At 34.1% G+C, this 44,148-nt stretch carries 31 protein-coding genes, 12 tRNA genes, 4 pseudogenes and 2 riboswitches; of the genes and pseudogenes, 12 read left to right on the plus strand and 35 right to left on the minus strand.

Going from position 1 to position 44,148, the window contains the following annotated elements; genetic code table 11:
- The coding region (locus KQI94_RS09365) for an NAD-dependent epimerase/dehydratase family protein (RefSeq protein ID WP_129992415.1) at positions 1 to 156 on the minus strand (156 nt) is incomplete at its 3' end.
- 15 nt (positions 157 to 171) lie between these two features.
- Positions 172 to 1,335, minus strand: coding sequence for a galactokinase (locus KQI94_RS09370; protein ID WP_002386588.1), 1,164 nt, complete (start codon positions 1,333 to 1,335; stop codon positions 172 to 174).
- Between the two features lie 198 nt (positions 1,336 to 1,533).
- Between KQI94_RS09370 and galM the strand changes: the two genes are divergently transcribed.
- The 3 genes from galM (at position 1,534) to KQI94_RS09385 (ending at position 3,628) form a co-directional block, all read left to right on the plus strand.
- On the plus strand, positions 1,534 to 2,592 hold the full coding sequence (galM, locus tag KQI94_RS09375) for a galactose-1-epimerase (protein ID WP_002390067.1): 1,059 nt from the start codon (positions 1,534 to 1,536) through the stop codon (positions 2,590 to 2,592).
- A gap of 130 nt (positions 2,593 to 2,722) precedes the next feature.
- A complete protein-coding gene (locus KQI94_RS09380) occupies positions 2,723 to 2,869 on the plus strand; it encodes a hypothetical protein (RefSeq protein ID WP_002384758.1) in 147 nt (48 codons plus the stop codon).
- A gap of 120 nt (positions 2,870 to 2,989) precedes the next feature.
- Positions 2,990 to 3,628, plus strand: a complete 639-nt coding sequence (locus KQI94_RS09385) for a sugar O-acetyltransferase (RefSeq protein ID WP_025186780.1) — start codon at positions 2,990 to 2,992, stop codon at positions 3,626 to 3,628.
- Positions 3,629 to 3,673: 45 nt separating this feature from the next.
- Here KQI94_RS09385 and KQI94_RS09390 read toward each other — a convergent pair whose 3' ends face one another.
- The 5 genes from KQI94_RS09390 to KQI94_RS09410 all read right to left on the minus strand — a co-directional run bounded on the left by KQI94_RS09390 (position 3,674) and on the right by KQI94_RS09410 (position 9,012).
- A complete protein-coding gene (locus tag KQI94_RS09390; RefSeq protein WP_002390068.1) occupies positions 3,674 to 4,105 on the minus strand; it encodes a VOC family protein in 432 nt (143 codons plus the stop codon).
- A gap of 66 nt (positions 4,106 to 4,171) precedes the next feature.
- Positions 4,172 to 4,651 carry a GAF domain-containing protein gene (locus KQI94_RS09395; protein ID WP_002358155.1) on the minus strand — a complete coding sequence of 160 codons (480 nt, stop codon included), beginning with the start codon at positions 4,649 to 4,651 and terminating at the stop codon, positions 4,172 to 4,174.
- A 234-nt stretch (positions 4,652 to 4,885) separates the two neighbouring features.
- On the minus strand, positions 4,886 to 6,103 hold the full coding sequence (locus tag KQI94_RS09400) for an amidohydrolase (protein WP_002369682.1): 1,218 nt from the start codon (positions 6,101 to 6,103) through the stop codon (positions 4,886 to 4,888).
- Positions 6,100 to 7,350, minus strand: coding sequence for an amidohydrolase family protein (locus KQI94_RS09405; protein ID WP_002369683.1), 1,251 nt, complete (start codon positions 7,348 to 7,350; stop codon positions 6,100 to 6,102). The genes KQI94_RS09400 and KQI94_RS09405 overlap by 4 nt, the downstream gene beginning before the upstream one ends.
- Complete coding sequence (locus tag KQI94_RS09410) at positions 7,351 to 9,012, minus strand: peptide ABC transporter substrate-binding protein (RefSeq protein WP_002369684.1); 1,662 nt, start codon at positions 9,010 to 9,012, stop codon at positions 7,351 to 7,353. It abuts the gene before it with no gap.
- 380 nt (positions 9,013 to 9,392) lie between these two features.
- Between KQI94_RS09410 and KQI94_RS09415 the strand changes: the two genes are divergently transcribed.
- A complete protein-coding gene (locus KQI94_RS09415; RefSeq protein WP_002358159.1) occupies positions 9,393 to 11,063 on the plus strand; it encodes a PucR family transcriptional regulator in 1,671 nt (556 codons plus the stop codon).
- A 54-nt stretch (positions 11,064 to 11,117) separates the two neighbouring features.
- Here the strand turns inward: KQI94_RS09415 and KQI94_RS09420 are convergent, their stop codons facing one another.
- From KQI94_RS09420 to KQI94_RS09430, 3 genes are all read right to left on the minus strand, one after another.
- Complete coding sequence (locus tag KQI94_RS09420) at positions 11,118 to 11,543, minus strand: universal stress protein (RefSeq protein WP_002358161.1); 426 nt, start codon at positions 11,541 to 11,543, stop codon at positions 11,118 to 11,120.
- The gene (locus tag KQI94_RS09425; protein WP_002382010.1) at positions 11,543 to 13,141 is read right to left on the minus strand and encodes an Nramp family divalent metal transporter; all 1,599 of its coding nucleotides are present in this window, start codon (positions 13,139 to 13,141) and stop codon (positions 11,543 to 11,545) included. The genes KQI94_RS09420 and KQI94_RS09425 overlap by 1 nt, the downstream gene beginning before the upstream one ends.
- 268 nt (positions 13,142 to 13,409) lie before the next feature.
- Complete coding sequence (locus KQI94_RS09430) at positions 13,410 to 13,925, minus strand: AAA family ATPase (protein ID WP_002390069.1); 516 nt, start codon at positions 13,923 to 13,925, stop codon at positions 13,410 to 13,412.
- 314 nt (positions 13,926 to 14,239) lie between these two features.
- Positions 14,240 to 14,407, plus strand: a riboswitch (M-box (ykoK) riboswitch).
- 44 nt (positions 14,408 to 14,451) lie between these two features.
- Here KQI94_RS09430 and KQI94_RS09435 point away from each other — a divergent pair.
- From KQI94_RS09435 to tnpA, 6 genes and pseudogenes are all read left to right on the plus strand, one after another.
- Positions 14,452 to 16,224 carry an ABC transporter permease subunit gene (locus KQI94_RS09435; RefSeq protein WP_002384764.1) on the plus strand — a complete coding sequence of 591 codons (1,773 nt, stop codon included), beginning with the start codon at positions 14,452 to 14,454 and terminating at the stop codon, positions 16,222 to 16,224.
- 88 nt (positions 16,225 to 16,312) lie between these two features.
- Positions 16,313 to 17,092: an ABC transporter ATP-binding protein gene (locus KQI94_RS09440; protein ID WP_002360638.1), complete on the plus strand. Its 780-nt coding sequence runs from the start codon at positions 16,313 to 16,315 to the stop codon at positions 17,090 to 17,092.
- Positions 17,093 to 17,154: 62 nt separating this feature from the next.
- Positions 17,155 to 17,322: riboswitch (M-box (ykoK) riboswitch) on the plus strand.
- Positions 17,323 to 17,386: 64 nt separating this feature from the next.
- Positions 17,387 to 17,664: pseudogene (locus KQI94_RS09445) on the plus strand (hypothetical protein).
- A 213-nt stretch (positions 17,665 to 17,877) separates the two neighbouring features.
- Complete coding sequence (locus tag KQI94_RS09450; protein ID WP_025186781.1) at positions 17,878 to 19,092, plus strand: IS110 family transposase; 1,215 nt, start codon at positions 17,878 to 17,880, stop codon at positions 19,090 to 19,092.
- A 160-nt stretch (positions 19,093 to 19,252) separates the two neighbouring features.
- Complete coding sequence (locus KQI94_RS09455) at positions 19,253 to 20,980, plus strand: IS1182 family transposase (RefSeq protein WP_216454381.1); 1,728 nt, start codon at positions 19,253 to 19,255, stop codon at positions 20,978 to 20,980.
- A gap of 69 nt (positions 20,981 to 21,049) precedes the next feature.
- Positions 21,050 to 21,505: an IS200/IS605 family transposase gene (gene tnpA, locus KQI94_RS09460; protein WP_002369695.1), complete on the plus strand. Its 456-nt coding sequence runs from the start codon at positions 21,050 to 21,052 to the stop codon at positions 21,503 to 21,505.
- A gap of 457 nt (positions 21,506 to 21,962) precedes the next feature.
- Here the strand turns inward: tnpA and KQI94_RS09465 are convergent, their stop codons facing one another.
- The 12 genes and pseudogenes from KQI94_RS09465 to KQI94_RS16800 form a co-directional block, all read right to left on the minus strand.
- Complete coding sequence (locus KQI94_RS09465; RefSeq protein WP_209167523.1) at positions 21,963 to 23,225, minus strand: hypothetical protein; 1,263 nt, start codon at positions 23,223 to 23,225, stop codon at positions 21,963 to 21,965.
- Between the two features lies 1 nt (position 23,226).
- On the minus strand, positions 23,227 to 25,302 hold the full coding sequence (locus KQI94_RS09470; RefSeq protein ID WP_002369697.1) for a RecQ family ATP-dependent DNA helicase: 2,076 nt from the start codon (positions 25,300 to 25,302) through the stop codon (positions 23,227 to 23,229).
- A 205-nt stretch (positions 25,303 to 25,507) separates the two neighbouring features.
- Positions 25,508 to 26,251: a Qat anti-phage system TatD family nuclease QatD gene (gene qatD, locus KQI94_RS09475; protein ID WP_002369699.1), complete on the minus strand. Its 744-nt coding sequence runs from the start codon at positions 26,249 to 26,251 to the stop codon at positions 25,508 to 25,510.
- Positions 26,252 to 27,526 (minus strand): Qat anti-phage system QueC-like protein QatC, encoded by a 1,275-nt coding sequence (qatC, locus tag KQI94_RS09480; protein WP_002389742.1) that lies wholly within the window; start codon positions 27,524 to 27,526, stop codon positions 26,252 to 26,254.
- On the minus strand, positions 27,519 to 28,241 hold the full coding sequence (locus KQI94_RS09485; protein ID WP_002369701.1) for a hypothetical protein: 723 nt from the start codon (positions 28,239 to 28,241) through the stop codon (positions 27,519 to 27,521). The genes qatC and KQI94_RS09485 overlap by 8 nt, the downstream gene beginning before the upstream one ends.
- A complete protein-coding gene (locus tag KQI94_RS09490) occupies positions 28,241 to 30,073 on the minus strand; it encodes a P-loop NTPase fold protein (protein ID WP_002369702.1) in 1,833 nt (610 codons plus the stop codon). Before KQI94_RS09490 ends, KQI94_RS09485 begins: the two co-directional genes overlap by 1 nt.
- A 295-nt stretch (positions 30,074 to 30,368) precedes the next feature.
- The gene (locus KQI94_RS09495) at positions 30,369 to 32,090 is read right to left on the minus strand and encodes an ATP-dependent helicase (protein ID WP_002369703.1); all 1,722 of its coding nucleotides are present in this window, start codon (positions 32,088 to 32,090) and stop codon (positions 30,369 to 30,371) included.
- Positions 32,069 to 34,171, minus strand: coding sequence for an AAA family ATPase (locus tag KQI94_RS09500; RefSeq protein WP_002369704.1), 2,103 nt, complete (start codon positions 34,169 to 34,171; stop codon positions 32,069 to 32,071). Before KQI94_RS09500 ends, KQI94_RS09495 begins: the two co-directional genes overlap by 22 nt.
- 84 nt (positions 34,172 to 34,255) lie before the next feature.
- Complete coding sequence (locus KQI94_RS16545; protein WP_253296165.1) at positions 34,256 to 34,687, minus strand: hypothetical protein; 432 nt, start codon at positions 34,685 to 34,687, stop codon at positions 34,256 to 34,258.
- A gap of 111 nt (positions 34,688 to 34,798) precedes the next feature.
- On the minus strand, positions 34,799 to 35,182 hold the full coding sequence (locus KQI94_RS16550; protein WP_253296166.1) for a helix-turn-helix transcriptional regulator: 384 nt from the start codon (positions 35,180 to 35,182) through the stop codon (positions 34,799 to 34,801).
- A 10-nt stretch (positions 35,183 to 35,192) separates the two neighbouring features.
- Entirely contained in the window at positions 35,193 to 35,891 is a 699-nt protein-coding gene (locus tag KQI94_RS09510; RefSeq protein WP_002389744.1) for a helix-turn-helix transcriptional regulator, read from the minus strand.
- Between the two features lie 271 nt (positions 35,892 to 36,162).
- Positions 36,163 to 36,942 (minus strand): annotated as a pseudogene (locus KQI94_RS16800) (site-specific integrase).
- Between KQI94_RS16800 and KQI94_RS09525 the strand changes: the two are divergent.
- Positions 36,883 to 38,288 (plus strand): annotated as a pseudogene (locus KQI94_RS09525) (IS3 family transposase). The pseudogenes KQI94_RS16800 and KQI94_RS09525 sit on opposite strands and share 60 nt — an antisense overlap.
- A gap of 572 nt (positions 38,289 to 38,860) precedes the next feature.
- On the opposite strand, the gene KQI94_RS09530 reads toward KQI94_RS09525, so the two are convergent.
- Entirely contained in the window at positions 38,861 to 41,644 is a 2,784-nt protein-coding gene (locus KQI94_RS09530; protein WP_002369713.1) for a DUF4062 domain-containing protein, read from the minus strand.
- A 238-nt stretch (positions 41,645 to 41,882) separates the two neighbouring features.
- Between KQI94_RS09530 and KQI94_RS09535 the strand changes: the two are divergent.
- Positions 41,883 to 42,774 (plus strand): annotated as a pseudogene (locus KQI94_RS09535) (Arm DNA-binding domain-containing protein).
- Positions 42,775 to 42,916: 142 nt separating this feature from the next.
- On the opposite strand, the gene KQI94_RS09540 reads toward KQI94_RS09535, so the two are convergent.
- The 12 genes from KQI94_RS09540 to KQI94_RS09595 all read right to left on the minus strand — a co-directional run bounded on the left by KQI94_RS09540 (position 42,917) and on the right by KQI94_RS09595 (position 44,067).
- Positions 42,917 to 43,000 (minus strand) — tRNA-Leu (locus KQI94_RS09540).
- Positions 43,001 to 43,013: 13 nt separating this feature from the next.
- Positions 43,014 to 43,084 (minus strand) — tRNA-Cys (locus tag KQI94_RS09545).
- A gap of 25 nt (positions 43,085 to 43,109) precedes the next feature.
- A tRNA-Gln gene (locus KQI94_RS09550) sits at positions 43,110 to 43,181 on the minus strand.
- Positions 43,182 to 43,195: 14 nt separating this feature from the next.
- Positions 43,196 to 43,268 (minus strand) — tRNA-His (locus KQI94_RS09555).
- Positions 43,269 to 43,304: 36 nt separating this feature from the next.
- Positions 43,305 to 43,378: transfer RNA gene (locus KQI94_RS09560), tRNA-Trp, on the minus strand.
- A gap of 4 nt (positions 43,379 to 43,382) precedes the next feature.
- Positions 43,383 to 43,463: transfer RNA gene (locus KQI94_RS09565), tRNA-Tyr, on the minus strand.
- Positions 43,464 to 43,468: 5 nt separating this feature from the next.
- Positions 43,469 to 43,541, minus strand: a tRNA-Phe gene (locus KQI94_RS09570).
- Positions 43,542 to 43,586: 45 nt separating this feature from the next.
- Positions 43,587 to 43,662: transfer RNA gene (locus KQI94_RS09575), tRNA-Asp, on the minus strand.
- A 10-nt stretch (positions 43,663 to 43,672) separates the two neighbouring features.
- Positions 43,673 to 43,745 (minus strand) — tRNA-Val (locus KQI94_RS09580).
- A 27-nt stretch (positions 43,746 to 43,772) separates the two neighbouring features.
- Positions 43,773 to 43,844, minus strand: a tRNA-Glu gene (locus tag KQI94_RS09585).
- Between the two features lie 17 nt (positions 43,845 to 43,861).
- A tRNA-Ser gene (locus KQI94_RS09590) sits at positions 43,862 to 43,950 on the minus strand.
- A gap of 43 nt (positions 43,951 to 43,993) precedes the next feature.
- A tRNA-Asn gene (locus KQI94_RS09595) sits at positions 43,994 to 44,067 on the minus strand.
- Between the last annotated feature and the right edge of the window lie 81 nt (positions 44,068 to 44,148).

Below are 44,148 nucleotides of genomic sequence, written 5' to 3' on the forward strand. Positions count from 1 at the left end.
AATATCGCCTTCATAGAAAGTCGCTTGTTCATGAACTGCTGAACGATGCCCCGTTAATAAATTATCAACAACCACAACGGCATAGCCTTTTGAAATTAATTGATCGACGGCATGTGAGCCGATGTAGCCTGCGCCACCTAATACTAAAATAGACATTTAAAGCCTTCCTTTCTAAAATAACTTTCTGGCACCATCATCAATTGATGCAGGATAAAAATCAGCAGCATAGCCAATTTTATCTTGATAACTCTGGCCAACAGCTTCAATAAATGCATCTATATTTTGCTTTGGTACCAAAGCAATACTACAACCGCCAAACCCTGCACCAGTCATCCGTGCGCCCAAAACGCCTGGTTGTTCTTGCGCACAAGCCACTAAGGTATCCAACTCAATGCCAGTTACTTCGTAATCTTCTTTTAGCGAACGATGTGAGGCATTTAATAATAAGCCAAATTCTTCCAAATCCCCTTCAGTTAGCGCTTGTTTTGCCAATAAAGTTCGTTCATTTTCTGTGACGGCATGACGCGCTCGTTTAATCAACGCTGGATCTCCAATCAATGCTTGATATTGTTCAAATGTCTCGCTGTCTAATTCACCTAAAAATTCAATAGATAACTCTTTTTGAAGCAAACGAACGGCTTCTTCGCATTCTGCACGACGTTCATTATATTTTGAATCTGCTAATTCACGGCGTTTGTTAGTATTCATAATGACAATCGTATACTCACCTAATTTGGCGGGAACCATTTCATAGTGCATATTATTGGTATCTAGTAGAATAGCTTGATCTTTTTCTCCCATCCCTACGGCAAATTGGTCCATAATTCCTGAATTAACGCCAATAAATTCATTCTCCACTTTTTTACCGATTTGCACCAATTCAAGCATTGGACAGTGTAAAGCATATAAATCATTACAGATCGTTCCCATTAAAAGTTCAATAGAAGCTGAAGAAGACAAGCCAGCACCATTAGGAATCGTACCGTAGAAGAGCACATCTAAGCCAGAATCAATATTGTGTCCGCTTTCAATCAAGTAATTTAAAACGCCTTTAGGATAATTTGCCCAATCATCTGAATCTGAATAGGTTAAATCTTCTAATGAAAATTCGATGAGACCAACCTCTTTAAAATTATCAGAAAACATTCGAATTTTTTGGTCGTCTCTTTTTCTTGCCACACCAAATGTCCCTAAAGTAATAGCCGCTGGGAAAACATGACCGCCATTGTAATCTGTATGTTCACCAATCAAATTAATTCTTCCAGGGGCAAAATAACAGGCTGTCCCTTTCTCACCAAATATTTCTACAAATCGATTCATTAACAGTTCTTCCATCACTAATCGCTCCTTTCACTAGTAAACAAATTGTATAATATTTACTAAACTTTTGCAAATATTTACTTAATATTTCCTTAATTGTCATTTCGGTTGAAAACGTGTACAATACAATTAAATAAAGATTTATTTTCTTAGTGTTTCTTTTCGACTATTTAAATAATCTAAAAAACAAAATTAAATTTACTAAATATTTACTTGAAGGAAGGATTGATTATTTTGACTATTTCAACTGAATCATTTGGACAAGGAATGCTTCTTTACACACTGACGAATAAAAATGGTGTGACTTTAAAAGCAACAGATTTTGGTGCGCGAATTGTTGCGCTCGACGTTCCTCTTACAAAAAATGAATCCCGATCACTCGTGCTAGGCTTTCCCTCAGCAGATGAATATTTGTCTAAAGACTTATATTTTGGTGCAACAATTGGTCGAACAGCTGGCCGAATTGCCGATGGCTCCTTTGAACTAGCGGGTAAAACGTATCAAACGATGATTAATACTCCTACTCAAACAACACTTCACGGTGGCACACCTGGGTTTGAAAGTAAAAAATGGCACAGCGAAATCCAAGAGGCACAAGCGAATCCTTCTGTGAAATTTTGGCTAGAGAGTCCTGCTGGTGAAAATGGTTTTCCTGGAAATCTCACTGTTTCAGTCACGTATACATTGACTGAAGAAAATGAATGGCAAATTGAGTATCAGGCAACTACAGATGAACAAACACTTTTTAATCCAACCAATCATGTCTACTTTAATTTAACTGGAAATCCTACAATCCCCATTGATGCGCATGAGTTACAAATAAATGCCCAAAAGTTTGTCCCGCTTGATGAAAGAGTTTTACCGCTTGGAGAATTAGCTTCCGTCGACCAGACAGCTTTTGATTTACAAAAACCTAAAAAATTAGCTGAGGTTTTTTCAAGTAACGATGAACAAATCCAAAAGATGAACGGCTTCGATCACCCTTTCATCTTAACCAATCATGATTTAATTAACCCAGATGTTATCTTAAAAAGTCCTACTAAAGATATCACCTTAGAAATGTTCACTGATCAACCTTCAGTTGTTATTTTTTCAGCAAATTTTGCTGATAGCGGTCCCGATATTCAAGGGCAAAAATTAGTCAATCACGGAGCGCTCACATTTGAAACCCAAGTCTGTCCTGGTGCTGAAAGATTTCCGTTGTTCGGTTCTATCACCCTCTCACCTGAACAGGAATTTCACTCAACGACCCGTTTCAAACTAATTTATTAAGTGAAAAGATGCTCTTAACCAAGCTTATCTTCGAACTAAAAAAGATAAGAATGGTTAAGAGCACTTCTATTATTTGACATTTTTAATCGCTCCATTTACACTATTTTCAATTAGAAAGGTGGTGATGTCTATGTATGCAATCAAATTTTTTCATGGCTATTTAACTGCAGATGGTAAACGTACGCGAGATAAATCAGGTTGTTTAGTTTACCACTCTGAAAAAGAAGCACAAAAATTAGCAGATAAAATTGGCGGGAGAGTTAAAAAAATTGGATAACCTTAGGTAAAGGATAGATAAGCAAGGCTATTTTGCTATCTGTCCTTTTTTATTTTACATATTCCTCGACTTATTGTATTAATTTGATACAATAGAGAAAAAGCCTAAAGGAGCGCTTACATAAAACAAAATGACTTTGATTATATGCAAATGTTAAAAGGTGAATTATATTACGCCCCCACCATTTTACCCGAAAATAAATCAACAAAAGGCAAGGTGTTAGCTCAAAAAATCAATCAACTTCCTATCGATAATGTGAAAGAAATTGTGGCCCTAGAAAAAGAATTATTAGGAAAAACTGGCAATGAGTTATATATCACCCCACCCCTCCATGTAGATTACGGTCGCCATATTGAGGTAGGAGAAAATTTTTATGCAAATATAGATTGCATTTTTTTAGATGTAAACAAAATCATCTTCGGTGATAATGTCATGGTTGGCCCTCGTGCTAGTTTTTATACTGCCGGCCATCCAATTGATCCAACGATTCGAACTGCAGAATTAGAATTCGGGACGCCAATTATTGTTGAAGATAACGTGTGGATTGGCGGAAGTGCCACCATTTTACCTGGCGTTACAATTGGAAAAAATGCTATTGTCGCTGCTGGTGCTGTGGTTACAAAAGACGTTCCTGCCAACACGATTGTTGGAGGTAATCCAGCAAAAGTCATTCGCAAAATTGATGAAAACGATCAGCAATTTTGGACAGAAAAGCAACGGCAGTATCAAATCGCTAAGAAGCAATTCTTTCATGAATAAAAAATCCCCAATCCAATGAAAATAACGGATTGGGGATTTTTTATTTTAATCTTCTTCATAATAATTAAACATCCAATGGATGCCAAACTGATCTTTTAGGGAACCATACTTTTTGGACCAAAAAGTTTCAGATAATGGCATTGTAACAGTGCCACCTTCAGATAATCGTTTAAATAAGCGATCAATTTTTTCATCATCATCTGTGCTAACCACGAGCGAAAGGTTATTTCCTTCCGTAACTTCAAAACCAAACATATCAGGAACATCTGAAATCATTACATAGGTTCCTTCAATAATGATACTTGCGTTCATCACTAAATCCTTCATCTCGTCGTTTATAGGATGCTCAGGATCTTCAGGTGCTTCGCCAAAAGTCATTAAATTTTGACATTTTGTATCAAAAACATCTTCATAGAACGCAATTGCTTCTTTTGCTTCACCTTTAAAATTTATATACAGCTCTAACAAATGACTCACCTTCTTTCATGATCAAATTTTATACTTTATTTTCTCATGATTTGTCAGAAAGCAAAAATAGTCTGCTTAAAAATCTGATTTTTCTAGTAACAAGGTAACAAATTTTTCCAAATACAGTTGGTCAACCGCATCATAGCTATTTGTTACACCACTATCAATATCTAAAACACCGACCAATTGATGATTTTTTACCATCGGTACAACGATTTCAGACATCGCAGCTGAGTCACAAGAAATATAATTGGCGTGTGTCTTCACGTTATCAACAATCAATGTAGCTTGTTTTTCCGCGGACTCACCACAGACACCTTTGCCCATTTTAATTCTGGTACAAGAGACTTTCCCTTGAAAAGGCCCCAAAACTAATTCTTCATCTTTATATAAATAATACCCAGCAAAAACGGTATCTGGTAATGTTTGTGCAATTAACGCGGACGAGTTTGCTAAATTTGCAATAGCATCCGTTTCTATTTCTAACAAACCGCTCAATTGTTGTAAGCACAATTCGTAGGCTGCTTTTTTGTTTTCTCTCGTTTGTTCAGTCATGCTTGGTTCATCTCCTTCATTTTGTCTTATTATAAAGGAAGATACGCAAAAGTGCTATGTTAAAGTGAGTCAAACAAACTTGAAACGCTGATCCACGTTGTGAGCAGAAGCACTTTATAAGGATTAAACTGTGACGAGTTACCGCAGGACTGACACTATGCGTTGCTCAGAGCTGAACCCAGTTTCCTCTGTTTGGCTTTTTAGCATTCTATTTCTACCTAATTTTAAAGCAAGTTAAACCCATTGTCCTTTCAACATAATCTTGCGTTTCTGCGGTTTTCTAGCAATCACTTCTGCTGTAGAAGCTGCTTCTGTAAAGATAAAGTTTGCTTCGTCGCCTTCTGTAAACCAAAGGCGTTCTTCTTCAAATGAAAAAGGTGCTTCTTTGCCACAGCCATGGACGTAAGCTTGAGTAAGTTGCTCTTCTGTAATCTTTCCTGTCATTTCACAAAAATTACGTAATTTTTCAAATAAATCACCTGAAACATTAGAACTCCAAGAGTCAAAAAAGCCATCACTACCTAAATGAACCGATACACCAGCTTGGCGTAACACATCAATTGGTGGCAATAAATAACGAGGATCATAAGGAATTGTAGACATAATCGCCGTTTGATGCGTTGCCAAGCGTTGGTATAGTTTTTCTTTTTCTGCTGGTCGTACATCTAGCAGCGCAAAGGCATGACTGATAGCGGTTCGCTGAGTAAATTTTCGTTCTTCTAAAATGTCTAAAAATTTATCAATTGTATAAACGCCCACTTCCCCCGTATCATGCAAGTGGATATCGATTCCTACTTGAAATTCTTCTGCCAGATCGAAAATAGTTTCTAAAGATTCTTCAATTGCATAATCAATGCCTGCAGGATCTAAACCGCCAACCATTGTTCCACCATTTTTTAGGGCTTCTTTCATGAGTAAAACCGTTTGGGGATTTTTTAATAATCCATGCTGTGGAAAGACAACAATATCATAATCAATCACATGCGCATATTTTTCTAAGGCTCTTTTGACGCCCCAAAAGTTTTCTAGTTCTACATAAGGATCAATGTTGACATGTGTCCGAATATAAGAGGCTCCATAACCAATCAATTTTTCAATCATGGCCGTCGCTCGTTGTTCTGTTGACGGAGCTAACAATTTAAGTTCACTGGCTTCGTCTGCTAAACGCTCTTTTAAATTCTTAACAGGTTGGCTAGCGCGCCAGCCTAATGAAAGGTAGGTTTTATCTAAGTGATTATGGCTCTCTTGAAAAGCGGGAATAGCCAGTTGCCCGTTTAAATCAGTGCCTTGTTGCTTTTCAGTGACTTGATTTTGCGGAATAATCGCTTGGATTTTGCCTTCTTGAATCGCTAAAGTATAGCGTGAGGTTTTAGTATACGTTAATTCGTGGTGGTCTTTAGCAAAACCAGTTTCTAAACGAACATTATTCAAATAAACAATGGATGCTGTCATTCTCTTTCCCCCTTTTGAACGGCTTCAACCAGTTGTCCTTTTAGTATCAGTTGTTGGATTGGCTGTTGGCGTGCAATCACGTGAGCAGTGCTCTCAGCATTAAATAGTAGGAAATCTGCAGAATCGCCGACGTTAGGCCAAATACGCTGCCCGTTAGGATCAAGAGGCGTTACAAAATTACTCGCTAAGCCCCATAAACGATTCAAGCGATACTCATCGCTAATTTTAAATCTTTGAGCGGCTGTATTTAATTTTTCTATTGTATTGCCACTGCCGAAAGGCGACCAATGATCCGTCAAACTGTCATGAGCAACGGAAATCTTAACACCTTGTTCAACCAAGGTTGGAATCGGCATGGTGGGCATTCCAATCGGTACAGTCGAAGTCAAATCAATCCCTGTTTCGATGAATTTTTGCGCAATGTCTCTAATTGCTGCTTCTTCTAAGCTCCCTAAGGCTAAAGCATGACTTAAAGTGACTTTGCCAAACATCTTTGCTTGTTCTGTATAATCAACAAATTTATTAAATTCATAAAGTCCCAAAGTATCACGGGCGTGTAAATGAACATCAATTTTTTTATTAAATGTGGTAGCTAATTCAAATATTTTTGCGATTGAATGATCCACATGACGATCCACAAGGGCTGGATCAACGCCGCCGACATGAGTTGCCCCCATGCGTAAGGCTTCGCGCATCAAAGGTTCGACTTGTGAGCGGAGTAATCCGTGTTGAGGAAAAGCCACAATTTCATGAGTAATGTATTGTTCATATCGACTAAATGCTTCTTTAGTGATTTCAATATGTTTCGTTCCAATAGATGGATCTACATTACAATGACTGCGAATATGATAATGGCCTTGTTGAATATACTGCTCAATAACTTGGCAAGCACGTTCTAAACTAGTTGGTAATTGTTCAGGTAACAGCCAAGTTTCTTCTTCAATACGTGTTAAAATTCCTTTCGTTAGTGGACGACAGGCCTTCCAAGGTCCCCCAAAATACGTTTTATCAATATGAATATGCATTTCTCTTAGAGCAGGTAAAACGAGTTGCTGATTCACATCGATAACTGTTTCGTTCTCTAAAGGCCTTAACTGCGGTGCGACCGCAGTACAGACCTCGTTTTCAATTCGAATATCATAGCTAGCTGTTTCTGTCGCAACAATTCGCTGATTCACAGTAGAAAATCCTGTTTCTAATTTACAGTTTTTTAAAAGCATGACAAACCCCTTCCTACCTTCATTCAATTAGTTAACATAAGCCCATTTTAAACTGTACGTAGGTCCAAATGAATGCCAATACAGATCCTTGATTTTTTGATTAGCTAATACAGAAATGCTTCGATTGTAGATTGGTGCTAAAACCGTTTCCTGATTCACCAAAATATCTTGTGCTTGAGCAAAGTCATTTAAACGAGCCTCTTGATCAGCCGCATGTGTTGTTCTAGTCTCTTGGATTAATTGATCATACGTATCACTCTTGAACGTTACGCCGCCCAAGGTACTATCCGAAGTAAAGATGCGCATAACTGTTAATGGATCACGATAATCGGTTCCCCAACCAGATAATTCTAAATCGTAGTCTCTCGTTTGATCACGATCAACACGAATAGTAAAAGGAACTTGAGTAACATTCACTTCTAATCCGTCTAGATTTTCTTCCAATTGAAATTGGAAAAACTCAGCAGCTTTTTTGGCGCTGTCTGTATCATCTGTTAAAAATTCTAATTTGATTTTATCCAGCCCAATTTCTTTTTTCCCTTTTTCCCAGAATTCTTTTGCTTTCGCTGTATCGTAGGTTAAATAGTTATTTTTCTTAGCAGCTAGTTTTGTGAAATCTGTTCCATCTGGCGCAATCGTTTGTCCCGGCGGAATTACTTGATCTGTAGCCGTTGATTGATCTTGCAAGACTTCTTTTACAAAACTTTCTTTATCAAAAGCTTGTGCCAACGCTTTACGAATATTGTTGTTCGCTAAAGCCGGATTTTCTTTTCCATCACGAACACTGTTCATTTTTAAAAAGTATGTGACGAATTGAGGAATTGAAAGAAAGGCTGGATTATCAACATAACCAGGAATAAATTCACCACTTAGCTTATTCACTACATCCAATTCATTCGAGTCAAACAAATTCACCGCTGTCGTTGGGCTCTTAATTACTGAAACTTTTGCTTCTGATAATTTAACTTTTTCAGCATCCCAATACGTATCATTTTTTTCGTAGGTCCAGTCATCAGAAGAGGCATTATCCCATTCTTTCAATTTAAAAGGACCATTATAAATCAAATGTTCTGCATCAGTGGCATATTTATCCCCTTGTTCTTTGATATATTTTTCATTTTGTGGAAACAAAACAGGAAACGAAAGTAATGATTTCAAATAAGGGGTGGGCCGTTCTAAAGTTATTTCTAACGTTTTATCATCTAGCGCCTTAACCCCAAGAGTATTCACATCTGCGCCTTCTAAAGCAATTTCCTTAGCATTTTTAATGACATCAAAAAATAACGCTTGATGAATCGATCCTGATTTAGGGGAAGCAACTTGTTTCCATGCATAAACAAAGTCATTTGCTGTTACTGGATCATCATTCGACCATTTGGCATCTTCTCTAATCTTAAATGTATAAACGGTTTCATCTTCAGAAATCGCTGGTTCTTCGGCAGCGACCCCCAACTCTAATTCATCTTCTTTACCTAAAACATAGAGTCCTTCATAAACTTGATTCATGACTAAAGTCGAGGTCGTATCCCCCGCTGTGTGTGGTTCCATTGTCGAAATAGCCGCTTCAGAACTAATTGCAATTTTTTGTTCCGCTGCTTTATTACTATCAGCCGAGTTTCCCGTTCCCGCCTGACAAGCCGTTAAAGCTAAAAGCAAACCGACACATCCTAACATTTTTAATTTTTTCATACCGATCCCTCCATTTTACAAACTATAACCTTCAAAGTTACCAGAATTTTCTGATAAAATATAGAAAAAGAAGCATATCTGATAAGAGTCTCAAAAAACTTACAGATTATAGAAATACTTGAGAAATTTAAAGTAGCTGAAACAATAGTAAAAGCATTAAAAATTAAGTATACTATTGCTATATCTTTAAACGATGCGTTTCTATAGGTTGTAAGCGCTGATTGTTCTTATTTGGTCACTTGTGACTACCAATCACGTGATGACTTGGAACTTTTTTCTATTAGTATAAGGATACCTTATTTTCCCTAAAATAGTTTTGTAACATCTTACAATAAATACACTTAATTTTTAGATAATTCATACAAAAGGAGGCCTTGCTAATGATGACGGTCAATGATCTACTCCATGCAGAAGAACTACCTGGTTTAACCTTATTGACGCACGAGACCAATTTAGATGCGCCAATTCTACAAGCAAATATTTTAGAAAATCCTGATGCTTTTGACTGGTTAACGCCAGGAGAAATTTTATTAACTACCGGCTATATTTTCAAAGATCAGCCTTGCTTGCAAAAACGTCTTATTCAAGAACTAGCAAATATGAACTGCGCTGCTCTAGGTTTTAAAGTCCAACGTTATTTCAATGAAGTTCCACAAGAGATGATCCAATTAGCGAATGACGTCGGCTTACCAATTCTCTCAATCCCTTATAATTACAACTTTTCTCAAATTATTTCATTGGTCAATCGCCGAGTCAATCAACCTGACGAAACGATTAGCCAACATTCTGTTCATATGCATAATAAATTTTATACAATTATCAAAGCTGGCGGAAAAAGTACCCAATTACTAGAAGTATTAAGTGCCGCGATTCAAGCGCCTGTAATGCTTTTAGACGAGCGTTTTCAGATTATGAATCATTTTGATTTACCTGATGCGCCAACAAGAATCACCAGTATTTTAAACAACGCGACTCTCAAAAAACAGTTTGAGACAGCTTTAAAAGCCCAGAACAATGAGCTCCTATTATTTTATAAAGAACCATTGACTGTTGAATTTTCCTTAGCGAACCATCAGTTATCTTTGCGAATTTTACCCATCAAAAAGAAAAATCTCAGCTTATCTTACTTAGTGATTTGGCAAACTACCAAAAAATTACAGACGATTGATTTATTATCTGTGGAGGTCTGTGCTCACTACCTTTTACCACAACTTCAATTAGAATCTTCGGAAAATTTAACAACGAGGCAAAAGATCGGGGCGCTGTTTCAAGACCTTATCCAAGAAAAAAATACCAATCCTCAAGCTTGGCAAGAATTTAGTAATTATCTGCAATTAAATGAAAAAGATACATTTAGTCTCTTGCTTGTAGCCATTGAACAATTGGAACAACTGTTTAATCCGACTATTCAAATGAATAGCATTGGCCATCAATTGAATCATATTTTAGAAGGATATCGACAAAAAATTACTGCCTTTCCTACACAAACTGGCTTTATTTTATTACTAGAAAATCCAGCACAAGAGGAAGCCACCTACCTTGCACAAACCACTCATCTTGCCAAGAATTTACTAGAGCAATTAATGAAACTGAATCCAAAATTATCATTTAAATTAGCGATTGGGCCAACTGTCAAAAAAATCACCAATCTGTGTGATTCTTATAAATTAGCACAAGAAACATTCCACTTAGCACAAGCAAGTCAAGAATTACAACAACGAACTATTTTGAATTATGACGACCTCTTTTTTTATCGTTTAATGATCGAAACCCTGACCAAACAAGCCAAACAAAAAATATATCAACGATTGATTGAACCATTGGAAAAAGAAGATCAAAAACATGAAAGTTCCCTACTAGAAACCATCAATACCTACTTTCAGTCGAATAAAAATATTTCGTTGACTGCCACAAATATGTATGTACATCGTAATACAATTATTTACCGCTTAAAAAAAATAGAAGAGATTCTTCACTTAACTTTAGAATTTCCTGATAGTTCGCTACAACTAAGTTTGGCTGTTTATTTATATAAACAAAAATTATTATAAAAAGGCCACCACGAATAGTAAATCGTGGCGGCTTTTTTAACTGTTTCAATTTTGTTAGCGAATAATCATTACAGAAATTGGGGCATATCGAGCCATATAAGCTGCTTGGCTACCAAAAAAGCTTTTTAATTTGCTAGTTGACTTGGAGCCAATAATTAACAAATCTGGTTTATTCAAAGGAATAAGCTTATTAATAATTAATTCCCCTGGGTTCCCTTCATTGACAATTACACTTACTTTATCGATGCCATTCGCTAACGCTTCTTGTTGATATTTTTCCGTTTGTTTCTCTAATTTCGCCAACTGTTCTTGCCAATAATTTTTATCTAACGATTGGTAAACATTAATCTCTTTCTCTTCTAAAATCGAAACAATAACCAATTCAGCTTGTTCTTCTTTTGCTTTTTGGATAGCATAATGAAATGCTTTTAACGCATCTGGCGACTCTTCAACACCAACCATAATTTTTGAAAATTTCATTATTTAACCTCCTCTACTTGTTGCTCCATAGCTGCAAGCTGCTGTGCGTATCGTTTATCGCCTTTATATAATTCTACAACCGTCCAAACTAACAAGAGGATGACGAGTGCTATGATGACATAGGCAATATTATCGGCTAACGTAATTTGACTCGCTGTCGGATTATCACCGAAGAATCCTTCAATTTGATCAGGTAAGCCTTTCATATTGAGGTAAATTAAGCCAATGACAGAAACCCAGCCTAACAATTTAATTAACCACGAGTTTTTAAAATGTTCACCCATTTCAACACGGCTATCTGTAAACATCAGTAAAGGCAACATCGAAAATGGCAAAGCAAATGCTAGAAAAACTTGTGAATTGTTCATTAAATTATTAATCGCAATATGCTCTTCCACTGTACTTTTCCCGCTGGTCATTAAAACACAGATTAAGACAGGAATAACAGATAACAAACGTGTGACCATCCGACGTAACCAAATTGGCACACGCATATGAATAAACCCTTCCATAATAATTTGACCAGTTAAGGTTCCTGTAATTGTTGAATTTTGTCCTGATGCCAATAAGGCTACCGCAAATAAAATCGATAAAATTCCAGAACCTGCAATATGCGCTAAAATAGAATTACTCATAACCGCTGGATTTGATAAAGCATCAAACAAACCAAAGAATGAAGGATCTTTGACACTGCCGGATTTAAAAACGGCCACACCCATAATCAATAACAAAGAGTTAACAAAAAATGCCATCGTTAATTGAATATTAGAATCCCAAGTTGAAAAGCGTAAAGCGCGTTGAATATCGGTTTTATCTTTACGATCAATTTTACGACTTTGTACAACAGAAGAATGTAAATACAAATTATGAGGCATCACTGTTGCACCAATAATCCCCAATGCACCTGTCAGTGGCGTTTGCCCATTCACCGCATGTGATGTAGAAAAAGCTTCTGCGCTAGGAACCAGCCCTTTAATTACATCTCCCCATACTGGATTTGACAATGCCACTTGATAAGCAAAAATCACAAAAATAACAACAATTAAAGCAACAACAATAGCTTCAATTTTTCTAAAACCAATTTTTGTCAATAACAACAAAAGTAAAACATCAAATACCGTAATGAAGACAGCCAGCCCTAAAGGAATATGAAATAATAAATATAAGGCAATTGCGCCCCCGATAACTTCAGCGATATCTGTAGCCATAATTGCTAACTCTGTTAAAATCCATAATACAATACCTAACGTCTTACTAGTTCTAGCACGAATCGCTTGTGCTAAATCCATCTGTGAAACAATACCTAATTTAGCAGCCATATATTGGAGCAACATTGCAATCAAACTGGAAATTAAAATAATCGACATCAATAAATATTGAAAATTTTGTCCCCCAGTAATTGAAGTAGACCAGTTTCCTGGATCCATATACCCCACTGCTACCAATGCTCCTGGACCTGAGTAAGCAAATAACGTTTTCCAAAAACTCATATTTTTAGGCACGTCAATGGTGCCATTAATTTCTTCAAGCGAAGGACCATTTGCATATTCAATCAAATGATGTCTTTGCTTTGGTTCATGTTCTTCTGAATTTTTCAATTCAATTCCTTCTTTCGTTTTGCAATAATTTTAAAAGGCCCTTCCCGTCAGAAGGTTAACCTCTAATATATTTTAGGTACACCTAAAATATACTGCTAAAAATAACAAAATGCAAGACTTGAAAGAAAATTTTGACAGTGTAAAAATAGATTGTCGTAAATGTGCGGTCTTAAAGTTTGAAGAAATCAGGGTAGCTGGTAGTTGATTATCTTAAGAAGTAGAAAATAAGGGACCTAAGTCATTTCGGCTTAGGTCCCTTATTTTATTTTTATTCGGTTATTCTATTAAGAATGGATGCTACAATTTCTATCGTGTCAGCTGAATGATTTCTAAAAATCTCGGTAAACTTAACCTGACGAAAACCTTCAAGTACTTCGGGCAACTTATTTTTCCCCCATTCAAAAGTTCCATCATTTCTTTTCAATAATCTTTGTAAAATTTCTTCTTTCTCGACCGCTAACAAAAAATGATAAACGTCAATGCCTGCTCGTCTCAGATATCCAATCAGCTCTTCTTCATATTCTTTTTTATAAAGGGTCATTGGAACAATAATCGGCCGTCCAGACTCTTTGGACATTCGTTTTAATAAATGAGCATTCCAGCAACGCCATTCCTGATACTCTTGAAAATCATTTTCTTTCATTTCTTCGGGAATTAACTCCATCAATGCACTACCAATAATTTCTGGATCATAAATGATTGCATTGGGAAGTTTTTGTTGTAACTCATGTGCAATGGTCGTTTTTCCGGCTCCAAACGCACCGTTTAACCAAATAATCATCATAATTTCCTTTCTTCTGAACAAATTTCTTTGTTGTTTAATTTAGGTGCTAGATTACTTTTAATTTTTTTAGCCATTCACGTATAGTTACTACTTACATCTTTAACAGTAAACGAGACAAACTAAAAATACAACATCCTACGCTATTAACCTCGGGTTATATAACATACTCATCTGATAATTTCTCCCTAAAAAAACAGAATGTGGGCAATCTTTTTAAGAATCATTGAATAGAATAACAACAAACAGTAATTCAGGTATAACCAGCTAGAAATTGTTTTATTTTTAGTCACGAGTATGATAAGCATGTAAATCAAATAGAATCATATTAGGTGAGGTTACTCTGAAGAACACAGGTTATCGCTCGGAAATGTCGAGAGACAGTAACGAGTAAAGCAGGGATTGTCGAATTAAGGCTTTCCTAAGATAACTAGAATTTTTTTCTTACGTCTCAGAAAGCCAAAGCTCAATTATTGTGATTACCCTATAATCTTCTTCTTTTATTCGGCGACCTCTTTAATATGATTAATTGGAGGTTTTTAAATTGAAAGCTGTCACTGCATCATCTAAGAAAAATACCCTACTTGCTAAAAGTATCGGGAATCTTACCTTGCTCATCATTTTAGGCATTTTCATTTTTATCATCGTCTTCTCTTGGCTAAAAATGAATCGCCCTCTCCACACCCTTCCCTCAGAAGAATTCCTCGCAACACCAAGTAAAACAGATGATTTCTTATCTCCATCAAATCTTTTTTACTTTTCAATTCGAACCATGTTTCGAATGATTGTGGGTATGGCTTGGTCCTTCCTGTTTTCCTTTGTTTTTGGTATTTTAGCCGTAAAATATAAAACGGCAAGAAGAGTCATTTTACCATTAGTTAATTTCCTTGAATCTGTTCCATTGCTAGGTTTTTTGACCTTTACAACTGCTTGGTTACTTGGTTTATTTCCAGGAAATGTGATGGGCGCAGAAGCGGTTGCTATTTTTGCCATCTTCACAGGTCAAGCTTGGAACATCATGTTGACCCTTTATCAAATAATGGAAGTTATTCCTTCAGATCTAGTCAATGTGACCGATCAGTTCAAGTACAATGCTTGGGAAAAATTTTGGCGGCTTGAATTTGTTTACTCAATTCCTGGCTTACTTTGGAACGTTATTATTTCTCAAACTGCGGCTTGGTTTGCCTTGGTGGCCAGCGAGCAAGCTTCTGTTGCCTTTCCTAAAGAAACCAACCTTTATTTACCAGGAATTGGTTCTTATATCCAAGTAGCATTAAATCGAGCCGACTTTAAATCCTGTTTATGGGCTGTTTTTGCCTTATTAATCAATGTGGTGATTTTAAACTTTTTAGTTTTTCAACCTTTAGTTCGAGCCACTTATTATTTTAAATATGAAACAGATGTCGAAAGTACGACGCCACCTAAATCCATCATTTATCATTTATTAAAAAAAGCAACTTTAACGAAATACTTTTCAAAAGCTTTTGTGAAATTCAGTCATTTTTGGATTTACGATTTACCAAAAGTTTGGTACTTTTTCAAGCTAGACTATCTCTATCGATTACTAGCAAAATTACGCCATTTCTTCAAAACATTATGGTATGTCAGCTTAACCATTATTGGGGTTTATTGTTCTATTAAGCTCTATCATTTCTTGCCCCATCAAGATTTCAGCATGATTCCTAGATTAACCCTTTATACTACACTACGGGTTACCTTGGCCATGGTCGTTGCTGGCATTATCTTTACTCCCTTAGCAATTTGGGTTGCGAATGATAATCGGCGCTTAAGTATCGTTCAGCCGATTGGACAAATTTTAGGCTCCATTCCGTCAAATGTTTATACTCCATTCATTGTGTTGATTATTAGTATGGGCTTCAACAAATTAGAATGGTGGATTTTACCACTCATCATGGTTGGTTGCCAATGGTATTTTTTCTTTAATGTAATTGCTGGCTACTTAGCCATCCCTGATGATATTCGTGACGTAACCAAACTTTTTAAATTATCTAAATGGCAATGGTGGACAAAATTTTTGATCCCTTCTATTTTACCTTACCTCATTACAGCAATTATTAACGCTGCTGGTGCTGCTTGGAACGCTGATATCGCAGCAGAAAGCATTCAATGGGGCAAAAAATCAATAGATGTTACTGGCCTAGGACAATATATTGCGGCAAACGATGGTGTAAAAGATAAATCTGCCTTAGGAACCTTAGCGATGTGTTTCGTTGTTGGTTTATGTATCGCCTTTGTTTGGCAACCTTTATATCGAGCAGCAAAACAAAAATTTCACTATTAATAGCTGGACGACTCAACTCGACTAAATTTTTAAGATAAACTAGAGAGGAGAACGATAGGTTATTTCCCTTGACCTATCTAATAAGACGATGGAAAATAAAGAATTATTAAGCATAAAATCAGTATATAAAGAATTTGAAATTGAAGGACATTCAGAACATTTAAAAGTCCTTGAAAATATTGATTTAACAGTTAAAACAAATGAATTTTTAAGTATTATCGGACAATCAGGAACAGGAAAATCAACGTTGCTCAGAAGTATTGCTGGACTTCTTCGTACAACTAGAGGTGAAATTACTTTTGAAGATAAAATCATTAATGAGCCTGATGCCAATATCGGCATGGTTTTTCAACATTTTGCCCTTTTTCCTTGGTTGACAGTTGAAAAAAATATCAGCTTTGGCTTAGAAAACCGTAAAGAAATTTCTCGCGAACAAATAAATAAAAGAGTCAGTAATCTCATTGAAATGATTGGTTTAACTGGTTTTGAAAAAGCTTATCCCAGAGAGTTATCTGGTGGAATGAAACAGCGTGTAGGCTTTGCTCGTGCTTTAGCCATCGAACCTAGCTTATTGCTCTTAGACGAACCTTTTTCAGCTTTAGATATCATTACAGCCAGCCAATTATCTAACGATTTATTAGAAATTTGGCTAAACAATCAAATTGCGACTAAATCAATTGTGATGATCACGCATGATGTCCAACAAGCAGTTCAACTTTCTGATCGGGTTGTATTAATGGATGCAAATCCTGGTCGTATTGCCAAAATTTACTCAATCGATATCCCCAGAAATCAACGTTCGCCAAAAACAACCATTGATATTGTAGAACAAATAACAGAAGAAATGGTTCGTCGCATTCATTTGTAAATAGAACTGTTTTGACTTCTGCTTATGTCTTGACAAAGAGTTACTTAAAAGACTATTATTTCTTTGTAATAAGTTAGGTGAGGCTCCTATACAAACATAGGCTATTGCTCAGAAATGTCGAGAGACACCAATGAGTAGAACAAGACTGGTCGAGGAGAAGGCTTTTCTCAAAATAGCTAAGAGTGATCTTTACGTTGTATAGTGCTAAAGCTCAACGTTCATGTTGATGTATCTTTTTAGTCTCTAGTCAATCAGTTAAGTACTTTTATTTAAAATTAAGAGAGGAGTGAAAGTATGACTACTATGTTAGCAATCATTGGAACTGTTGCAATCATCACAGTTCAAGTTATTGAATATAATATGACAGAAATTCATATTCCTACTGCAGGAACATTTAATGACGATGATGCAGAACCCCCACATTCTTCTGTAATCCTTGTATTTATTCGCACTATACTTATCACTCTCTCACTTAACTTTCCATCTCATTTTTTGAGATGGTTTTTTTATGTATTCGAGAAAATAATAAACAAAACATACTAAGATTAGAGGGTAAATTCATCGACGGATGAATTTACCCTCTATTGCTCTTTTAAGCGTATAGTTGTAAGTGAAAGGAAGACCGACCATGATCTCTTGGACTTCGAGTCCCAAACAAAAAATGGTCTCCTTCACTGTCATTTTAAAATCTGGTTTAAGTATGTTGGGGCTTCGAGCCCGTGTGTAGGAAATTAGGAACGAAATGAAGCAGTGAAGAACCTTTCAACACTTTTTAGGAGATGAAAATCATGTATGTACTTGCTTTAGATGTCTCAATGGGAAAAAGTTACGCCGTTATTTATCATGAAACTACTTTTCTTTTTGAACAAGAAATTCTTCATGATAAACCGTATTTTTGCCAGCTTCTTCAAGAAATTTATGCTCTTCCAGAACGACCACAAATCGTTTTTGAAGCAACGGGGGTTTATTCAAGAGTCATTGAAACGTTTTGCCAAAAGAATCATTTCGACTATTGTTTATTAAACCCTTTAGAAGCCAAAAGACAACTGAATAGTGACTTACGTTCAGTCAAAACAGATAAACGGGATGCCCATCGTCTGGCTCAAACTCACAGTCAATTTTTGCGGAAACAAAAACAACAATCATCAGAAATTTATGAACAAACACGTGATTTAGCACACTTTTATCAACAAATTGAAAGTGACATTAAACACATGAGAATGCACCTCCATACCGCTTTACAACTAACTTTTCCAGAACTAGAAACCCTTTTTACCAACCGCTTATCAAAACTCGCTTTAAATCTTGTCGAGCTATTTCCGCATCCAGCTTATTTAGTAGGATTGAGTCAAACAAAAGTAAAAAATCTTTTGAAGAAAAATACCGATAAAAAAATCTCCGATCAAAAAGCCTTGGCGAAAGCACAAACCTTACTTTCCTTGGCGCAAAATTCCTATCCAGCAGAATCTGGACAAAGTATTTCTGTTCAAAAAGTGGTGTACTATGCCCAACAATTGAAACAATTACTGACAACGAAAGAACAATTAGCTGCACAGTTAATTGAAGCAGCCAAACAAACAGAAGAATTTGATTTGTATCAAAGCATTCCAGGAATTGGTGAACTTTCTGCAGGACTCATTATTGGTGAATTAGGAGACATTCGCCGGTTTTCTTCTCACAAACAATTGAACGCTTTTGTCGGTGTCGATACCAGAAGGTATCAATCTGGAAAATATATTGCCCAAGAACACATGAATAAACATGGGAATCCAAAGGCACGAAAGAATTTGTATTTCATTATGATGAACATGATTCGGCAGCAAGCAGCTGCACCCAATCACATTGTCGATTATTATTACAAATTAAAAACGCAACCTTCGCCCAAAAAGCATAAGGTTGCGCTAGTCGCTTGCATCAACAAGCTCTTGAAATGTCTCCACTCAATGGTACGACATTCAAGTACGTATGATTACTCATACACGGCCTCTAACGACCAATAAGGAATATATCCTTACCCAAATTATAGCATACCTAATAAAAAATTTTCTCATTTATTAGGTTTATTTCGTATACTTTTTTCCTGATAAATATATAGAAAAAGTACTTGACTAAACGTAGGAAAGAGAATGGGACAATAATCAGAAAGGAAGCGAGTGCTTTATGTTTAAAAATTATACCATCAATCAAACAACTTTACCATTAGATATGGAACAATATATTCCTGAAACAGATGTCGCTTTTGCGGTTAATGCTTTAGTCGAAGCCATGCCACAAACACTTTTTCTTAAATTAGAAGAACAACTAGGCCGACCGGCCTACCACCCCAAAATGATGTTAAAAATTATTCTATATGCTTATACGCAACGTGTTTTTTCAGGTCGTAAAATTGAATTTCTATTAGATGACAGCTATCGTATGCGTTGGCTGGCTAACCACGAACAAGTCAGTTACCGGACCATCAATCGCTTCCGCAGTCAGGAAACAACTGCTCACCTTTTAGCAGAAGCCTTTGTCTTATTCCGTCGTCAATTAATCACCAATCAGGTAATTGACAATGAAGCGCTATTTATTGATGGTACAAAAATCGAAGCGGATGCCAATAAATTCAGTTTTGTCTGGCGCAAAGCAACAAATCGGTATGAAGCTGCTTTGGATAAACAATCAAACGAATTCTATCAAACCCTTTATAAAGAAGAAATCTTGCCTTCTTTAAAAGAAGAAAACCAAAGTGATAGATTGACAAGCACCCAATTGGAAGAAATCGCGCAGCACTTGGAAACAGAGTTGGTGGCGACAGAAGAACAACTACAAAAGGAAAAGAAGAAAGAAAAACAAAGCCAATTAAAGAAAAAAAGAAGAACCTACAAAAAGTATCTACGCAAAATCCAAGCGGATTATTTACCAAGAAAACAAAGATATGAAACCTATAACCGCCTTTTTCAAGAGCGAAATAGTTTTTCTAAAACAGATACAGATGCCACATTTATGCGGATGAAAGACGATTATATGCGCAATGGTCAACTAAAGCCAGGCTACAATTTACAAATCGCAACAGAAAATCAATATGTCCTAGCGTATGATCTGTTCCCAAATCCAACAGATACAAAAACCTTACATCCATTTTTAGACAGCTTTTTGGAACAACACAGCGAATTACCCGAGTATATTGTAGCGGATGCCGGCTATGGAAGTGAAGAAAATTATACGTATATCAACGATGTCTTGCATAAAACGCCATTAATCACCTATGCTAGTTATCATAAAGAAAATAAAAAGACCTATAGAAACAGTCCTTTTATGGTTGATAACTGGCGCTATTTGGAAGAAGAAGATACATATATTTGTCCTGCCCAGCGGGCAGTTCCCTTCAAGCAATATAGTCGAAGAAAAGATAAAGGCGGATTTGTCCGTGACTTCAAAATTTATGAATGTGAAAATTGTCGAGATTGTCCTGTTCGTAGTCAATGTACGAAAGCAAAAAGTGAGCAAAACCGACAAATTTTAGTGAATAATACATGGCGCTATTTCAAAGGCGAATGTAAAAAGAAGCTTTTAGAGGAAAAAACAGGTTCGATTTATCGGAAACGGAAAATCGATGTCGAACCAGTGTTCGGCCACCTAAAGGCTCATTTGGCGTTCCAACGTTTCCACTTACGAGGGAAACAAGGAGCCAAGATTGACATTGGCTTGGCGCTCATGGCATTAAATTTAAGAAAATTAGGGAAATATATGGAGAAAAAACAACGTAAAAATGAAAAACCAAGTCCGATTTTGAAAGTAATCATCAAAATCGGACTTGGTTTCTTTTATGACTTTAGTCAGTTGAAATCTCTAAAGAGATTTCGAAAAAAAAACCACGCGTACTGCGCGTGGAGCTCAGAGCTTTAGCGATAAAAACTCCTTTCGATATAATAGATAAAGGCTACCAACCGTTATCTAATCGAAAGGAGTTTTTGTATGTCGAACGACGATAAAAGTTTAGCACATACTCGTTGGAATTGTAAGTACCATCTTGTATTTACACCAAAATATAGAAGAAAAGTAATCTATGATCAGTTAAGGCAGGATATTGGAAAAATACTGAGAAAATTGTGTGAAATGAAAGAAGTCGAAATCATTGAAGCTCATGCAATGCTTGACCATATCCATATGTTGGTAAGAATCCCGCCGAAGTTGAGTGTATCAGGATTCATGGGTTTGTTAAAAGGAAGAAGTGCAGTAATCATTCATGAACGTCATGCGAATTTAAAATATAATTATGGGAATCGATCATTTTGGTCAAAAGGCTATTATGTGAGCACTGTAGGTCTGAACCAAAAAACGATAGCAAAGTATATACGAGAACAAGAAGCAGAAGATCGAGTAAGGGATAGTATAAACAAAAGAGAGTATAAAGATCCATTTAGGAAGTAACAACTAGATAAGAATAGAATGGTAGCGGTTGGCGGTCTCTAAAAAAAGCTCCCTTAAAGGGAGCAGCAGGTAGCGAGCCCTTCTAGGGCTATTAAATATCCACCCGCTATGCGGGTGGATATTTACTTGGAGAAAGGACTATTGTCCCACTCTCTTAGTATACCGGCGGCCGGGGTCGAACCGGCACTCCCGTGAAGGAACTGGATTTTGAGTAGTACCTGCATACTAAGTTTGAGGCTGTTCAGCTTAATTTAAAAAGGTTTTGACATGTTTTAAATAGTTTTAATTTACTTGAATTGTAGGATATTGGCATGTTTTTGGCATACTGATTTTCTGAATTATGGATCGAAATACCCGTATTTAATAATCAATAGTTGCCAAATATTAGTGAATTACAATTCATCTCAATCTTTCTGAGCTTAATTTCCAGTATAAGCTTATCCTTTTATACTAAACATCATCCAAATAAAGATGTCTGTTCATTATTATTCTCCTTAGTTTCAATTCTTTCTTTCTTTATTTTCTGTTCATTCATTAAGAGCTCTTCAAATTTTTTATTTATTTTTTGATATTTTACAAACGATGGATCTGAATTTGGATCTACTCCCTTAGAAGATAAAATCACTTCTCTTTCATTAGAGTCTAGTCTCTCTTCTTTGTACTTTTCAATCAATAATTTTAATCCTGAAATTGTTTTTAGATTTTCTACTTTTACTCCATCATTAATAACATAAAAAAATTTAACTGCTTTTTTATCTAGCAACATTTGAATTGAATTTCTCAATGTTCCAGAACTAACTTGAAGAGCTCCATATCTATTTTTTGTAAGAGGATTAAAAACTACTAGTCCCCAATCCGCTGCATCAGCCATGTATCTATCTTTAACCATTTGTTTCTCTTGAGGTTTCAGTGATGGATTAGTAGGAACAAATTTAGTCTCCCATTCATTTTCAATCTTAACCCTTGGTTTTTGTTTTATAGTGTAAATTTCGACCGCCTCATATTTTGGTGTCACTCTCAAATAATCAATGATTTCATTATCAACCCCTTTTTCAGAGTCTCCTATCAGTACTTTAATGTTTTGCTTTTGAATTAATTCTAACGACTTTTGAACATTTTCAGAAATCTCCTTTTGAGAACGAGAACCTGAAATAAAAACCTTTTTATTATCAAAAATTTGTTCTTTGTCCATACTTTTTATATTTGCCTTTTTTCTATAAGTATCTGTTACTAAAAGAAGAGTGCCATCCATTAAATGCTTAGAAATATCAGAATATCTCAACAAAGTATCTAAGTTTCTATCAGCAAGTAGAATTAGATTACCTGTTTCTCTCTTAAAATCAGCATATGAGGTAACAATCTTAATATTTTCATCTAACAAAAATTCTTTCTTCCCGACTGTCAATAGGATATCGGGAAATACAACAAATCGATTTAACAATTGATCTGTAATTTTTAAGTTAGAAGGAAATACGATATCAATTCCTCTTTGAGCAAGTTTCTCAAGTTCTACTCCTAATTTCATTCCTTGATTCAACAAATTAGCAACTTTCTCTTTAATACTGTCATCCATTAAAATAGAATCAATATCATCAACTTTGATTACTTGGTTAAGATTTAATGTTTGTAATAATTGTCGTTCACTGAGTGTTAATGGATTATTAAGCAAGTCACTTTTTAACATAATCTGCTGTTTTTCTATGGCAGTATAGTTAATCATATCAATTTCCACTCCCTGTTTTGACTAGTGCAAATGGATAGACCGCATTCGCGCCGGCATTTAATAATTCTGCTGCAATAACTGTAAAAGACCATTTCGAATCAACCATATCATCAACTAATAAAATTGTCTTTCCAAAGACCTTATCATTATCAATTGTTATAGATTGCTTAATATTCTCCTGTTGTTGAACCTTATTTAACAATGTTTTTTGCTCAGCAGCAATACTTGTTTTTTGGATGGCATTCTCATAAGGGAGTGAAAGTAAAATAGCTAGATCATTTGCAAAATCTGGAACCAAATCTGGACGTCTAAGACTTGGTACTGCCAACACTTTATCAATCCCAGATACTATAACTTTGTCTTTAAGATACTCACTTGATGCCTCTACAAGTTCTTCAGAAAAATGTTCATATTCATATTTGCCAGCGCTAACTTTTTGTCCCAATTCTGAATAGTAATCATCAGATAGCGTCCATCCTTCTTTCATACGCATTGCTTCATGAATATTTCCACCGGTTGCCCATTGTTTTCGTGGCAAAATTCTACCATGTCTATTTCTCAAATATTCCTTAGCAGCTTTAAGATTTTGAGGATGAACATCTGTTGAAACAAGTTGAATGCCAACACAATTTGTACAAATCTCACATCTTTCTTTTACATCAGGAGCATCTAATTCTTCAGCAACAAATTTCATACTACAATGTGTAATTTTTAAATACTGCTTTAACTGTTCTAACTCTACTTGTCTCACATCATTAAGCTGCTTTTGCTTCAAACTTTCGTTTACACTATCAAACGTAGAATTAACATTGCGTCTATATATTGAATTATCTTTATAGATATGTTCATGAACTCTTAAATAATTTAATGCTTTAAGCAATTTAGATTGTTGAACATTCAACTCTGCCATCATCTCGCTAAGTTTTGCACCAGTGGTAGTTAATTCTATAATACTATCTAATAATTCCGGATCAGCCTGCGCATTTTTAATAAAAAAATTAATTATTTCTTCATCTTCACTTCCATGAAGTAAAATTGCATAAGCAAGTTTACCGTCACGACCTGCACGACCTATTTGTTGATAGTACGAAATTAGATTTTGTGGCAATTGATAGTGGATTACAAACCTAATGTCGGATTTATCATAACCCATACCTAATTTGATAGTAGCTACTAAGATCCTAATTTTGCCCTTATCAAAGTCATCCATACGACTCTGGGCAATATCATTTCCAGTTTCATCTTTACCTAACCCAGAATGATATGATTTTGCTGAAATCATTCGTTCTCGTAAGAAACTAGCAACAGTTTCACAGTCTCTTTGAGTTAAGCAATAAATAATGCCTTGACCATCTTTTAATTTTTCATCAGAATATAAACTCTGCGCCAACCATGCCAATCGCTCTTCTCTATTTTGATAAGGGTTAATCTGAATTGCTAATCTCTCTCGAATCAAATCTCCTCTTACAACAACCAGATTATCTCCTAATTGTTTTTTTATATCTGTAATGACACGATTATTAGCTGTCGCTGTTGTACCCAAGATCGCAATATTATCAGGAAAGTTCCCTAACAATTTAACAATTCTCTGATAATCTGGACGGAAATCATGTCCCCAATCCGATATAGAATGTGCTTCATCAACTACAAAAAGCTGAATATCACAAATGTCAGCTAAATATTCTATAAATTCTTCATTTGATAGTCGCTCAGGAGAAACAATAATTGCATCATAGGTGTCCAAATTATCATATATATCATCCCACTCGTTTCTATTGTCGCTGTTTATAGTTACTGCATTTATACCCAAAACCAAAGCAGAGTCTACCTGATTTTTCATCAATGCTAAGAGTGGACTTACAATAATAGTAGGTCCCGCCCCGTTTTGTCTTAAAATCTTCGTAGCAATAAAATAGACAATGGATTTTCCCCAGCCTGTTTTTTGAACCACCAAAGTCTTTTCTTTTTCTACTACAGAAACTATCGCTTCTAACTGACCATCTCGAAATTCTGCATCAGGTCCATATGCCTGCTTAAGTAATGCAATTGCTTGTGTTTTTATCGATTTTGACATTTCTTCCCCTCCATTCGCTTGTGTTCCATAAAATACATCTTAACATAGAATCTATATTGATAGATGATCTATTAATAGATATGCAAATTTAGATCTCCTATCAATTAAAAACATTTGATCTAAAAAAACAGAAACAACTTTCTATCTTAGAATACGCCTCAATCTTTATAAATTATTTTTTCTATCTATGCTATTATTAATTGCCCTAAGTTGAATACTCTCTTTCTAGTATACTAGTTTGATTTTTTTCTATTATATCTAACATGTCTTTTCTCGTATATGACTTCAACTGCGCTGTCTTCTCTACCAATTTTTCAAAATATTCATTTGAAAAGTTTGTTTCATCTGAATATCCAAATGGAAAATCGGTTTCTAGCAAAATCCTTTCTTTTGGAATCATAGCTAATAAATTTTTACCGTTTTTCGATGAAAGCATCTTATGGTTAAATGAAAAATAGCAATTCAACGCAACAGCTTTTTCAGCTTCATCAAGATTTCCAGAATACCAATGTAATATCTTTTTACTGTACGGGTATTTGCTAATCAATGAGATGACTTCCATTTCTGCTCTTCTCGAATGGATTGTAAGAATTTTATCTCTATGTTTATCACATAAGGAAAGAATTTCTTCGAATATTTCAGCTTGTTTTATAAAAGATTTCTTGTGCTTTACACTACCATCCATTCCAATTTCACCTATATATCTTGTTTTCTCTATCAGCTGTTTAAATTCTCCTAATTGATCAGGAAATTGTGACACTAGCTCTGGATGATATCCCAGTGCATGTTTTATATACTGAGTTTCTGGGAGAATAACTTTATTTTTTTGAAATAATTTAGGAAGGTTTGTAACTGCTATAGTGTATATTTTATTATTATTAATTTCTTTTGAAAAGCTATTACGATTTTTCGACAAATCTAAATGGCAGTGAGTATCTATAAATCTCATTTATTCTCCCTCATAAAGTAATCTCCTAATCTCTTCCATACCTTCTTCATAAACACTTACATATTTTTTTATATCGGATATTAGTGAGCCTGACCTTTGAACAACCATAAAATGATTGGATTTCTCATATTTCTGTAAAGCTATTCTCAGAGCATTATGGGTTTCCTTTCCAATTTTATTCTGATAGTTAAGATAACGATAAAGCGTAGGATCTGGCGAGCAGAATTCGTTAATAGATGCTCTTCTGATGGTACAAGGAATACAATACCCGCAATGTATTGGATCAGAACAGCCACTCCATCGAGCTTGTTCTGGATGGGAACAAGACATGGTATTGATAATATTTCTAGATAAAAATTCTTTATCTAAACAATTATTCATCATTTGTCCTTTTGTCAAAAATTGATATGGATTTTCTAATCGGACATTAATTCCTAAAATATTCAAAATTTTCTGAAATAGATTCATATAAAATGGATGAGTAGTTCTTGTACTACTACTGCCATTTCTTGAAAAGTACAGTGGAATATTTAATGATACAAATCCATTTTCAGGAATAATCAATTTAGCATTATCTGGTGTTAATGCTATTGCATGTGCAAAAAACATAAATGATCTGCTTCTTGTGGTCGGCTCATCCTGACCAGTTGGTGTCTTCATAGCTGCAGAATAGAATGAAAAAAAGTTACTTAGACTCAAAGATGAAAAATGATTAATCATTTCTTTAACTAACAAATCTTGGTATCCTTTTGTTCCTTTACTTCCACCTCCATAATGGCTGACAAATAATGTATTCGACGTAGTTTGGCCCCTCAATATATCTATTGATCCAATAAAAGAGTCTAAACCACCAGAAAACATACAAACTTGTGAATAAAAATATTCCGGTTGATTTTCAACAAATTCAAATAATTTTGATTCTCGCTCATTTTTTTTACGATCAGTAAAATTTATTTCCCAGATATCTCCAGTTAAAAAATTCAAAAGTTCATTAAGTAGATTTCTTACTCTATTCCAATGTGACAAGCATATCACCGGAATAGTCAATTGAATTTCTCTAGTCCAAGCATCTAATGCATTAGACCTCGATATTCGACGATCTGCTGCGTAAACAAAATTAGAAATATACAATAAATCTAATCTAATTTCATCTACAACATAACAACTATTTGAAAAAACTTGTTCTAGAAATGTATCTCTATAAGAAGTTGACAATTCCATATCTATATTAAAATTTAATTTTCCAGAAGATATTGTTGCTTTATTATCACTCATAGTATCCACCTACAATTTCAAATGCATCTCTAAAAACTTTGTCAATAATTTTTTGAGGCCTCTGGTTAAGTTTAGAGTTTTTCAACATCACATAAATAGAACTATCAACATAGTCTCTCAATTCTTGTTCTTTCATTTCCAGCATCAAGGGGTCATCTGCATACTTCTCCACACCATAACCCAAATCTTTTAATAGTAAACCTGTAATATAATTAACAAAATATTCACACAAAAGATCATCAAAAATATTTCCTGAAATACTATCAGCAACTTCCAAGTCTACGTTTTGTTCATCTACTAATCTATAAAAGGATGACATAGTATCCAATGTTGCTTGTCTAGCAACCGCTTCTTCTTTTGAACTTCCAGTTGGAGCGACTTGATTAGCCAGTTCTGAAAAGATTTCTTGAAGAGATTTTCCTTGGACAGAAATTTTAAATGCTTCTAAAGTTTGTTTAAGGCCTTCATTATTAATCTGATTAAACAAATTTACAGTGTTCTTAAATCCTGTTTTTCCACCTATTGAAGAACTCGCTAGACTACTGTTACCCCCGCTGGCTTTGACATATTTCCCAAATAATCTAGACGGCTTACCGCCTGTATTATTTATGAATCTTCCAAATTCAGTCTTTGCATTTTGCCAGCTATTATCATCGAAATCCTCTGGTAAAAGAGGATTCTGATTAGGTCCTGTAAAGGATGATGATGTCCCCATTAGCTCACCTCACTTTGTTGAATAGCTCTATCCAACTCACTATTTAAAGATCTCCAGCCATCAATAATTTCCTTAACCTGTGGATTTGGAGCCTTTTCGCTATTAAGATAGTAAGCTATATAAGGGGCTACTTCCAATCCAAATTTTACAGATTCAATAGTTCTCAAAAATATCAATGTATCTGAAAGTATATCCTCATTAACTACTATCCACTCAAAAAGACTTCGAAAAATACTACTATCAATTTTCCCATGCTTTTCAGTACTTGCAGTATCATTGGATAAAGACTTTGCAATTTCAATTTTATCAAATTGTGGAAGCATATCCCTCTTGCTTAAAGCTTGAGCAACCGATGATTTACTTTTTGAAGTAAGAAGCTTGTATACAACTAGTCCATCTTTACTAAGCTCCAAAGAGGTTACTTTTATTGGAGTTCTTAGAGAATCTCTTGTGAAAAAAAGATATCCTCTTAAATCAACTTGAGAAAGTGATGGCTTTAATTTCAACCAGTTTTCTCCCCAGTCATCTTCTAAAAAAGTCTTAAAAGTATTGGTATCTGTTGATTGCGGATCTACTTCTATATTCGACAGCTCCTCAATAATACCGTCGCTATATTTTGAAGCCAAAATAGTCAAATGTTCGAATGCCGCGGGTTTAAAATATTCAAGCAACATAATTTTGGTCAATGTCATTCTATCAAGAATTACACTATAAGAAGCAGCCATTATTTCTCGCATTTTCATTGAATTTAAGAAACGTTTACACTGACGAGGATTACCATTTAATCCAGTTGCTAACAAATTTGAAAGTTGTTGAGAAATTAGAAATACTTTTGATAATTCTTCAAAGTAATCTTCAGTCGAAAAATTTTCAACGGCAGCACCCAGTCTAAAATTAAAAAAATCCGCTTCTTTTAATTCATGAATCCTAACAATTATTGATCTATTCACTTCTTCATCAAACTCATCTTCAAGAAGTAAACAAAATATATAATATTCAGTATCGGTTGTGTTTAACCTAGGAATCCTTACAGGATATTGAATTAATTTTTCTAAATACTCTTTTCCTATACTAATCTGATTCCCTTTGATTTCAGCAAATCTTCTCTCAACAGAATATGATATATGTCGCTCATCAGCACCAATAATAAAAACTGTGTTTCCAGTGAATACAAAAAGTCGCATAGCCTCTAATGTTTCAATAATTGTATCTGGGCTACATCTGTCCAGCTCATCAATAAAAACAACAAGTTTATTAATCTTACTTTCCTTCAATAGGTTTGCAAAATTCTTTTGGAATTCTTTTAGGTCATTTCTTAAATTAGACATGCTCAATTCATCTTGAATTGATTTAGCAGTTTGCTCAAGCTGAGATTCTGTTAAGCTTTCTCCATTAATTGTTTTAAACTGTGAAGCAACTTGGTCTACCATAATCCCCACTCCACCAGTAGTCATCAAATCTGCAGCATAAGTTATACCTTTTTTTACCATCTTTATCTTATCAACACTCTTGTATAAACCACGTAAAAGCTGCTTACCTTTTGTTGTCAATGTACTATTTCCTTGAATGGAATCTAAAATAGTTTCAAGTAATACAGTTTTAGCATCTTCGTAACCTTCAAATATCCATCCATTGAAGTTAAGTGTAACTATATCGTTCGTTACTAGTTTATCAGTAGCCATTTTAATAAGACTTGATTTTCCTGATCCCCAATCACCATACACGCCTATTGTAGCTGGAAGCAATTTGTCATTATCAATAAGATCTGTAAGCAAATTCACAAGATATTCGAAATTTAAATAATCTATTTCGGTTTCACTATCACGCCACACAACAGAACTCCCCTTTCATTTTAAATTTATTCTAACAAATCATCTGGATCACAAATATCTCTATTTACTTCAGATTTTAAGACTTCTTCTGTTTCTTTGTCAATCGTTTCAATTATTCCTTTTACAGTCAAAAACAATATGTTATCGCGTTTTCACTCAAAATAGTGTTCTCCTGTATATCATTAATTCTAGATGTAACATTTCATTAGCTGTTTTCATTTTTTATGATTCTTCCTTAGAAGGGCTAAATTTTTCTTTTCAAATACTGGTAATTTTTAAATAATTTCTGTTCGAATCAGACATATACTATGTTGAATATATCCAATTTTTCCAGCTTAATACTATTTTTTTCAGATAAAGCTGGTATATTGATAAAGAGATTTTCTTTTGCTCTGCTAATAGCGACGAAATAGACACGATGATCTTCATTATCATTTATTGCTGGATCTAATAAAAATTGCAACTCTTTTTCTTCATTAAAATTGTCTTTATTATCAATAACCAACATAACATTCTGTTCCTCGTCACCTTTTGACTTGTGAATTGTTCTAAATAAGCTCCTTGTTTCATTCAAATCTACAGTACAAGCAATATCTCTATATAAGATGTTAGAATAAAAATCCTTTTTCTTCCCTCTAGTTATTTTTTTCTGAGTATAAAAAAAACCAAAAATAAATTTATTGTAAAACTCCAATAATGATAAACTTTGAATAGCCGAATAATTGTTTATTAATCTCTGCAAATTTTTTAAACTATCTCTATCAGTAAATTCTTTTTCCTTACGATAAGCTTTTAACATAGAACTTATCGCTTCCTTAAATCTACCTTCTTTTCCATATTCAATACTTTGAATTACATAATACAGTTTTCTACCTCTATCATCATCTTCAAATAATAAACTAAGCTTTAATTCCTCACTGTCTACATCTTCAACTCCATATTTCAACTGGTTTGGATTATCTTTTCGATATGTCAGTACTAATAAGGGACTATCAAGAACAACAGATTTTGCTTGTTGATATGCTGTATGCATATTTCCAATAAATAAGGTCGGTTTTTCACCTCTCTTTTCTTTTGGAGAAAATTGTTTCAAACTGGCATCTCTACTTACATGGTTCAGCAAATTAATTATTTCAACAGTACTTCTATTGTTTTCTTCCATCTTATATTGTCTTAAATCATTGATATCAAAATTTATGAATTCCTCTACATTAGCTCCTGCAAATTCATATATTGATTGACATTCATCTCCAATAACACCTACAATGGTTTCTTTATCTGCAATCTGCTTCATTATGTTATTTTGTATTGAACTTGTATCTTGAAATTCATCTATCATAATATAGGGAAATTTTGCTCTTATAATATCGACAATCCTACAGTTTTTTTCTAATATTTTTAAACTGAGAAATATGACATCATCATGATGAATCATTCCTTTTGCCCAACAAATTTTTTTGTAATCCATTAATGAATTTTTTTTAATAGAATATTTGCCCACTTTTCCCTGCCATACTTCCGGAAAACAAAGAATTGGATTTTCGTTAGTATCTAGTTTCCAAGTTATCTTTTGTATTTTTTGTGATGTTTCATTTAGATTTTCACTATTAATCAAATTAAATTGCTTTGTTACAGTCGCCCATTCACTCAATATAGAGTAACTAGGTATAATATCATCATGTCCTTTTATTTTTTCAAAATCGAAAGTATAGTCCTCGGATAATATCCATAAATAAGGTTTTACAATATGTTTGTATAAAAAGTTGTGAATCGTCCCGATCTCTACATAATCTAAGGATAGTCCTAATCTTCTTTTTAATGTTTCAGCAGCAATGTTCGTATATGTTATACATGCTACTCGTCTTAATTCTGAAATTTTTTCGGAATTTTTTATAACTTCTATTACATGATTCGCTAAAAGAGTTGTCTTACCTGCACCAGGCCCTGCACTTATTTTTAGATGGCTATCTATCGGAAGTAAACTTTTGCTAGTTATTAATTCTGTTGATGTATCCAATGAATTGCCTCCTTAATATATTCTGGGACATTTAATACTATCTGCTCCTCTCCTTCTCCAGGTTCATTGTTTTTTTGATTTATCATCATTATTTTTATTGCCAGTTCTTGAGCAACTACACCTTTGGATATTGATTCTAAATATCTAGTTGCTATTATATGTTTCATAAACTCTTCTTTATTGAAGTGATGGTCCTTATAAATTTTTTTTATTTCGTTATTAGTAGTATTAGAGCCTAATAATGCTACAAAGTCTTTTAGTTCTATACTTCCTACTTCACTATATTTTTCTATCAAATTCTTCAATTCTTTTTTATTAATTACACTATCCGTTATTAACTCCTCACACGTAGAGTTGTCTAATATCAATTGATACTCTAGAGTCGAACTGATGAACAGCGGTTGAGAAAAAAATTCGATATTATCACTCAAATTTTGAGCACTTTCAAGCATTAGGTTGGAATAGGCTTTATATTCATATACATTTGAATCTTGATATAAAAAAATCGGATGACATTTTTTCCAAGCAGCTTTACTATCTTCATCATCTTTCAACTTTCTAACAGGATCTATATCGGTGATACAGGCAATCTTTTTTTTCATAGCAAATTTTGATTTAGTTGAGTCAAAAAGTTTTAAGAAGTGATTAAAATATCTACCATTTAAATTAATAACAGAAACATGGCTGTCAACTAAATTTTTATCTAGCATATCTGCAAATTCTGGAACAAGTAATTGCTCAGCTAGACCTTCAACAAACACTAATTTTTTGGCAAAAAACATATCAGAACGAGTTACATCCAAAAATCTTTCTACAAACATTTTTGACTCTATATCTTCTTGAGAGCCATTAAAAGCTTTACCTGGATATGAAACTTCAATCCTATCTCCCCTATTCTCTACCACGATTAAACTATTGAGATCAACTGCTGCTGTTATGTTCGGGGAATGAGAAGTAACGAAGACTTGTCTTACTTCTTTCTCACTATTTAGATTCAAAAATTTTAATAGCTTATACTGCATTGTAGGATGTAGATGAGCTTCTGGTTCTTCAATTGCAAGTATAGAATAATTTTTAGCGTTCACTCCAAAATAGGTGCCTGAAGCATTTTTTTGCATTTTTGCTAGCAATAGTGATATATAGATTAAATTATTGTATCCTAAACCATTTTGAGCAGCTGGTATTTTGATACCGGTCTCGCTTTCAACAATCAATTTTAAAGCAGAGTAAAGCTCAGTATCTAATATCTTCCCTTCAAAAGTTGGTGTTAATTTCTCAAATGTAGCACCAGTTTGAGTTGCATATTTCAGCATTTCTTTTTTTCCAGATTTCATTCTTTTCTGGAGGTCATTTATTAAACCAGAAGCCTTTTTTGAAAACTCTCTTTTATTTTTTCTAATTTGAGTTAGCATCTCGTCTGAAGTCAAATCTTGATTATTTTTCACGTCATAATCAATAAAAAAATCAATTACTTCCTTAAGTAATGAATTATTGCCTCTATACATATCCCTTTCCACATCTCTAACTGCTTTTAAAAATTGAAAATCAAATGTCTTCAGCGATTCAGCATCTATTGTATTTTTATATTTTGGGTCCCCAATTAGTATATGATACTTAAATTTAGGAATAAAGCTATGCTCAATTTCGTTCCAATAGTCTTCAATTTCATTGCTATTCACAGTATTCATTATTTTTTTATATTCATCAATATATTTTTCTGGTAAATAATACTCATAAGTTATTCTTGCTTCATAAGGTTTTTCAATTTTAGTTAACCAAGTTGAAACAGTAATTAAATCATCTGAGTATTCTTCATCATCTTCAGATTCAGTCAGTTTAGCAGATATCACAATTTTGGGTGGCAAAGCCTTTATATCATCTATTGTGATATTCTTATAGAAATCACCTACAGACAATTTTTTCTTAGATCCATCACTAAATAAAAGCTCCATTGCTTTTATTATAGTAGTCTTTCCAGAATTATTTTGTCCTATTAAGACATTGATACTATTATTTAGTAGAATTTTAGTTTTATAATTAAAACCTCTAAAATTTTCAATTTCAAGTTCTGAAATAAACATGCTTTTTCACTCCTTTAAATAAGCATCCATAATATTGAAAATGTACTGTTCATATTAGTTCTTCTTTTCAACGTATGGTTTTATTCAATAAAACTTTACTTTATTGATATAATTGAATTTCTCTTTTGCAATACAATAATAGGCATCAATTCTCTGATCATTAAGATGATACTCATACAGTTCTTCAATTTCATCTGCATCTATTACTTTGTAATCAATGAGGCTTGGATACCCTCTAGACATCAATATTCGATATAAGAAGATTCCCGGCTCTTTGGGAAAATAATCTTTATTAATAAAAAACTCTTCATCAGAAATTGGTTCTGTAATAAGTTTTAAACCATTTTCAGTCAGATCATTGGCTAGGTATGTCACCATTTGATTTACCCATATCCAAAAGGTAATAAAACTTTTGACTATATTATATAAAATAGAAGATTTTGTTGAATCCTCAGATATTTTATTGTCGTTAAATGATGAATTTTCATTGCTATGTTGCGAAATATATTCACTCATTGATTCTCCAAGATGCTTTATAGTTTGGGAATTTATTCTTCTTTCATCAAGTATACCCATTACAAATGTATAATATTTTTCATAATCAAGGTTGGACAGCTCTTTCTTTAATTATGCATCAATTTCATCTAATAAATTTTGGCATGCAGCAGTAGGAAATACTAAGACTTGCTCTTTATTTATTAGTTGATACTTCTTATAAAATTCTTTCGGTGACTTTTCATTCACTAATTCCAATACATTTTTCCCCAAGTCAATTAGTCTTTCACTTTTTTCAATATGCTTTCGACGATTATCTAATAAATCGTCAATACTTATATTTAGATGAGAACAAATTTCTGGCAAAAGGTGTGTTGGAGGAATCATTTTTCCATTTTCCCACTTACTAATATATTGTGGATTTTCATCCAACTTTTCAGCTAAGACTTGCTGAGTCATCCCCATATTTTCCCTTGCTTCTTTTAATTTATTACCGATTATCAATCTTCTATTCATACGCTTGCTCCTAAGAAAAGATATTTTTTTTAACAAAATAATTACCTGTGATTACGCTATCTCCATTACTCTCATATAAGTAGTCTGATAATTCATAGGTAAACCAATAAAGTTCAGAAGTAATTCCTTCTTTAATCAGTGTCATTTCTTCAGCATCTAATATGGTTCTAGGATCATAATGGCTTCTTGATCCTACGTTATCTAGATGAATTATAATTGTTTCACCTGAATTATCAGTTGTATAAGTTTCCTTACACCTCTCCAGCCAATGAAAGAAGTGATCAACAAACTTTATTGCTTGATAATCATCACTTTTGTAAGAAAGAAGATCGTTAACCCCTTGCAGCTCAATATCATATCTCGGTACAGATTCTACTCTATCATTTTTCGTAATGTAAAAAATCTCCATTAAGTCTTTAATATTATCAATTTGCGAATAGTCTAAGATTTTTTTGCCAAAATTGTATAACGACTCTTGTGTGGTTTCCATAGGTTCTTTTTCTTCATCTAATAAGTCAGAAACCTTAACTTCAAAAAATTCTGATAAACATTGTAACTCAATAATATTGGGTAGCTCCCCCTCTTCCCATCGTTGCACTGTTTTTTCAGAAACTTTAAGCTCTGTTTTCTCTAGCAAACACATCACAAATTTTGCTCTAGATAGATTTAATTTTTCACGCTCATATTTTATTTGCGAATTAATATTCATATATTTCACCTCAAAATTATTATCTCAGATAGACAAAAGGAAATTAAGACCCGTTTTGACCAAATAATTTGGACAAAATTTGAATGTATCAAATTCTCAATCAGTGACCCCCATTTCTCCCTTACTATCTACTTATCCATATTATATAGAGTCTATATAATTCATTATACCAAGCAACTCATCAATTAATCATCAAATATATGCAAAAAATAAATAATAAAAGACAAATAAAAAATTGTACTAGTATTTTAACTCACTATACAAAAGTTACTTAATACAATGAATCCAAATTATCTGCCAGTTTTCGTTGTTTACTGGGATATAGATGATCATAAATATCATAGGTAATTTGAATGGAAGCATGACCTAAGCGTTCCTTCATAATGTACGGTTTTTCATCTTGATGAATCAGTAAAGCCACATGAGAGTGTCTAAAATCATGAATACGGATTTGTTTTAAACTCGGATCACGCTTTAAAATACTGTCATACTTTTTTCTTAACCTATCAGCATCAATTACCCGATATGGACTTTCTTCAAATATTCTTACTTCTAATATTGAGTGATTCTCCATATATTCGATCAATAGACCCATTTGGATAGTTTTCCATTTTTCCAACAATTCGAATAATTTGTTATGAATGGCTATTACTCAATTCCCAGCTGCCGTTTTTGGTTTACTAACAATTTCTTTTCCATTAAGTCTTATTACTGATTTATTCACAGTTATCTGTCCATGCGCAAAATCAATATCTTGCCATTTCAGTGCTAGCAGTTCCCCTTTTCGCATTCCTGTAAAAAAAGCAAGATGAAAAAACAGGCGAAATACTTTTTCATCTTCTTTAAACAATTGGTCAAATAGTAAAAAGTCATCCAAGGTCCAGAACTGACCCAATAAACTGAGACAAAATAAAAAAGCACCTCTTGTTGAATTCTGAAGTGACCCCCAAAAGTTAGACCAAAAATCTAACTTTTGGGGGTCGTTATTTTTATGGCAAAATATAGTTTTGAATTTAAAGTAAGAATGGTTCAGAAATATCTGAATGGACAAGGAGGATACCGTTTTCTAACAAAAAAATATGGTATAAAAAATCATGCACAGATACAGACGTGGGTGAATACCTACAAAGAATTTGGTAAAGAAGGACTTCTTAGAAAACGCCAAAATCAAAATTATTCTGTTCAATTCAAGTTAAATGCGATAGAGTTATATCAAACAAGTGAAATGTCCTATCGCGAGGTAGCCAACGTTCTAGGAATGAACAATCCTCCTTTAATCACCGCCTGGGTACGTAAGTTTCGTGCAGATGGCGTTGAGGGACTTTCAAAACCGAAAGGACGTCCCACAAAAATGCCTAATAAAAAGAAAGTATCAAAAATAACGTCTGAAGAAGCTGAACGTATCAAGGAATTGGAGAAACAAGTACGTTCACTTCAAATCGAGAATGCCTTTTTAAAAGAATTGAGGAAGCTGCGAAAACAGGAGGCCCAACAAAGACGCAAGAATCAATTGCACGAATCATCGACAGCCTCCGAGGATCATTCAAATTAGTTGAGCTTCTTGAAACATTGAACTTTCCTAAAGCCACTTATATGTATTGGCAAAAACGCTTTAATCGCTTAAATCCAGATCAAAAAATCGAAGATGAAATGTTAGAGATTCGAAAAGAACACAAAGACTACGGTTGCCTGAGAATGACGAAAGAATTTAAACATCGTGGTTTCCATGTAAATAAAAAGAAAGTGCAACGTTTACTAAAAAAATTAGGACTCGAAGTAACGTCATACACTAGAAAATCCCGACGCTATAACTCTTATCGTGGTAAGATTGGTATTGTTGCTCAAAATCGTATCCGTCGTCGATTCTATACAAGTATCTGTCACCAAAAAATCACGACTGATACAACAGAATTTAAATATTATGAATTGAACGATAAAGGGATTGTTTGTCAAAAGAAACTTTATTTAGATCCCTTTATGGATTTATACAATAGTGAAATTCTTTCTTATCGCATATCCGAAAAGCCTAATGCGATCGCAGTCATGGATGGATTAAACGAAGCAATTGAGCGAACGAATGATTGCCCTTTTCGTAGAACATTCCATTCAGATCAAGGATGGGCGTATCAAATGAAAAATTACAGTAATAAATTGAAGCAACACAATATCTTCCAATCTATGTCCCGAAAGGGGAATTGTTTAGATAATTCCCCTATGGAAAATTTCTTTGGTCTTTTGAAACAAGAAATTTTTCAGGGGAAGATTTATCATAGTTTTGGAGAACTTAAAAGGGAAATCGAGCAATATATTTATTATTACAATAATAAACGAATGAAAAAGAAATTGAACTGGCAAAGCCCTGTTCAATTTCGAATAGCAGCTCAAGCTACCATGTAAAAAATGGTATAAAAAAGAGTGGAACTCTCCACTCTTTAAAAGTCTAACTTTTTGGGGTCACTACATGTGACTGCCTGATTATTTTTCTTTTTCATCTCTCTTCTCCATTCTTCAAATTTTTCACTTCCTTTTCTTTGTTGGCGCTCGAATCAATTTTTCATCTGTCACCGCCATTCTTATGGATAAGCCATAGCAACATCACATTGATTATCGGTTGCTTGAGTCACAAGCATCATAGGATTTTTCACCTCTCCCCTTTTTATGGCGAGCTTCACAGAAGTATCATTATCCTTCCTGTTCTTCCTTGCATTAAACTGACTAAGCTTAACTTCTCTTAATAAAGAATTCGCTCAGCAAAAATGCGTCTTGGCGTTTATTAAAAGATCGCTCCAAACAAGAAATGTGTTACCGATAACTTGTATTCAATTTTCAAAGAACAACTGTTTCTGACTATTAACAACAGTTGATTCTTTGAGAAGGACACAAAAAAACAGCTTTCAATAGGTGAAAACTGCTTTTTTCTTAACTCTACAAGCTTCATTTAAATTTTTGTCTATGCGCATCAATATTTTTTATTCAGACTTACTAACTAATTGTCTTATATAGTAATAATTATCTTGAGCAAGCGAACTAATAATACCGTCAAATTTTATCTTATAGTCTTCATTACAAATTAATATTTTAGCTACAGTTGCTCTGACTCTCATATCGCTATCTTCAGCCAGTAAAAGAACCTTATTAAAATATAAGTTACTATTTTCATTATCGAAAGAGCTTAACAAGAACAAAGGCTCTACACTTTTCCCTCTTAATTCATTATTATCCTCTTCAATAAAATTAAAAATTACGAATTTTAAAACTAATAGTAATTCCGGATTAATTTCAATTTTTCTATCTCTGTAACAATGCAGAATGTGGTTTATAAATCTAAGTGATCTTATTTTCTCTACAAATGAACGACTATTTAAGTTTAATAATAGTTCATACTCATTTTTCTTATACAAAAAAATCTCCAACATTTCTATATTAAGTAAATATGAATAGTAACTTTCTTCCAACGGAGTATATTCAGATGACTGGTTCTTTACTTCTTTAATATTATCAATTTCAAGTATCTTTTTTCCACTTTCAACTAGATTTGCAAATCTCTGGTCATCTGTTTCAATTACTAAAAGGCATAATAAAAAATCTAATGCATCATTCTTCAAATCTATCTGTACGAAACCAGAATCCATAACCTTTTCTATACACATTAATATTTTATCAACTTCTTCTGTTGTTATAACTTCTTTTGCTTCATTTACTGTAATTATTAGCTCATTGAAAAGACTTGTTCCGTAACTCAATAATCCAGGATTACTTTTGTCTAAGTCTAAACTTTTCTCGATTTTCTTTATACTTTCAACAATCCAAGTGTCGATATTCTCTTTCAAAGCTTGATCATGTGCTCTTTGATAATCGTTCTCATAAAAATGAATAGAATTCTCTTTTAAAAATTCAGAAATTTTTTCTTTTGAACCTTCTATTTTGATTGAAAAATTCAACAAAAAATTATTAGTCTTTTCATTTAAGCGAATTAATTCCTTTTTAACTAAGTTTGAAATTTTTTCGAGAAATACATCTAAGAATTCTAAGGTGATATCTTCATTATCCTCTCGAATCATTTTATCCAAAATTTCTATAAATGATTCGTAAAACCTTAGAGCTTTACCATCTAAAATATACTCAAATGTTCTAAGAATTTCTTTTCCATTTGAAATTCTACTTACGTTTGAATGGATAGCTTCGAGAATTGCATCTACCTTAAATATAATTAATTCATCTTTTGTTAATTCCTCATTAAGCGCAGCAATTATTTCATTAAAAACTTCTATAAATCTCTTTTCATCCATAAATTTTCCGATGTTTTTAAACATAATCGCATAGTCCCGAACCTTCCAATCGCGTTGTTTCTCTTTTATTAATCCAAAGAAATTATAGATTTTGTCATAGCTACAGGACTTAATTAATTCTCCATGTTTAGTGATGACTTTTGAAAAAATATCCTGTTTATTGGATACAACTAAAAAGTCTAATGCTTGTTCACCATAATAATAATAATTAGTGTTAGTATAGTAGTTTAAAAAAATCTCTGATAAGTCGCTAAAAACTACCTCAACATGGATGATAGAGCAATGACTTATTGAAGCAATATATTGTTTATACAAATAACGATCAACTATAAGTTTTAAAGAATTACCATAAACAACTGAAAACTCTGATCTCAGACTGTCTTTATTCCTTTCTTTGATTATTTCATGAAATGAACTTTCTCTAAATCTATCTACTAATGGGTAGTAAAGAGGTTCCTTGATATTTGAAATTTTTTCTTGAATTCCTTTGTTAACACGAATAATATTCAATGGTTCATTTTTCTTTGATTCTAAATGACGCAAATCAATTAAGACATCTTGGATATACCATTTTGGAATCTCAGAATCACCTGCTTCTTCGTATAAGTTCAAAAGAATCTCATATGCCTCTTCATATTCCCCTTCATGATACGCACAGAAGGCCTTTGCTCTCTTTTCAAGATAAGGATGTATGCTTTCTTCAAAAAGATCTTTCCTTACTAGTTTAGACCAATCTAAATCTAATATTTTCTTCTTATTCAATCTATATAAGAAGAAATTAGAATATACTTTATCATACTCATTTAAATTTTCAGTGAATATTTCATTTTCACTGTTAATTCTAGAATCTGCAAATTGTTCAAAAATGGATCTCGTTTTTTCATATCCAAATTTGTCTATCAAAAGTCCATTTTTCAAAAAACTATCAGGCAATGAATTAATTGATTCATCTTTCTCTTCTATCAGTTCAACAGATCTCTTCATATGAAAGTTTGAATAGTTTTCTAATACATCACATATAACTGATTCAACAGCAAGATCAACTATCTCTGCCAAAGAGGCTGTAGATTTATACCTTACTCCCTCAGGGCCTTGAAGTTCTTCTTGAATAGTTGTCATTTTACCATTTTCATAAATTATATATATTCTAGGTTTATCAATTTCTTTTGCTCTCTTATGTTCTTTCATAACAGCTTCGGTTACCATTCCATCTCTACTATCAATAAGAAAAAGTATGATATCACTTCGATCAATTTTACTCAAATAGCTGTCTTGAGAAGAAGAGGAAGAAGCCATTGCTTCTTCAAAAATATATACATTGAATAAACCAGTATCTTCCAAAATCCGCTTAATTGATCTTCTTATAATATTGTACTGGTTTATTTCCTCTTTAGTTGAATCTAAATTGCTACATCTAGAACTAATAAATATCTGTAATTTACTATCCTGACTACTAATTCTCATAGTTCCTCCTCTTGTAATGTTTTCGTAATGTCTAGTTCATTATATTAAAATCTTTAACCTTAAGCAATCTAGAAAAATTTTGAGAAAAGTTCTATCAAATTGTTCGCTTCAGAACATTGAATAAGTTCCTAAAAACCAAATTTCAATTAGACTTTCTAAATTTCATATAGTATTATGTAAACAAAGAAATTCAACTATTTAACTCATGTCAAAATCCTTATTCGAAAGGATGATTGACGTGACAGTAAGAAAATCAAAAGACAAGAAAACTTGGATACTAGACATTTCTGTGGGACCTAATATAATTACGGGAAAGAGAAAGCGGATTGTCAGAAAGGGGTTTGCAACTAAAAAAGAAGCTGAGGAAGAAGAACAAAAAATCAATATTTATATTCTTAATGATGAGCCTGATTTTGACCATATCCGCATTGACCCTCTCTATGAGTTGATGAAGAAAGAGGATAGTAGAAATCAGCGGAAAGCTAGCTATATTCAAACACAAGAATATAACTACAATCGACATATCAAGCCCTATTTTAAAAATGCGATCATTGCTCATTTAACATATGAACACATTGATGAATTTCGTGAGTCTTTATTAAAAAAAGAGCTAACGAATAATAGTATTAATAAGATTTTGATTCTACTCAAAAAAATACTGGATATGGCATTAAGAAAAGGCTACATCAAAGATAACCCATGTATCCACCTTAGAAAGTTGAAAACTGAAGCCAAGAAGATGAAGTTTTGGACTGTTCAAGAATTTATGAAATTCAAAGTTCTATTTCACGCAGATGAACTAAATTTTCTATTATTCTTTTCAGTCTCATTCTTTACTGGAATGCGTTCTGGAGAATTGTTGGGATTGACTTGGGAGGATCTTCACTTCAATCGTTCAGAAATAAATGTAAATAAGACCTTAGTAAAACTTAAAGTCCATTATTCAAAAAATACGAATTCATGATTTCAGACATTCTCATGTTGCACTTCTTATCAATAATAACGAAGATCCATATATGATTAAAGAACGGATTGGACATGCATCAATTACAACCATTTATGATTTATATGGACATTTGTATCCAAGTAAGCAGTTAGATACTGATAACCGACTGGATAACTTCTACTAATATTTTGTTATTTAATTCTAGTATCAAAAAGTAAAGTTACCAGAAAATGGCATACTTTTGGCATACCCGATTAAAAAAAATGCGGAAAACAAAAATTGGTATAGCTAAACGAATCTCTCGGAAACGTCGCTATACCAATAAATACCGGCGGCCGGGGTCGAACCGGCACTCCCGTGAAGGAACTGGATTTTGAGTCCAGCGCGTCTGCCAATTCCGCCACGCCGGCAAGATATTTTGGAAGGCGGTAACCGGATTTGAACCGGTGATGAAGGTTTTGCAGACCTCTGCCTTACCACTTGGCTATACCGCCATATTCCATTTTTGTTACAAAAAAACTGGGGTAGCTGGATTCGAACCAACGCATGACGGAGTCAAAGTCCGTTGCCTTACCGCTTGGCTATACCCCAATAAAATTACAAAGGGCGACCGATGGGAATCGAACCCACGAATGCCAGAGCCACAATCTGGTGTGTTAACCACTTCACCACGATCGCCGTAATCTTAAAAAGTGTATCTATTAAATAATTAAATGGCAGGGGCAGCAGGAATTGAACCCACACCAACGGTTTTGGAGACCGTTGTTCTACCTTTAAACTATGCCCCTAAAATGGAGGAAAGTGGATTCGAACCACTGAACCCTAAGGAACGGATTTACAGTCCGTCGCGTTTAGCCACTTCGCTATTCCTCCATAAATGGCGTGAGACAGAGTCGAACTGCCGACACACGGAGCTTCAATCCGTTGCTCTACCAACTGAGCTACCACGCCTAAAACAAAAGCTTGTTCAAATAATTTTCAAGTAACAACATTAAATGGCGGTTCCGACGGGATTTGAACCCGCGATCTCCTGCGTGACAGGCAGGCATGTTAACCCCTACACCACGGAACCAACCGAGTAATGGAGGTTAACGGGATCGAACCGCTGACCCCCTGCTTGTAAGGCAGGTGCTCTCCCAGCTGAGCTAAACCTCCAAAAAGGAATGTTACTATTAAAATAAATGACCCGTACGGGACTCGAACCCGTGTTACCGCCGTGAAAGGGCGGTGTCTTAACCGCTTGACCAACGGGCCAGTTTGTAAATATGAAACGGAGAGTAAGGGATTCGAACCCTTGAGACAGTGTTTACCGCCTACATGATTTCCAATCATGCTCCTTCGGCCTCTCGGACAACTCTCCATAGCTGAAAGAAGCACATACTCATGATATTTCATATGTTAAACTCCGGCAGTAGGACTCGAACCTACGACATCATGATTAACAGTCATGCGCTACTACCAACTGAGCTATGCCGGAATAATCGCGTGGCGACGTCCTACTCTCACAAAGGGAAACCCTTCACTACAATCGGCGCTAAGAAGCTTAACTTCTGTGTTC

It is taken from the genome of Enterococcus sp. S183_ASV_20, from assembly GCF_018919685.1.
GTDB classification, from domain to species: domain Bacteria; phylum Bacillota; class Bacilli; order Lactobacillales; family Enterococcaceae; genus Enterococcus; species Enterococcus faecalis.

Excerpts from the sequence above, each read along its gene's own strand:
- KQI94_RS09465 (WP_209167523.1), bottom strand. The coding sequence starts at position 23,225 with ATGATTAACTATACTGCCATAGAAAAACAGCAGATTATGTTAAAAAGT.
- KQI94_RS09500 (WP_002369704.1), bottom strand. The coding sequence starts at position 34,171 with ATGTTTATTTCAGAACTTGAAATTGAAAATTTTAGAGGTTTTAATTAT.
- KQI94_RS09440 (WP_002360638.1), top strand. The coding sequence starts at position 16,313 with ATGGAAAATAAAGAATTATTAAGCATAAAATCAGTATATAAAGAATTT.
- KQI94_RS09470 (WP_002369697.1), bottom strand. The coding sequence starts at position 25,302 with ATGTCAAAATCGATAAAAACACAAGCAATTGCATTACTTAAGCAGGCA.
- KQI94_RS09530 (WP_002369713.1), bottom strand. The coding sequence starts at position 41,644 with ATGAGAATTAGTAGTCAGGATAGTAAATTACAGATATTTATTAGTTCT.
- qatC (WP_002389742.1), bottom strand. The coding sequence starts at position 27,526 with ATGAGTGATAATAAAGCAACAATATCTTCTGGAAAATTAAATTTTAAT.
- KQI94_RS09410 (WP_002369684.1), bottom strand. The coding sequence starts at position 9,012 with ATGAAAAAATTAAAAATGTTAGGATGTGTCGGTTTGCTTTTAGCTTTA.
- KQI94_RS16550 (WP_253296166.1), bottom strand. The coding sequence starts at position 35,182 with ATGAATAGAAGATTGATAATCGGTAATAAATTAAAAGAAGCAAGGGAA.
- tnpA (WP_002369695.1), top strand. The coding sequence starts at position 21,050 with ATGTCGAACGACGATAAAAGTTTAGCACATACTCGTTGGAATTGTAAG.
- KQI94_RS09400 (WP_002369682.1), bottom strand. The coding sequence starts at position 6,103 with ATGACAGCATCCATTGTTTATTTGAATAATGTTCGTTTAGAAACTGGT.
- KQI94_RS09485 (WP_002369701.1), bottom strand. The coding sequence starts at position 28,241 with ATGGGGACATCATCATCCTTTACAGGACCTAATCAGAATCCTCTTTTA.
- KQI94_RS09430 (WP_002390069.1), bottom strand. The coding sequence starts at position 13,925 with ATGATGATTATTTGGTTAAACGGTGCGTTTGGAGCCGGAAAAACGACC.
- KQI94_RS09455 (WP_216454381.1), top strand. The coding sequence starts at position 19,253 with ATGTTTAAAAATTATACCATCAATCAAACAACTTTACCATTAGATATG.
- KQI94_RS09510 (WP_002389744.1), bottom strand. The coding sequence starts at position 35,891 with ATGAATATTAATTCGCAAATAAAATATGAGCGTGAAAAATTAAATCTA.
- KQI94_RS09420 (WP_002358161.1), bottom strand. The coding sequence starts at position 11,543 with ATGAAATTTTCAAAAATTATGGTTGGTGTTGAAGAGTCGCCAGATGCG.
- qatD (WP_002369699.1), bottom strand. The coding sequence starts at position 26,251 with ATGAGATTTATAGATACTCACTGCCATTTAGATTTGTCGAAAAATCGT.
- KQI94_RS16545 (WP_253296165.1), bottom strand. The coding sequence starts at position 34,687 with ATGAGTGAATATATTTCGCAACATAGCAATGAAAATTCATCATTTAAC.
- KQI94_RS09380 (WP_002384758.1), top strand. The coding sequence starts at position 2,723 with ATGTATGCAATCAAATTTTTTCATGGCTATTTAACTGCAGATGGTAAA.
- KQI94_RS09395 (WP_002358155.1), bottom strand. The coding sequence starts at position 4,651 with ATGACTGAACAAACGAGAGAAAACAAAAAAGCAGCCTACGAATTGTGC.
- KQI94_RS09415 (WP_002358159.1), top strand. The coding sequence starts at position 9,393 with ATGATGACGGTCAATGATCTACTCCATGCAGAAGAACTACCTGGTTTA.
- KQI94_RS09370 (WP_002386588.1), bottom strand. The coding sequence starts at position 1,335 with ATGGAAGAACTGTTAATGAATCGATTTGTAGAAATATTTGGTGAGAAA.